Annotated in this window: 52 protein-coding genes and 1 riboswitch; of the genes, 29 read left to right on the forward strand and 23 right to left on the reverse strand. The window is 66.0% G+C overall.

Features of this window, described 5'->3' with window-relative positions:
- Positions 1-130: 130 nt before the first annotated feature.
- From GQB03_RS10690 to hypD, 5 genes are all read left to right on the forward strand, one after another.
- Positions 131-1375 carry a helix-hairpin-helix domain-containing protein gene (locus tag GQB03_RS10690; RefSeq protein WP_159688673.1) on the forward strand — a complete coding sequence of 415 codons (1245 nt, stop codon included), beginning with the start codon at positions 131-133 and terminating at the stop codon, positions 1373-1375.
- A gap of 206 nt (positions 1376-1581) precedes the next feature.
- The gene (gene hypA, locus GQB03_RS10695) at positions 1582-1923 is read left to right on the forward strand and encodes a hydrogenase maturation nickel metallochaperone HypA (protein ID WP_159688676.1); all 342 of its coding nucleotides are present in this window, start codon (positions 1582-1584) and stop codon (positions 1921-1923) included.
- Positions 1924-1974: 51 nt separating this feature from the next.
- Positions 1975-2883, forward strand: a complete 909-nt coding sequence (gene hypB / locus GQB03_RS10700; protein WP_159688679.1) for a hydrogenase nickel incorporation protein HypB — start codon at positions 1975-1977, stop codon at positions 2881-2883.
- A gap of 4 nt (positions 2884-2887) precedes the next feature.
- A complete protein-coding gene (locus tag GQB03_RS10705) occupies positions 2888-3127 on the forward strand; it encodes a HypC/HybG/HupF family hydrogenase formation chaperone (protein ID WP_159688682.1) in 240 nt (79 codons plus the stop codon).
- Positions 3124-4305 (forward strand): hydrogenase formation protein HypD, encoded by a 1182-nt coding sequence (gene hypD, locus GQB03_RS10710; RefSeq protein ID WP_159688685.1) that lies wholly within the window; start codon positions 3124-3126, stop codon positions 4303-4305. The genes GQB03_RS10705 and hypD overlap by 4 nt, the downstream gene beginning before the upstream one ends.
- Before the next feature lie 120 nt (positions 4306-4425).
- On the opposite strand, the gene GQB03_RS10715 is transcribed toward hypD, so the two are convergent.
- Genes GQB03_RS10715 through GQB03_RS10730 form a run of 4 tightly spaced genes read right to left on the reverse strand, consistent with a single transcriptional unit; the run spans position 4426 to position 9096 of the window.
- A complete protein-coding gene (locus GQB03_RS10715) occupies positions 4426-4959 on the reverse strand; it encodes a GNAT family N-acetyltransferase (protein WP_159688688.1) in 534 nt (177 codons plus the stop codon).
- Positions 4956-6086: a ribonucleotide-diphosphate reductase subunit beta gene (locus GQB03_RS10720; RefSeq protein WP_159688691.1), complete on the reverse strand. Its 1131-nt coding sequence runs from the start codon at positions 6084-6086 to the stop codon at positions 4956-4958. Before GQB03_RS10720 ends, GQB03_RS10715 begins: the two co-directional genes overlap by 4 nt.
- Before the next feature lie 14 nt (positions 6087-6100).
- The gene (locus GQB03_RS10725; protein WP_159688694.1) at positions 6101-6337 is read right to left on the reverse strand and encodes a hypothetical protein; all 237 of its coding nucleotides are present in this window, start codon (positions 6335-6337) and stop codon (positions 6101-6103) included.
- A complete protein-coding gene (locus GQB03_RS10730; RefSeq protein ID WP_235027023.1) occupies positions 6334-9096 on the reverse strand; it encodes a ribonucleoside-diphosphate reductase subunit alpha in 2763 nt (920 codons plus the stop codon). Before GQB03_RS10730 ends, GQB03_RS10725 begins: the two co-directional genes overlap by 4 nt.
- A 157-nt stretch (positions 9097-9253) precedes the next feature.
- Positions 9254-9452, reverse strand: a riboswitch (cobalamin riboswitch).
- A 393-nt stretch (positions 9453-9845) separates the two neighbouring features.
- Here GQB03_RS10730 and hypE point away from each other — a divergent pair.
- Positions 9846-10901, forward strand: coding sequence for a hydrogenase expression/formation protein HypE (hypE, locus tag GQB03_RS10735; RefSeq protein ID WP_159688697.1), 1056 nt, complete (start codon positions 9846-9848; stop codon positions 10899-10901).
- 118 nt (positions 10902-11019) lie between these two features.
- Positions 11020-11817: an MOSC domain-containing protein gene (locus tag GQB03_RS10740; RefSeq protein WP_159688700.1), complete on the forward strand. Its 798-nt coding sequence runs from the start codon at positions 11020-11022 to the stop codon at positions 11815-11817.
- Positions 11818-11831: 14 nt separating this feature from the next.
- On the opposite strand, the gene GQB03_RS10745 is transcribed toward GQB03_RS10740, so the two are convergent.
- On the reverse strand, positions 11832-12884 hold the full coding sequence (locus GQB03_RS10745; protein ID WP_159688703.1) for a type I glyceraldehyde-3-phosphate dehydrogenase: 1053 nt from the start codon (positions 12882-12884) through the stop codon (positions 11832-11834).
- Positions 12885-13064: 180 nt separating this feature from the next.
- On the reverse strand, positions 13065-14354 hold the full coding sequence (locus tag GQB03_RS10750) for a glycerophosphodiester phosphodiesterase family protein (protein ID WP_235027024.1): 1290 nt from the start codon (positions 14352-14354) through the stop codon (positions 13065-13067).
- Between the two features lie 277 nt (positions 14355-14631).
- Here GQB03_RS10750 and GQB03_RS22965 point away from each other — a divergent pair, with 277 nt between their 5' ends.
- Positions 14632-15330: a PEP-CTERM sorting domain-containing protein gene (locus tag GQB03_RS22965; RefSeq protein ID WP_200832179.1), complete on the forward strand. Its 699-nt coding sequence runs from the start codon at positions 14632-14634 to the stop codon at positions 15328-15330.
- A 16-nt stretch (positions 15331-15346) separates the two neighbouring features.
- The gene (locus GQB03_RS10760) at positions 15347-16747 is read left to right on the forward strand and encodes an endonuclease/exonuclease/phosphatase family protein (RefSeq protein WP_159688705.1); all 1401 of its coding nucleotides are present in this window, start codon (positions 15347-15349) and stop codon (positions 16745-16747) included.
- A 27-nt stretch (positions 16748-16774) separates the two neighbouring features.
- On the opposite strand, the gene GQB03_RS10765 is transcribed toward GQB03_RS10760, so the two are convergent.
- Positions 16775-17860: an alkene reductase gene (locus GQB03_RS10765; protein WP_159688708.1), complete on the reverse strand. Its 1086-nt coding sequence runs from the start codon at positions 17858-17860 to the stop codon at positions 16775-16777.
- Positions 17861-17971: 111 nt separating this feature from the next.
- Here GQB03_RS10765 and GQB03_RS10770 point away from each other — a divergent pair, with 111 nt between their 5' ends.
- The 4 genes from GQB03_RS10770 (at position 17972) to GQB03_RS10785 (ending at position 20477) form a co-directional block, all read left to right on the forward strand.
- Positions 17972-18313 carry a winged helix-turn-helix transcriptional regulator gene (locus tag GQB03_RS10770; RefSeq protein ID WP_159688711.1) on the forward strand — a complete coding sequence of 114 codons (342 nt, stop codon included), beginning with the start codon at positions 17972-17974 and terminating at the stop codon, positions 18311-18313.
- 153 nt (positions 18314-18466) lie between these two features.
- Complete coding sequence (locus tag GQB03_RS10775; protein WP_268817539.1) at positions 18467-19057, forward strand: GNAT family N-acetyltransferase; 591 nt, start codon at positions 18467-18469, stop codon at positions 19055-19057.
- 101 nt (positions 19058-19158) lie between these two features.
- Positions 19159-19893 (forward strand): RNA polymerase sigma factor, encoded by a 735-nt coding sequence (locus tag GQB03_RS10780; protein ID WP_159688717.1) that lies wholly within the window; start codon positions 19159-19161, stop codon positions 19891-19893.
- Positions 19890-20477, forward strand: coding sequence for a ferritin-like domain-containing protein (locus GQB03_RS10785; protein ID WP_159688720.1), 588 nt, complete (start codon positions 19890-19892; stop codon positions 20475-20477). The genes GQB03_RS10780 and GQB03_RS10785 overlap by 4 nt, the downstream gene beginning before the upstream one ends.
- Here the strand turns inward: GQB03_RS10785 and GQB03_RS23195 are convergent.
- Positions 20467-20736, reverse strand: a complete 270-nt coding sequence (locus tag GQB03_RS23195; protein ID WP_235027037.1) for a hypothetical protein — start codon at positions 20734-20736, stop codon at positions 20467-20469. The genes GQB03_RS10785 and GQB03_RS23195 overlap by 11 nt on opposite strands.
- Before the next feature lie 15 nt (positions 20737-20751).
- Between GQB03_RS23195 and GQB03_RS23200 the strand changes: the two genes are divergently transcribed.
- From GQB03_RS23200 to GQB03_RS10815, 6 genes are all read left to right on the forward strand, one after another.
- On the forward strand, positions 20752-20967 hold the full coding sequence (locus tag GQB03_RS23200; protein ID WP_327516809.1) for a c-type cytochrome: 216 nt from the start codon (positions 20752-20754) through the stop codon (positions 20965-20967).
- Between the two features lie 93 nt (positions 20968-21060).
- Complete coding sequence (locus GQB03_RS10795) at positions 21061-21825, forward strand: metallophosphoesterase family protein (RefSeq protein WP_159688726.1); 765 nt, start codon at positions 21061-21063, stop codon at positions 21823-21825.
- A gap of 73 nt (positions 21826-21898) precedes the next feature.
- Positions 21899-22216 (forward strand): quaternary ammonium compound efflux SMR transporter SugE, encoded by a 318-nt coding sequence (sugE, locus tag GQB03_RS10800; RefSeq protein WP_159688728.1) that lies wholly within the window; start codon positions 21899-21901, stop codon positions 22214-22216.
- A 25-nt stretch (positions 22217-22241) separates the two neighbouring features.
- A complete protein-coding gene (bla, locus tag GQB03_RS10805; protein ID WP_200832181.1) occupies positions 22242-23135 on the forward strand; it encodes a class A beta-lactamase in 894 nt (297 codons plus the stop codon).
- Between the two features lie 329 nt (positions 23136-23464).
- Positions 23465-23917 (forward strand): hypothetical protein, encoded by a 453-nt coding sequence (locus tag GQB03_RS10810; protein ID WP_159688731.1) that lies wholly within the window; start codon positions 23465-23467, stop codon positions 23915-23917.
- A 13-nt stretch (positions 23918-23930) separates the two neighbouring features.
- Positions 23931-24428 carry a hypothetical protein gene (locus GQB03_RS10815; protein WP_159688734.1) on the forward strand — a complete coding sequence of 166 codons (498 nt, stop codon included), beginning with the start codon at positions 23931-23933 and terminating at the stop codon, positions 24426-24428.
- A 49-nt stretch (positions 24429-24477) separates the two neighbouring features.
- Here the strand turns inward: GQB03_RS10815 and GQB03_RS10820 are convergent, their stop codons facing one another.
- Complete coding sequence (locus tag GQB03_RS10820) at positions 24478-24969, reverse strand: hypothetical protein (RefSeq protein ID WP_159688737.1); 492 nt, start codon at positions 24967-24969, stop codon at positions 24478-24480.
- Between the two features lie 247 nt (positions 24970-25216).
- Positions 25217-25900 (reverse strand): ArsR/SmtB family transcription factor, encoded by a 684-nt coding sequence (locus tag GQB03_RS10825; protein WP_159688740.1) that lies wholly within the window; start codon positions 25898-25900, stop codon positions 25217-25219.
- Positions 25901-25976: 76 nt separating this feature from the next.
- Between GQB03_RS10825 and GQB03_RS10830 the strand changes: the two genes are divergently transcribed.
- From GQB03_RS10830 to GQB03_RS10845, 4 genes are read left to right on the forward strand one after another with little or no spacing between them, the layout of a single operon-like run.
- On the forward strand, positions 25977-26312 hold the full coding sequence (locus tag GQB03_RS10830; RefSeq protein WP_159688743.1) for an NIPSNAP family protein: 336 nt from the start codon (positions 25977-25979) through the stop codon (positions 26310-26312).
- Between the two features lie 2 nt (positions 26313-26314).
- On the forward strand, positions 26315-26680 hold the full coding sequence (locus GQB03_RS10835; protein WP_159688745.1) for an antibiotic biosynthesis monooxygenase family protein: 366 nt from the start codon (positions 26315-26317) through the stop codon (positions 26678-26680).
- A 56-nt stretch (positions 26681-26736) separates the two neighbouring features.
- Positions 26737-27378 (forward strand): ABC transporter ATP-binding protein, encoded by a 642-nt coding sequence (locus GQB03_RS10840; RefSeq protein WP_235027025.1) that lies wholly within the window; start codon positions 26737-26739, stop codon positions 27376-27378.
- Positions 27369-28172: an ABC transporter permease gene (locus tag GQB03_RS10845; protein WP_159688748.1), complete on the forward strand. Its 804-nt coding sequence runs from the start codon at positions 27369-27371 to the stop codon at positions 28170-28172. Before GQB03_RS10840 ends, GQB03_RS10845 begins: the two co-directional genes overlap by 10 nt.
- A gap of 38 nt (positions 28173-28210) precedes the next feature.
- On the opposite strand, the gene GQB03_RS10850 is transcribed toward GQB03_RS10845, so the two are convergent.
- The 4 genes from GQB03_RS10850 to GQB03_RS10865 all read right to left on the reverse strand — a co-directional run bounded on the left by GQB03_RS10850 (position 28211) and on the right by GQB03_RS10865 (position 31382).
- Positions 28211-29272, reverse strand: coding sequence for a multicopper oxidase domain-containing protein (locus GQB03_RS10850; RefSeq protein WP_159688750.1), 1062 nt, complete (start codon positions 29270-29272; stop codon positions 28211-28213).
- 94 nt (positions 29273-29366) lie between these two features.
- Entirely contained in the window at positions 29367-29714 is a 348-nt protein-coding gene (locus tag GQB03_RS10855; RefSeq protein ID WP_159688753.1) for a c-type cytochrome, read from the reverse strand.
- On the reverse strand, positions 29711-30403 hold the full coding sequence (locus GQB03_RS10860) for a c-type cytochrome (RefSeq protein WP_159688756.1): 693 nt from the start codon (positions 30401-30403) through the stop codon (positions 29711-29713). Before GQB03_RS10860 ends, GQB03_RS10855 begins: the two co-directional genes overlap by 4 nt.
- A gap of 37 nt (positions 30404-30440) precedes the next feature.
- A complete protein-coding gene (locus GQB03_RS10865; protein ID WP_159688759.1) occupies positions 30441-31382 on the reverse strand; it encodes a multicopper oxidase domain-containing protein in 942 nt (313 codons plus the stop codon).
- Positions 31383-31536: 154 nt separating this feature from the next.
- Here GQB03_RS10865 and norR point away from each other — a divergent pair, with 154 nt between their 5' ends.
- Positions 31537-33078: a nitric oxide reductase transcriptional regulator NorR gene (norR, locus tag GQB03_RS10870; RefSeq protein WP_159688762.1), complete on the forward strand. Its 1542-nt coding sequence runs from the start codon at positions 31537-31539 to the stop codon at positions 33076-33078.
- Positions 33079-33568: 490 nt separating this feature from the next.
- Positions 33569-38650 (forward strand): PAS domain S-box protein, encoded by a 5082-nt coding sequence (locus GQB03_RS10875; RefSeq protein WP_159688764.1) that lies wholly within the window; start codon positions 33569-33571, stop codon positions 38648-38650.
- A 118-nt stretch (positions 38651-38768) separates the two neighbouring features.
- Here GQB03_RS10875 and GQB03_RS10880 read toward each other — a convergent pair whose 3' ends face one another.
- Genes GQB03_RS10880 through GQB03_RS10890 form a run of 3 tightly spaced genes read right to left on the reverse strand, consistent with a single transcriptional unit; the run spans position 38769 to position 40280 of the window.
- Complete coding sequence (locus GQB03_RS10880) at positions 38769-39506, reverse strand: SDR family oxidoreductase (RefSeq protein WP_159688766.1); 738 nt, start codon at positions 39504-39506, stop codon at positions 38769-38771.
- Between the two features lie 39 nt (positions 39507-39545).
- Positions 39546-39791 (reverse strand): MbcA/ParS/Xre antitoxin family protein, encoded by a 246-nt coding sequence (locus GQB03_RS10885; RefSeq protein WP_159688769.1) that lies wholly within the window; start codon positions 39789-39791, stop codon positions 39546-39548.
- A 33-nt stretch (positions 39792-39824) separates the two neighbouring features.
- Positions 39825-40280 carry a VOC family protein gene (locus GQB03_RS10890; protein WP_200832182.1) on the reverse strand — a complete coding sequence of 152 codons (456 nt, stop codon included), beginning with the start codon at positions 40278-40280 and terminating at the stop codon, positions 39825-39827.
- 205 nt (positions 40281-40485) lie between these two features.
- On the opposite strand from GQB03_RS10890, the gene GQB03_RS10895 reads away from it, so the two are divergent.
- A complete protein-coding gene (locus GQB03_RS10895) occupies positions 40486-42141 on the forward strand; it encodes a methyl-accepting chemotaxis protein (RefSeq protein WP_159688772.1) in 1656 nt (551 codons plus the stop codon).
- A gap of 97 nt (positions 42142-42238) precedes the next feature.
- On the forward strand, positions 42239-43225 hold the full coding sequence (locus tag GQB03_RS10900) for a toll/interleukin-1 receptor domain-containing protein (protein ID WP_159688774.1): 987 nt from the start codon (positions 42239-42241) through the stop codon (positions 43223-43225).
- Positions 43226-43235: 10 nt separating this feature from the next.
- Here GQB03_RS10900 and GQB03_RS10905 read toward each other — a convergent pair whose 3' ends face one another.
- Positions 43236-46694 (reverse strand): pyruvate carboxylase, encoded by a 3459-nt coding sequence (locus tag GQB03_RS10905; protein ID WP_159688777.1) that lies wholly within the window; start codon positions 46692-46694, stop codon positions 43236-43238.
- On the opposite strand from GQB03_RS10905, the gene GQB03_RS10910 reads away from it, so the two are divergent.
- Positions 46693-46899: a hypothetical protein gene (locus GQB03_RS10910; RefSeq protein ID WP_159688779.1), complete on the forward strand. Its 207-nt coding sequence runs from the start codon at positions 46693-46695 to the stop codon at positions 46897-46899. The two genes, GQB03_RS10905 and GQB03_RS10910, sit on opposite strands and share 2 nt — an antisense overlap.
- 246 nt (positions 46900-47145) lie before the next feature.
- Here the strand turns inward: GQB03_RS10910 and GQB03_RS10915 are convergent, their stop codons facing one another.
- From GQB03_RS10915 to GQB03_RS10925, 3 genes are all read right to left on the reverse strand, one after another.
- Positions 47146-48324 (reverse strand): patatin-like phospholipase family protein, encoded by a 1179-nt coding sequence (locus tag GQB03_RS10915; protein ID WP_159688782.1) that lies wholly within the window; start codon positions 48322-48324, stop codon positions 47146-47148.
- 46 nt (positions 48325-48370) lie between these two features.
- A complete protein-coding gene (locus GQB03_RS10920; RefSeq protein WP_159688785.1) occupies positions 48371-50341 on the reverse strand; it encodes a TRAFs-binding domain-containing protein in 1971 nt (656 codons plus the stop codon).
- Positions 50342-50476: 135 nt separating this feature from the next.
- The gene (locus GQB03_RS10925; protein WP_159688788.1) at positions 50477-50788 is read right to left on the reverse strand and encodes a cupin domain-containing protein; all 312 of its coding nucleotides are present in this window, start codon (positions 50786-50788) and stop codon (positions 50477-50479) included.
- 142 nt (positions 50789-50930) lie between these two features.
- Here GQB03_RS10925 and GQB03_RS10930 point away from each other — a divergent pair, with 142 nt between their 5' ends.
- Positions 50931-52007 carry a toll/interleukin-1 receptor domain-containing protein gene (locus tag GQB03_RS10930; protein WP_159688789.1) on the forward strand — a complete coding sequence of 359 codons (1077 nt, stop codon included), beginning with the start codon at positions 50931-50933 and terminating at the stop codon, positions 52005-52007.
- Between the two features lie 668 nt (positions 52008-52675).
- Here GQB03_RS10930 and GQB03_RS10935 read toward each other — a convergent pair.
- Both GQB03_RS10935 and GQB03_RS10940 read right to left on the reverse strand, forming a co-directional pair.
- On the reverse strand, positions 52676-55687 hold the full coding sequence (locus tag GQB03_RS10935) for a metallophosphoesterase (RefSeq protein WP_159688792.1): 3012 nt from the start codon (positions 55685-55687) through the stop codon (positions 52676-52678).
- 233 nt (positions 55688-55920) lie between these two features.
- Positions 55921-56460 carry a GNAT family N-acetyltransferase gene (locus GQB03_RS10940; RefSeq protein ID WP_159688794.1) on the reverse strand — a complete coding sequence of 180 codons (540 nt, stop codon included), beginning with the start codon at positions 56458-56460 and terminating at the stop codon, positions 55921-55923.
- Between the last annotated feature and the right edge of the window lie 13 nt (positions 56461-56473).

Consider the following 56473-nt stretch of genomic DNA (forward strand, 5'->3'; position numbering starts at 1 on the left):
CGGCGAAAGCGCCCCTTTTTGGTGCAATGTGCAGTCAATTATGTTTTTTTGGCGATTCTCGTCCGATTGCGCTTGTCCTTGAATCTCGTCGCCCTATAATCCGCGCTCATTTTTCGTGGATCTCAAACTCATGTACGCAACCGCACTCGACGCTCTCGTCACTTCCCAGCCGGCCGCCCGTCTTGGTGGAGTGTTCGGCTACAGAATGGAAGGCGACGAAGCCTCGCTCAATGCGGAACTCGCCGTGATCGACGCAGCACAACTTGGCAATGCCGACTGGGCACTGCAGCTGTGGGCCTGCGACGCGGACGCAAACGGTCGTCTGCAAGGGATCAAGGTGGCGGAAGTTCCGCTGGGCGCCCTCCAGGCCGACCCCTATGGCACCACGCCCGTCGCCGGCAACGCCGTTGCCCTGCCGCCCGCCGGCACCGGCACGCATACCATCGTCCTCGCGCTGGCCAGCGGCATCAGCGGCCAATACGGCCAGATCCACGATTTCGCGGTGTTTGGCAACGCCCAGCAATTCACGCAGCCGCGTCTCGATGGCGCGGTCGGCTACCAGTTCGGCGACAACACGGTGCGCCTGTCGGTGGAGCGCATTGCCAACCCCCGCGAGGCGGGCAGCGTCAGTGGCACGCTGGCACTCGAGCTGTGGGCGCTGGATGCCCCCTACAGCGGCGGCGCCTTCGCCGGATCGCTGGTCGGCGGCGTGCAGATCGGTTCGCTGGAAGGCCAGTCGGAATGGCGCGACGTCGCGGTGAATGCCGATACCGCTGCGCTGGCAGCCGGCACCTGGAACCTGGTGCTGATGCTGCGCGAATGGACGCCGGCCGGTTTCGTGACCCGCGACTACAGCAATTTCGCAAACCCGCACATCGTGGTGCCCGCCCAGAGCGTTGAAGTCGCCGTCGAAGTCGCCGCAGTCGAAGCTCCGGTCGCCGAGCAGCAGGCAGAACCTGCAGCCGCGCCGGCAAAGGCCGCTGCTGAAAAACCGGCAGTCGCCGCAGCACCCAAAGCGGCTGCCGCCCCGGCAGCTGTCGAAGCCAAGCCCGCCGCTGCCGAGAAGCCTGCGGTCGAGGCCAAGCCCGCTGCGGCCGCCAAGACGAGCAAAGCGGCAAAGCCGGCCACCGAAGCAAAAGCGGCTCCGGCCAAGACTGCCTCGGTAACGAGCATCGACAAGGCCAGCAAGGCCAAGGCGCTGCCTTCGGTCAATGAGTCCAGCGCCGAAGAGCTCGCCAGCGTCAAGGGTCTGAGCAAGACCGCGGCCAAGGCGATCATCGCGGCACGCCCCTACAAGAGCCTCGATGAGCTGACCCGTGCCAAGGGCGTCGGCGAGAAGCTGCTCGCCAAGATCCGCCAGCAAGTCAGCCTGTAAGCGAGCGTGCTGGCTCGGCCAGCGCGAAAACATCCGGACGACACCGACGCCCATCGCGGCATCGGTGTCGTTTTTCTTTTGTACGCCGCCCGGCGGGCACGAATGCGCTGCAACTTCCGCGGTGATAGCATCGAATCCCGGTCAGGCCGGGCTGTCATGCGATCGGCCGGAGACAGGTTTCACTGCGCACGAGGATCGAGTCCGCAATGCATGAGATGTCGCTGGCCGAGGGTATCCGCGAGATCGTCGACGAGGCAGTACGAACGCAGCGGCTGGGTCGGGTACGGACCGTTGTGGTGGAGATCGGGGAACTCTCGTCGGTGGAGCCCGAAGCGCTGGCCTTCTGCTTCGACGAGGTCATGCGCGGCGGGCCCGCCGAAGGCGCGCGAATGGAAGTGGTCGGCGTGGCGGGCTCCGGATTGTGCCTGCAGTGCCACCAGACCGTTGCAATGCATCGGCTTTACGACGCTTGTCCGGCGTGCGGCGGCTACCAGCTGCAGCCCCGCGACGGGATGGAAATGCGGGTGAAGGAAATCGAAGTCGAGTAGTTATTGGATCATCGGCGCAGACCGGCGGTCACGATGATCGAGGAGCAGGGAATGTGTACCGTATGCGGCTGCGGGACGGGACAGGTCAGAATTGGGCAGGTGGCGCACGCCCGGCCGGCACGCCAGCCCACGCTTGCCTGGCGGCCGCGTGCCGCATCGTCTGTCGACCCGGACCCCGACGAATTGCACGGTCATGACGCGCGTACCGGGCCAGAGCCGCTCGTGACGGACGAGACCCTCGACTACGGAAGCGGGCCTGCTCAGGCGAATGCACCCGGCCTGAGCCAGCGCCGGATGGTGAAGATCGAGCAGGACATCCTCGGCAAGAACGACCGCCTTGCCGCGGCCAACCGGCAGTGGCTCGCAGGCCGCGGCATCTGCACACTCAACTTGCTCTCCGGCCCAGGCGCCGGCAAGACCACGCTGCTGTGCCGGACCATCGCCGAGCTCCGGGACACCGTTCCGGTCGCGGTGATCGAGGGCGACCAGCAGACCGATTTCGACGCCGAGCGCATCCGCGCCACCGGGGCACGCGCATTACAGATCAATACCGGCAAGGGCTGCCACCTCGATGCGCAGATGATTTCGCAGGCGCTCGCGCGCCTCGCGCCAGCAGAGGATTCCCTGCTGCTGATCGAGAACGTCGGCAACCTGGTGTGCCCGGCCGCCTTCGACCTGGGCGAAGCCCGCAAGGTGGTGATCCTGTCTGTGACCGAGGGCGAGGATAAACCGCTCAAGTATCCGGACATGTTCGCCGCCGCAGACCTGCTGCTGATCAACAAGATCGACCTGTTGCCCCACCTCGACTTCGATGTCGACCTGGCGCTGGAATTCGCTCGCCGCGTCAAGCCCGGCCTGCCTTCGATCCGGGTATCAGCGCGCACAGGAGAGGGGTTCGACGAATGGCTTGCCTGGCTGCGCGCGACATGGTCCGCGGCCGGTCGTCGCAAGGTGGGCTGAGAGCATGTGCCTGGCCATTCCCGCGCGGGTCGTCGAACTGCTCGACGGCGACAATGCACGCATCGACCTGGGCGGCGTGCTGAAGGAAATCTCGCTGGCCCTGGTCGAGGATGTCGCGGAGGGCGACTACGTGATCGTGCATGTGGGCTACGCGCTGTCGAAGCTCGACACCGACGAGGCCGAGCGCACGCTGGCGCTGTTTGCCGAAGCCGGCCTGGCTGGCGGCGCGGTGGCGCCAGGGTGAAGTACATCGACGAATTCCGCGATGGTGCGCTGGCGCGCAAGCTCGCCGCGGCAATCCGCGCCGAGATCGATCCGGCGCGCGATTACGCATTCATGGAGTTCTGCGGCGGCCATACCCATGCCATCTCGCGCTACGGCGTCACCGACCTGCTGCCGCTGAACGTGCGCATGGTCCACGGCCCCGGCTGCCCGGTGTGCGTGCTGCCGATCGGCCGCCTCGACATGGCCATCTCGCTGGCGCTCGAGCGGCCGGAGGTGATCGTCTGCAGCTATGGCGACTGCCTGCGAGTGCCGGCCTCGGCGGGCCTGTCGATGCAGAAGGCGCGGGCGCGCGGCGCCGATATCCGGGTGATCTATTCGGCTGCGGACGCCCTCAACCTCGCGCGCACCAACCCGGAGCGCGAGGTGGTGTTCTTCGCGATCGGTTTCGAGACCACCACGCCGCCCACCGCGCTGGTGATCCGCGAGGCCGACGCGCTTGGCCTCGGCAACTTCAGCGTCATCTGCAACCACGTGCTGACCCCGCCCGCCATCGCGGCGATCCTCGATGCACCCGGAAGCGGCGAAGCCGAGGGTGTGCACCTCGACGGCTTCGTCGGCCCGGCGCATGTTTCCACCGTCATCGGCAGCCGCCCGTACGCGGCCTTTGCGCAGAAGTATCGGAAACCGGTCGTCATCGCCGGCTTCGAACCGCTGGATGTGATGCAGGCGGTCCGCATGCTGATCCGCCAGGTAAACGAGAGCCGCGCCGAAGTGGAAAACGAGTTCACCCGCGCCGTCACCGAGACCGGCAACCTCAAGGCACAGGCGCTGATGGACGAGGTGTTCGCGCTGCGCGACAGCTTCGAGTGGCGCGGCCTCGGCCAGCTTGCACACTCGGCCCTGCGCATCCGCGAGCGCTTTGCCGCGTTCGACGCCGAAGCAAAATTCGGCCTCGCCTACCGCAGCGTGGCCGACCACAAGGCCTGCGAATGCGGTGCCATCCTGCGCGGCGTCAGGACGCCCGCACAGTGCCGCATCTTCGGTACCGCCTGCACGCCGGAGAATCCGATGGGCTCCTGCATGGTGTCATCCGAGGGCGCCTGCGCGGCGCACTACACCTATGGGCGCTTCAGGGACGAGGCCGTGGCGGGGACTCCTGCGAAAGGACGCTTCGTGACGTCCGCTCAGGGCGGGTGAAAGCTTTGTTTCGGGCGGTGAATCCCGCGAGCGATAGCAGTTTCGCGGCAGTAGCCTGCCTGATGGATTTGGCGTATCCGTTGGTTCGATGAAACGCGTTGTACGGAGACGGGGACGTGGTCAACGGATACCCGCCCCGGGCGCTGAGTCTGTCGTCGCGGTTGCAGAGAACGACAGCGCGTGTATATCGGCCTTCGGCGCCAGAACAACGATGCCGCGAGGATAGGTTTCATTCCTCAGGCAAGACAAACCAAGCTTTGCGAATATGTATCTGGCCACCGGATGGGCGGTAGCCAGGTGAATTTCCCGGATCTCCAGCATTCTGGCCGTTTCCACTGTCGCTTCGAACAGCAGGCGAGCCACGCCCTGCTTTCGCCATGGTGCCGATACGCTGGCTCCAAGCTCGGCCGAATCGCCATGGACGGCGAGGTGAACGAAGCCGATGACGGGTTCATCGACCGCCGCAACGGCCAAACCGATATCCCGCTCGAAATCGATACGGCCGACATAGGCTGCAATGCCGGTATCCGAGAGCGAGGTGGCAAAGCGGCCATACCGGTCGTCGTCGTCGAGCGCCAGCAGGTGGTCGAGAACCCGCGTGCGCTGCGAGGCGATGATGCGGTAGGGCTCGCCCGGGATGGGTGGGCGCGTCACTCCCAAGCCAGGGCCCCGCCGGTCTGGTACTCGGTCACCCGGGTTTCGAAGAAATTCTTCTCCTTGCGCAGGTTGGCTTGCTCGTCCAGCCAGGGCAAGACGTTTTCCGCGCCGGGAAAGGGCTCCGCGACGCCGACCTGACGGGCACGCCGATTGGCGATGAAGCGAAACTGTTGCACGTGCAGCTCGGCGTTGTAGCCGAGGATGGGTTCGCGCAGGATATGGCCGGCGTAGGCGCTTTCGGCTGCCTCGGCCTCGTGCCAGAGTTCGCCGAGGGCCTGCGGGTCGAGGGTCAGGCCTTCTTCCTTGAGCAGTTCCCGGATGACCCGTATGCCGAAGGCGCAGTGCAGGACCTCGTCGCGCATGATGTACTGAAGCTGCTCTGCCGCCCCTTTCATCAGCCCCCGGCGCTGCAGGGCAAAGATGGGCGTAAAGCCGTTATAGAACCAGCAGCCCTCGAAGATGACGGCAAAGAAGAAGTACGACAGGGCGAACTCGTGGAGGTTGTCCGGCTTGGTCAGGTCAAAGTCCGAACGCAACACGCGCTCGAGACGCTGGTTGGCCAGCTGAATCTTCCCGTTGATCTGCGCTACCACCCGGTAGCGGTTGTAGATTTCCTGCTGGTCGAGACCCAGACTTTCGATGCAGTGCTGATACGTCCAGGTGTGCAGGGCCTCCTCGTACACTTGGCGCGCCTGGTAGATCTGAAGTTCCGGCGCGCTCATTTTTTCCATGACCGCCAGACCGATATTGCGCATGGCCAGGATGTCGGAGGTGGTCAGATAGGCGAGCACGTTCTCGAAGACGTGCCGCTCTGCCGCGGTCAGCTTGTGGTGGTAGTCGTGCACATCCTGCGCCATGGAGATTTCCAGCGGCGTCCAGTGATTGCGGTTGGCCTTGAGGAAGAACTCCCAGGCCCAGGGATACTTGAACGGCGCCAGCTGGTTGATGTCAGCCTTGCCGTTGACGATGCGCTTATCGGCGGCATTCACCGCAGCCAGGACCTTGCCTGGCTGCACGGGTTCGTCGTGTTGCGCGGATGGGGGCGGTGCGATTTGCGCCGCCGGAGGTTGAGGGGATACATGGGATGGGGCATCCCAATCGTCGAAGCGATAGGCGGTGTTCATGCGCTGTCCTCGATTCAGGCGCCGGACTCGGCGATGGGTTTGCACAGTTCCTTCAGGCCCGCGAGAAGCTCTGGTCCGGCTTGCGCGATGCCGCCGCCGCTCGGCGACAGGATGGAGATGCCGGGCGCTGCAAGGGCCGGCTTGCGCCGAGCCCGAAGGATCAGGCCATCGAGATGCCGGCGGCGCTTGCCAAGGTCGGCGGCTGGTGTTGCCGGCGCCCGCGGTGCCCGGTCATGTCGAGTGCGACTCATTGGCATGATTCGCACTCGGGATTGTCGATGGAGCAGAACCGGGGTTCCTCGTGAACCACCGAGTCATCGCGACCACCGGCTTTCTCGGCCTGGCTGGCGCCCAGGGTGCGCAGGTAATAGGTGGTCTTCAGGCCGCGTAGCCAGGCCAGCTTGTAGAGTTCGTCCAGCTTCTTGCCGGACGGGAGGGCCATGTAGAGGTTGAGCGACTGCGCCTGATCGATCCATTTCTGGCGCCGGGCCGCGGCCTCGATGAGCCATTTCGGGTCGATTTCGAAGGCGGTGGCGTAGCGCGCCTTCAAGTCTTCCGGGACCCGCTCGATGCGGGCCAGCGAGCCGTCGAAATATTTCAGGTCGGCGACCATCACTTCATCCCACAGCGCCAGCGCCTTGAGCTCCCTCACCAGGGCTTGATTGACGACGGTGAACTCGCCCGAGAGGTTCGACTTGACGTAGATGTTCTGGTAGCTCGGTTCGATGCTGGCGGAGACGCCGACGATGTTGGAGATGGTCGCCGTCGGCGCGATGGCTACGCAATTCGAGTTGCGCATGCCGTGTTGGGCAATTCGCGCCTTCAGGGCGGCCCAGTCGAGGCGGTCGTCGCGGTTGACTTCCAGGTAGGCGCCGCGGGCTTGGGCCAGTCGCTCGATGGACTCGTGGGGCAGCACGCCCTGGTCCCACAGACTGCCTGTGAAGCTGGAATAGCGGCCACGTTCCCTGGCCAGCTCGGTGGACGCCCAATAGGCCTGATAGCACACGGCTTCCATGCCGCGATCGGCAAACTCGACTGCACCCGCGGAGGCATATGGCAGGCCAAGGGCATACAGACAATCGGCGAAACCCATGATGCCGAGGCCGACCGGGCGATGGCGCAGGTTGGCATTACGCGCTTTCGGTGTGGCGTAGAAGTTGATGTCCACCACGTTGTCGAGCATGCGCATGGCGGTTTGCACGGTGCGTGCCAGCTTGGCCTCGTCGAGTTCGCCGTCCTTCAGGTGGGCGAGCAGGTTGACCGAACCCAGGTTGCACACGGCGGTTTCTGAATCCGAGGTGTTCAGGGTGATTTCGGTGCACAGGTTGGAGCTATGCACGACACCGGCGTGCTGCTGCGGCGAGCGCAGGTTGCAGGCGTCCTTGAAGGTGATCCAGGGATGGCCGGTCTCGAACAGCATGGTCAGCATCTTGCGCCACAGCTGCACCGCCGGAATCTTCTTGAACGACTTGATTTCGCCGGCTGACGCCCGGGCCTCGTAGGCGAGATAGGCCGCCTCGAAGGCGGCGCCGAATGTGTCGTGCAGGTCCGGCACGTCGAGCGGCGAGAACAGGGTCCAGTCCGCGCTCTCGTGCACGCGCTTCATGAACAGATCGGGAATCCAGTTTGCGGTGTTCATGTCGTGCGTTCGTCGGCGCTCGTCGCCGGTGTTCTTGCGCAGGTCGAGAAACTCCTCGATATCGAGGTGCCAGGTTTCGAGATAGGCGCACACGGCGCCCTTGCGCTTGCCGCCCTGATTGACTGCGACGGCCGTGTCGTTGACCACCTTCAGAAAGGGGATCACGCCCTGGCTCTGGCCGTTGGTGCCCTTGATGTGGCTGCCCAGTGCGCGTACCGGCGTCCAGTCGTTCCCCAAGCCGCCGGCGTATTTCTGCAGCAGGGCGTTTTCCTTGATCGACTGGTAGATGCCGTCGAGGTCGTCGGCCACGGTGGTCAGATAGCAGGACGACAGCTGCGGGTGCAGCGTGCCGCTGTTGAACAGCGTCGGTGTCGAGCACATGAAATCGAAACTCGAGATCAGCTCGTAGAACTCGATGGCCCGTGCCTCCCGGTCGATTTCGTTGAGCGCCAGACCCATCGCGACGCGCATGAAAAAGATCTGCGGCAACTCGATACGGCGACCTTCGATATGCAGGAAATAGCGGTCGTACAAGGTCTGCAGGCCGAGGTAGCCGAACAGGTGATCGCGTTCCGGCTTCAAGGCTGCGGCCAGGCGTTCGAGGTCGTAGTCTTTCAGGCGCGGGTCGAGCAGTTCGGCGTCGACCCCGCACTGGATGAAGCGCGGGAGGTAGTCCGAGTAAGTCGTCGCGAGCGCACCGGCGGCAAGCGGATGGCCGAAGACTTCGCTGACCAGGCTGGCAAGGAGTAGGCGGGCGGTGACGAAGTCGTAGCCGGGTTCGCGTTCGATGAGCGTACGCGCCGACAGGATGAGCGCCTGTTGGACGTCTGCGAGGCTGACGCCGTCGTAGAGATTCCTCAGGGCATGGTCGAGAATGAGTTGGGCCGAGATGTCGCCTGCCACGCCGGCGCATGCGGCCTCGCAGGTCTCCAGAAGGGCGCCGACATCGAGTGGGCGGCGTTCGCCCCGAACGAGAACGTGCAATGCGGCCGCATGCGTTTGAGCATGGGCGGCGCGTTCGGAAGCGCGCCGCTCGCGGTAGAGCACGTAGGCGCGGGCCACATCGTGTTCGCCCGATCGCATGAGGGCCAGTTCGACCTGGTCCTGGATGTCCTCGATATGAACCGAGCCGCCATCGGGCAAGCGCCGGGTCAGCGAGCGTACGACGGTGTCGGTCAGCCGGGCGACAAGCTCCCGAACCCGCGAGGACACCGCACTCTGGCTGCCTTCGACGGCGAGGAAGGCTTTGGTCATCGCGACCGAAATCTTCTCCGGGTGGAAGGTGACGACGGCACCGTTGCGGCGGATGACCTGGAGCGCTGCGAGCGCGGATTCGCTACTGCCAGAGAGTGCTAGGGCGTTCGAGGACAAGACGATTCTCCGTGATGGGGGGCGGAGAATCGAAAGAACGTGGCGCACGCCGGACGCAGGTCACCCCGGGTCGGACCCGTCAAGGCAACATACGCAGCAAGAGTGGCGAACGGCAGCACGTACAGACCTTTCGTCAGGGACACCCCGCCCCATCGTTGTTGGAAGGACGTTGCGGCAGGTCTCCTGGCTCTCGGGTCGGTGCGCTTCACCCGCCTTCCCGGACGCGTCCAGTGGCAGTGGGTGGCGAAGCACTCGCCGATGACAGTTGCGGGGGCAGCTCCGGATTTCAGGTCGAACACCTGGCACCGAATTCCCTTTTAATCCCCGGATGGGGAACCTTCAACGGGCACCACTTTATCCGCAGTCAATTTTCCGAGTCAAGCCCGGGAAACTAGCGGTAGTATCGCTAGACCCTATTGGTCGTACATCTAGTGCCCATGGTCTGGGGCGGATCGGTGTATTGCCATAAGTCGAGTTGGAGTCGCTTGAATGGCTGTTTCCTGCCTGCACGCGCCGTTCACAGGCCCAAACCCCGGCTTTCGTCGCGCCGATCAGTTGCTCTTCCGCCGGAAGCCAAAGCCCAGACGAGCTCGAAACGGCGTTGTTGTATTTCCGCTGTCAGCGCCCCCAAGATTCGACTGACGCCACCAAAATCGAGATCGCCATTCGATTGCGTTGAAGAAGGTTTCACGAGTGTTGATGACCCGCAGCTACAGCCGTTCGTTCGATATGCCGAATCCGGAGCCCAGATGAGCAACGCGAAGAACCCCCACGGTCGCCCACTCGATCTCGCGCACGGCCGGGTCGACATGACCCACGGCGCCGGCGGGCGGGCGATGGTGCAGCTTGTCGAGCAGCTTTTCGCGCGGGCGTTCGCCAACGACTGGCTGGAGCGTGGCAACGACGGTGCGGTGCTGCCGGCCCCTGCGCCGGGCGAGCGTCTGGTGATGAGCACCGATGCGCACGTGGTTTCGCCGCTGTTCTTTCCGGGGGGCGACATCGGTTGCCTGGCGGTGCATGGCACGATCAACGATGTGGCGGTGATGGGGGCGCGGCCGCTCTATCTTGCCGCCAGCTTCATCCTCGAGGAAGGCTTTCCGCTTGCCGAGCTCGCGCGCATTGTCGGCTCGATGGGCGCGGCCAGCCGCGAGGCGGGGGTGCCGGTGGTCACCGGAGATACCAAGGTGGTCGAGGCGGGCAAGGGCGACGGGGTGTTCATTACCACCACCGGGCTTGGCGCGCTTCCGGTAGGGCGCGACATCGGCGGCGCAAATGCACGCGTCGGCGATGCGGTGATCGTCTCTGGCACCATCGGCGACCATGGCACGGCGATCCTCTCGCAGCGCGAATCGCTCGCTTTCGGCACGGCCATCGTCTCGGATACCGCTGCCCTGCACGACCTGATCGGCCAGCTGTTGGAGACGGTGCCCGGCGTGCGCGTGTTGCGCGACCCTACCCGCGGCGGCCTCGCCGCGACGCTCAACGAGATCGCCACACAGTCTGGTGTGGGCATCAGCCTCGACGAGGCTGCCATCCCGATTCACCCGCAGGTCGCCGCGGCCTGCGAGCTGCTCGGCCTCGATCCGCTGAACGTCGCCAACGAGGGCAAGGTGGTGGTGATCTGTGCGGCGGCAGAAGCGGACGCCGCGCTCGCCGCCCTGCGCGCGCATCCGCTCGGACGCGCATCGGCGCGCATCGGCGAGGTGATCGCGGATGCGCGCTGTTTCGTGCAGGTGCACACCGCTTTCGGCGGGCGGCGCATGGTCGATTGGCTGACCGGCGAGCAGTTGCCGCGTATCTGCTGAGCTGCCACGCAGGCCTGAAGGACCGTTGGCGCGCCGGGGACGGTTCCGCCACAATGTGCGCCAGACTCGTGGCCGGCAAGGGCTTCGGGATGACAGGCATTCGGGATAGAACACGATCATGGCTGCATGCACACTCACCACCCTCTACCGCTACCCCGTCAAGTCGCTGCGCGCTGAGCAGTTTCAGGCGCTCGACATCACGGCCCGCGGCTTTGCCCACGATCGCCAGTGGATGGTGATCGACGCGGGCGGGCGTTTCCTCACCCAGCGCCAGCTGCCGCGCATGTCGCTGATCGATGCCAGCGTGGATAAGGACGGTGCACTTCGGCTGGTGGCGGAAGGCTTCGGGGCGATCAGGGTGGAGGAGGAACAACGCGGTCGGGTGCCCGCCACGGTCTGGAACGATACCCTCGATGCGGTGCTGGTCGATCCCGCTGCCGACGCCTGGCTCAGTGATTTCCTGGCCCGGCCGTGTCGCCTGGTGCGCTTTGCCGACGACGTGACCCGCCCGGTCGACCCGGCCTACGCGCGGCCTACCGACCAGACCGGCTTTTCAGATGGTTTTCCGTTTCTGCTGATCTCGCAGGGCTCGCTTGACGATCTCAATTCGCGGCTCGCGCGGCCGGTGCCGATGCTGCGCTTCCGGCCCAACCTGGTGGTGGAAGGCTGCGCGCCCTTTGCCGAGGATGGCTGGAAGCGGATCCGCATCGGTGATGTAGTCTTCCGGGTCGTCAAGCCCTGCTCGCGCTGCGCGATCCCGACGGTCGACCCGGCCACCGGCGAGCGCGGCGCGGAACCGCTGCGTACCCTGAGCGGCTATCGCCGACGCGACCACCAGGTGTTTTTCGGGCAGAACCTGATCCACGACGGCCCGGGTCGGCTCGAGACCGGCATGACCGTCGAAATCCTCGAATAGCGCGAGGCTGGCGCCTATCGCGATCCGCCCACCAGCGACGGCCCGGCGAGGCGCTGCGACCAGAACGCGGCGATCTCGAGCATGCGGTTCACGAAGGCCCATTCGTTGTCGAACCACACCAGCAGGTTCACCATGCGCTTGCCGCTGACGCGTGTCTGGCTGCCGTCGACGATCGCCGAAAACTTGCTGTGGTTGAAATCGATCGAGGCGCTGGGGTGGTCGATCCAGGCGAGATGGCGATGCACGCCCCCGTTGGTCGCGCGGCGCAGCAGCGCATTGATCTCGTCGCGGCTGGTATCGCGCGACAGGGTGACCACCAGGTCGATCGCCGAGACGTTGGGTACCGGCACGCGGATCGCCTTGGCTTCGATCCTGCCGGCCAGCGAGGGCAGCAGCCGCGCCACGCCGACTGCCAGGCCGGTATCGACCGGGATCATCGACTGCATCGCCGAGCGGGTCATGCGCAGGTCGGTGTGGTGGTAGCCGTCGATCAGCGGCTGATCGTTCATCACCGAGTGCAGGGTGGTGGTCAGCGCGTGCTCGATGCCGAAGGTTTCCTCGAGGATGGCGAGGATCGGCACGATCGCATTGGTGGTGCAGGAGGCCGCCGACACTACCCGCTCGTCGCCGACGATCGACTCGTGATTCATCCCGTAGACGATGGTCTTGTCCACATCGGCGGCGCTGCTGCCGGGGTGGGACAGCAGTACGCGAGGGCAACCCGCCTCGAGGAAGGCGTCGAGTTCCCTGCGGTAGCGGTAGCGGCCGGATGCCTCGACCAGCAGATCGAACTCGAGCGCGCGCCAATTCACCTCGGCCGGGGTGGTGGCGTGCGAAACCGCGATCGCGGCGCCATCGACCATGAGCCTGCCGTCGGTCAGCTCGACCGAGCCCGGGAAGGGACCGTGGGTGGAGTCGAAGCGGGTGAGGTAGGCCATGCGCTCGACGTCGGCCGGCTCGTTGATGGCGACGATGGCAAGTTGCTCGCGCAGCGGCGATTCGCGCAGGGCTCGCAGGAAACAGCGACCGATCCGGCCATAGCCGTTGATGGCAATACGAAATGACACCTTCACACCCGCCCCGCGGCCGGCCCAGGGGCCCGCCGTCTCGTTGATATCGAGGAAAGACTGCCCGCCTGCACGGTCCGGTGGGTCGCGCAGGCGGGCTCGGGTGCCAAGTTTAGCAGGCGCAGCGCAGTGGGCGGCAGACCGGCACTACAAGAATCGCCGGCATCGCCGGAAGGGTGTTCAAAGGCCCATGCAGTTGGCGTAGTAGGTGGTGGTCGCCGGCCAGTCGGAGAACACGCCGAGGACGCCCACCTTGCGCGCCAGTACGTCGAGTACGCGCATCGTGTCGCCTTCGCGCGATACCGCCGAATCGAAGCTCTGGTAGTAGAAGCCGTTGTTGCCGTCGGCAAGGATGCCGGAGCGCTCGAGCGTCCACGCGATCATGTCGAGGCCGGCGGCCTTCGCGTCCATCGCCGCCTGCGAGGGAATGATCTCGCCGGCCGCGTTGGCGCTCAGCAGAGCGAAGATCGGCGGTGCCCAGATGTTGATGCCTTCCGCCTTGTACTGTGCCAGTTCGGCCGCGCTCGGCACATCGGCCATGGTGTTGGCGTCATCCAGGTAAACCGCCTGGCGGCCGAAGCGCGGCTCGTGGGCGACCCAGTACAGCACGTCGGCCTTGTTGAAGGACTGGGCGAAGACGTCGCGGGCGGGCACGAAGGCGTCCTTGTATTCGTCGATCATCTTCTGCGCATAGGCTTCCTGGCTGAAGCCGTCGAACGGCATGGTCACCGCCGGGCTCTTGAGTTCCGGGGTCATCTTCACGCCCAGCGCCTTGAACAGGGCGATGCTCTCCTTGTGGGTCATGAGCGTGCCGCTGGTCGGGCCGGAATACAGGTCGGTGCGGAAGTCCGCGGTGCCTGCCATGTATTCGGCCACGGTGCGGGCGCGCGGGTTGGAGCCGTCCATCTTGCCGTGCAGGCGCTTGAACTCGGCCAGGGTGATGTCGGAGGTGCGGCACTCGGCGCTGGCCGGCGTGATCAGCTTGCCGTCGGCGTCGAGCGTGGCGGGCGTGAAGGGCTTGGTGCACTTGGCCGCCAGCTCGGGGATGGCGAGGATGTCGGTGGTGGTGTGCAGGTCGTTCTGGGCGTGACGGCAGACCAGTTCCTTGTCCTTGGTGAAGGTCACGTCGCATTCGATGATGCCGGCACCCATGCGCGCCGCGGCAATGTAGGACTCGCGGGTGTGTTCCGGAAACTGCAGGGCCGCGCCGCGGTGACCGATCGAGAAAGCGCTGCGGCGCATGGGGCGGTTCTCGCACGAGGCGAGGCGGCGCTTGAGCGGGCTGTCGGCCATGTCGTCGACGAGGAACAGCGGTCGGGGACCGACGGTAACGGCCTGCGAATAGGCATGCGACGGTTTCCCGTGCCAGGTGCGGTCCTGGTCGTGGTCCGGTCTGTCGGCCATTGCGAGGCCCGGCAGCGCGGCAAGCGCCACCATCAGGCTCATCATCGAAAGGGTTTTCGGGGGCACGGCTTTCTCCTTTTTGGGGTCGGGTATGGACTGGCTGCGGGCTTGCGCAAGCCCGTGCTGCCGAACGTAGGCCGTGCAGATTGCCGGGGCATTAAGGGCAGTTTGCGGTTCTTCGCGGACGCAACGCCGCCGTCACGGTGCCCGAACCGGCTCGCCGTGCGACGGAGCGTCGGGCCCGAAACATTCCGGACATTTCGATGAAAGGGGCATGCAATCTCGCGCTGGGAGGATGTCTCCATGGCCGCACGGCCACCCCTCACCCGATGGAGCCGAACCCATGCTGAACAGATCATTCATCGCCGCACTGCTGGCCCTCTCGGCCGCCCACGCCCACGCCATCCAGACCGTCGAATACGGTTGGGAAGACGGCCGTGGCACCATCCTCGGCGGCTTCGGCAATCTCGTCGATGCAAGCAACGTCACCGGCGCGCAGACCGGCAGCACCGGCAGTGGCAGCTACGGTGTCCCGGGTGCCCACAGTGGCGATCGCTTTCTCCACGTTGCCGAGGCACCGCACTCAGGCACGCCGCAGGCCTATCTCGCGATGGTTGGTGGCCTCGTCAGCGGCGACGTCGTCACGGCGAGCTTCTTCGGCTACGACCTCAGCGCCGGCGGCAGCCCGTCGCTGCGCATCTGGGCTCACTACGCCGACAGCGCCGATATCGCCAGCTACCTCGGCTCGGCCGGCGGCAACGATGCCTTCACCGACGGCTCGGGCTGGAGCGAAGTGGGTCATCAATGGACCTTCGACAATGCCGCCGCCGATGCTCTGGTGATCGAGGCTCGTCTGTACAGCAGCCCGGCCACCGATGCCACGGCGCGCAGCGATTACTGGATCGACAGCCTGCGCGTGAGCGCCCCGGACACCGCGCACATCGCTACGGCCGCGGCGGTACCGGAACCGCGCGGCTACGCGATGCTGCTTGCCGGCCTTGGCATGATCGGGCTGACCGCAGCCCGTCGCAGCAGACGCTGAGCCGGGAGGCGCGATCATGAACTTCCGGCTCAAACCCCTGCTCGTCGGCCTCGGCGCCTGCGTCATCGCCGCGCCCGCGATGTCGGCCGACACGGTGCGCTTCGCGACCTTCAACGCTTCGCTCAACCGCAACGCCAGCGGCGACCTGCTGGTCGACCTCGCCAACCCGCTGGGCAGCAGCGGCAGCATCCGGCAGGCCCACAACGTGGCCGAGATCATCCAGCGCGTCGCGCCCGACGTGCTGCTGATCAACGAGTTCGACCTCGACCTGAACGGCACGCCGGGTGCCGGCAGCACACCCATGCCGCTCGGCTATTCGAGCGCCGCCGCCGGCCTCTTCCAGGACAACTTCCTGTCCGCCAGCCACGGCAACGCGGTGCGCGGCATGACCGACGGCATCGACTACGCCTATCGCTACACGCCCAACACCAACACCGGCGTGGCCTCCGGCTTCGACCTCAACAACGACGGGATGGTGGGTGGCGGCGACGACGCCTTCGGTTTCGGCAGTTTCGCCGGGCAGTACGGTTTCACCATCTACTCGCGTTTCGAGATCGTCGGCGTGCGCAGCTTCCAGAACTTCCGGTGGAAGGACATGCCGGGCAACCTCCTCACCAACGACCCGACGGCCAACAAGCTGTCGGATTTCTACAGCCCCGATGAGGTCGATGCGCTTCGCCTGTCCTCCAAGAACCATGTGGACCTGACCCTCAAGGTCGGCGACCAGGAGGTGCATTTCCTCACCGCCCACCCCACGCCGCCAACCTTCGACGGCGCCGAGGATCGCAACGGCAAACGCAACCACGACGAGATCCGCTTCTGGTCCGACTACGTCAGCGGCGGCGCCACGGGCAGCTACATCTACGACGACCAGGGCGGCAGCGGCGGCCTCGCAGCGGGTGCGAAGTTCGTCATCGCCGGCGACTACAACGCCGACCCGCTGGATGGCGACTCCTTCGCCGGGGCGATCGGCCAGCTGCTCGGCAATCCGCGGGTGAATTCTGCGATGACGCCGGCCAGCGCCGGGGGCGTGCAGGCCGCCACCGACCCGAGCAACAACGGCAGCGCCAACCAGTCGCAGCGCGGCGATCCCGCCAACGACACCGCCGACTTCTCGGATTCGGCACCGGGCAACCTGCGGGTGGACTACGTGCTGCCCTCCGCCGACATGGCAATCAGCGGTTCAGGGGTGTTCTGGCCGACCGACGAAGTACAGGGCGACAGCAACGACAGCGGCGCGCTGTTCGACCTGGTCGGCACCTTCCGCAACCAGAACCTCTACGCCAACTTCCCCAGTTCCGATCACAAGGCGGTGTGGGTGGATGTGCAGGTGGCCGCGGTGCCCGAGCCGGAAAGCTGGGCGATGACGCTGGCTGGCCTGGCGCTGGTGGGATCGCTGGTGCGCCGTCGCCGCTGATCGCCCGCGGGCGGCGCGGGCGAGGGCTCAGACCGGTTCGACCTCATCGTCGAGCGTGGGGTAGTCGGTGTAGCCGGCAGCGCCTGGGCTGTAGAAGGTGGCCGGGTTCGGTTTGTTGAGCGCTGCGTTGCGACGGATCCGCTCCGGCAGGTCGGGATTGGCGAGGAAGGCGGTGCCGAAAGCGACCGCATCGAGCTTGCCGGCCTCGATCGCAGCCACGGCCTCGGCGGCGGTGTAGCCCATGTTGCCGATGAGTACGCCGCGATAGCGTTCCCGCACCGGTGTCACCACGTCGCCCTGCTGCTTGCCGAAGAAGTCCCCGCGCATCAGGTGCAGGTAGGCCAGCGAGTAGTCGTTGAGCCGCTCGGCGAGCCAGCTTGCCAGGCCCAGCGGATCGCTGTCGATCATGTCGTTGTAGCTGTTGAGCGGCGAAATGCGCAGGCCGACGCGCTCGCTGCCCCACACCGCGCAGACCGCGTCGAGCACCTCGAGCAGCAGCCGCGCGCGGTTTTCGATCGGGCCGCCGTAGGGACCGCTGCGCTTGTTCGATCCATCCCGCAGGAACTCGTCGAGCAGGTAGCCGTTGGCGCCATGCACCTCGACGCCGTCGAAACCGGCCGCCTTTGCATTGACCGCTGCCTGGGCAAAGCCCGCGACGATGGCCGGCAGCTCGTCGTCGCGCAGGGCGCGCGGCACGGTGTACGGCTGCTTGCCCTGGGGCGTGTGCACCTCGTCATTGGCGATCGCGATGGCGCTCGGCGCTACCGCTTCGCGGCCGTCGTTGAGCAGCGGGTGGCAGGCGCGGCCGCCGTGCCAGATCTGCAGGACGATACGTCCGCCGGCCGCGTGCACCGCATCGGTGACCTTCTTCCAGCCGGCGATCTGCTCGGGCGAATGGATGCCGGGCTCTTTCCAGAAAGCCGAGCAGCCCTCCATGGCCATGGTGGCTTCGGCCACGATCAGCCCGGCGCTGGCGCGCTGAGCGTAGTACTCGGCCATCAGCGCGCCCGGCACGTGGCCGTCTTCGGCGCGGGTGCGGGTGAGCGGCGCCATGAGGATACGGTTGGGCAGCGACAGGGCGCCGGCCTGCAGGGGAGAGAACAGGGAAGTCATGGGGTGGGTGTTCCTGTGCGGAGTGAGTGAGACACGACCGTCTTGAGTGTGGGGACTCAGGTGACTAATATCAACCAGTGGTATTTTGGTAACCTGCTTTCGAGTCCCGACATGCGTACATCCGAAAACTGTAATACGACGGGCGACGACACCGCCGAGCCCTGCCCGATCGAGCGCGGCATGCGCATCCTCGGTGGCAAGTGGAAGGGCTCGATCCTGTGGCATCTAAAGGATGGGCCACTGCGCTTCAACGAACTTGCACGCCAGCTGGGAGGCGCAAGCAAGAAGATGGTCGACCAGCGACTCAAGGAAATGGAGGAACAGGGTCTGGTGTTGCGTGAGGTGATCAGCACCCGCCCGATCGCGGTTGCCTACAGCATGACCGATACCGGGCGCAGTGCCTTGCGGGTGCTCGAGGCGCTCAAGGAATGGACCGATGCGAATCGCTTCTGAGCCACTCGCCGGGGTGATCTGAAACCTCGTCGTCACATTTCGCGGCTAGAATGCCCGCACCGGCGCCTCCGCGGCGCCAGCCGATACGGACTCCCGCAAGCCGTGCCCGCCAGCGTGGGCCCGAGCGACGCGCAGAATGCGTATCCCCAGACGATGCCGACCCCACGACCTGTTGTCTTCTGCCCACCGGCCGTCCCGCCTGCCCCGATCGGGCGCGGTGCGGACGGATCAATACTGAGCCTCCGGCCGGTTCATCCAGCCGACACGGCGCGGATGCGCGCCTTCATCGAGGGGCTGTCCTTTGGCGCCCGCTATTTCCGTTTCGGTTGTGGTGAACCGCATTTCAGCGATGCCGAGTTCCGCCGCCTGTGCGACCCGGACACCTCGGTCTGTGCCGACTTCATCGTGGTGCGAAGCAAGGACGGCAGGGAGAGCGCGGTTGCGTCGGCTCGCTACTGCGTGCAGCCCGATGGCAAGCGTTGCGAATTCGCGATCGCGGTGGCCGACGACTGGCAGGGACGCGGGCTCGGCCGCCGGCTCATCGAGGCCTTGCTGAAGAACGCGCGCCGCAACGGGTTGGTCCTGATGTTCGGCAAGGTTCTCGCCACCAACGGACGCATGCTCGAATTCGCCCGGCGCAACGGCTTCGAAGTGCTCACCGATGCCGGCGACCCGGCCATCCGCACCGTCACACTTGCGCTCGAGGCCGACGAGGCGGACCCGACGCGGCAGCAGCCCCTCTGATCGGGCCCTGACCAACCGACGAGACTGCACTGCACGCGGCGACTGCGCGTGTAACCTTTTACCGGCTTGCTCCGTCCAATTGGCAACAAAAGGAGGGGAGCATGAACACATTCGTCGAAGGTGGCGTCGATCGCGTTCCGGTGGCCGATACCGACCTGGCGCGCAGCATCGTTGCCAACGAACCTGGCGCCTTCGAGCGCCTCATGCGTCAGCACAATCGACGCCTGTTCAGGGTCGCACGCAGCATCCTGCGCGACGACGCCGAGGCCGAGGACGCCCTGCAGGAGGGCTACATCAAGGCCTTCCGGGCAATGCCGGGATATCGCGCCGATGCCCGGTTGTCGACCTGGCTGACCCGCATCATCGTCAATCAGGCGCTCGAGTACCGGCGGCGGGCACCGGCCGGAAACGGTGCCGATGCGCATCCCGACGAGTACATCGACGGGGATGCTGCGAGGGCGCCGGAAACGCCCGAGACGCTGGCCATGCGGGAGGACCTGCGGCGCCTCATCGAGCAGGCCATCGACGACTTGCCCGAGCCTTATCGCGGCGTCTTCATGCTGCGTGCCGTCGAGGGCCTGAGCGTCGACGAAACCGCCGCGTCGCTGGGAATCTCCGAGGCCAATACCAAGATCCGCATGTTGCGCGCCAGGGCGCGACTGCGCGAATCGCTCGGTCAGCGCCTCGGTCCCCTGTTGGAGAACGTCTTTGCCTTCGACGGCCAGCGTTGCGACCGCATCGTGTCGCATGTCTGCGCCCGTCTGGGCCTTCCCGCGCCGCCGCCCCTGGCGAGCGATGTCCTGCTGCCGTCCACCACACCGAGGAGCTTCTCATGAACACCCGAGTCAACCCCTTTGCCGCGCTCGAGATGCAGACCCGCAGGCGCTTCCTCGCCGCTTCAGGCACCACGCTCTCGGCGGCGGCCATCGCCATGCTTGCCGGTCGCCCTGCGCTCGCCGCCGCCAGACCGGCCACGGCCGACGAGGCGCAGGCGGATGCGCGGATTCTCAATACCGCACTCGGAGCAGAGCTCGAAGCGATTGCCGCCTATGGCGTGGGTGCGCAGAGCGGGCTGCTGCAGAAACCGGTGCTGGCGCTCGCCCTGCAGTTCCAGGGGCACCACAAGGCGCATGCCGAGGCGCTTGCGCAGGCGGTCCGAAAGCTTGGCGGCACGCCTGTCGAGGCCCGCGAGCACTACGCTTTCCCCACCGAGACCTTGAAGACCCAGAACGACGTGCTTGGCTTTGCCGCCGGGCTCGAACGCGGAGCGGTGAGTGCCTACCTCGGTGCCGTGCCCTTGTTCCGTGAGCGCGAACTGGCGAGCGCGGCGGCCAGCATCCTTGGCGACGAGGCGATGCACTGGGCCGTGCTGCGCCAGGCGCTCGGACAGGATCCCGTCCCCGGCGCCTTCATGTCATGAACAACACGCCCGTCGCACTGTTATTGGTCGCCGCCGCGGCCTTGCCGTCCGGCGGTGCTCCAACGGCACCGATGATCTCGTCAGCAGCAAGCTGCCCGATCTGCAGGCATACCAGCTCAGCCTCAAGGCCCCGCCACCGCCGGCCGGGAGCTTCGACATCGCGGCGGCGGCACGGGGCAAGCGTCTGTTCGAAGGTCGCGCAGGGTGTGCCGGCTGTCACGCCGGACCATTGTTCACCGACGCCAATATCCGCCTGCATCTGCCCGGCGACTCCATGGCGGAACCGGAGGCGACAAGCTATGCGGCACGTTCCGCAACCGGCCTGTACCGTACCACCCCGTTGCGCGGCGCCTGGCAACACCCGCCCTATTTCCATGACGGGTCTGCGGCGACGCTGGAAGAGGTCGTGGCGATCTACGACAGGCGGCAGGGGCTCGGGCTGACTAGCGGCGAGCGTAGCGATCTGACCGAGTACCTCAAGTCGCTTTAGACTCCACGATGAATCCTGTGCGGGGCCGTCGGCCCCCGGCGGCGCGAACGGAGCCTGTCGCACCGTGTACCCGGATCAAGGGAGGCGCATGACATGAAACTGCAGATTGTCTCGGACTTGCACCTTGGGCTGGCGCCGCTGGTGTTGCCGGACACCGGCGCCGAGCTGGTGATTCTCGCCGGCGACATCCATCGGCCGCCGCAGGCAATGGAGTGGGCAAAGGCGCTGGGCCGGCCGGTGCTCTACGTGGCCGGCAATCACGAATACTACGGTTCGAGCATTCCCGCGACCGACCAGCTGCTGCAGACGCTCGGCCGCGACAGTCTCGTCAGCGTGCTCAACTGCGGCGAAAGACGGATCGGCGGGGTGCGTTTCCTCGGTGCGACGTTGTGGACCGATTTCCGGATTGCCGGCGACGGCCCGCAGCGCGAGGTGGCGATGAACCAGGCTGTCGCCTTCAGCCGGGACTTCAGCCGTATTGCGGTCGATGACGTGCAGCAGCGGGTGTTCACGCCGCAACACTGTGCCGAGCTGTTCGAACGACATCTGCGCTGGCTCGAGAAACGGCTGGCCGAGCCCTTCGACGGGGAAACCGTGGTGGTGACGCATTTCGCACCCTCGCCCGGGAGCATCGCTGCCCGCTTCGCCGGCTCGCCGCTCAATGCCTGCTTCGTCTCCGACCTCACGTCGCTGGTCGGTGACAGCGGCGCCGCGCTGTGGATCCACGGCCATACTCACGACAGCTTCGACTACCGTCTTGGCAGGACCCGCGTGTTGGCAAATCCACGCGGTTACGTGCAGGGCGGCAAGGTCGAGAACCCGGCTTTCGATCCTGCCCTCACCGTCTGCATCGACTGAGCATCCCGTTTGCTATGATCGGCGCCAACGCGCTGGCCGGCCGGACGGCCCGGCGCCCATGTGGAGCATGTTGATGAACTGGGCAATACTGGTAGTCGCGGGTCTGTTCGAGATCGGCTGGGCAATCGGACTCAAGTACACCGAGGGCTTCACCCGCCTGTGGCCGACCGTCGGCACGGTGCTGTCGATGATCATCAGTGTCGGCCTGCTTGGCCTGGCGATGAAGGCGCTGCCGGTCGGCACGGCCTATGCGGTGTGGGTCGGCGTCGGAGCCATTGGCACCGCGCTGCTCGGCATCATCCTGTTCAAGGAACCGGCCACTGCGGCACGGCTGCTGAGCCTCGCCCTCATCCTTGCGGGCATTGTCGGTCTCAAGTTGTCGTCATCCTGAAACGGCATAGTCGAAGCGCATTGCCTTGAATCGACGCAGCTTCCTCAAGTCGTTCGCCACGCCCTTGCTGCCCGGATGCTTCGGCATCGCGATAGCAGGCGGAGCCGCGCCGCGCACGGTGCCGGATGATGCCGCGCTTCAGGCTCGCCTCGCCGGGCTCGAAGCCGCCGCCCGCGGGCGGCTCGGTGTCTGCATCCTCGATACCGAAAGCGGACGCGAGCACGGCTACCGGGCGGACGAGCGCTTCATGATGCTCAGTTCCTTCAAGCTCCTCGCCTGCGCGCTGGTACTGCATCGCGTGGACGCCGGCGAGGACTCGCTCGATCGTCGCATCGTCTATGGCAGGGAAGCGCTGCTGCCGTGGTCTCCGGTCACCGAGCAGCATGCCGACGGCGGGGGCATGCGCCTCGCGCAGTTGTGTGAAGCCACCATCACCACCAGCGACAACGCCGCTGCCAACCTCATCCTCGCCACCTATGGCGGCCCGGCAAGGCTTACCGCCTACGTGCGCGCGCTTGGCGACGATGTCACCCGCTTCGACCGCATCGAACCCGCGCTGAACCTGCCCGGCGACGATGATGCGCTGGACACCACCTCACCACGCGCCATGGTCCGCACCATGCAGACGCTTCTCCTCGGCGACGCGCTCTCGATCGGCTCCCGGCTTCAGCTGCAGCGCTGGCTGCTTGGCAGCACCACCGGTGCCAACCGCCTCAAGGCAGGCCTGCCGTCGGACTGGAAGATCGGCGACAAGACCGGCACCAACCAGCGCGACGCCAACGATATCGCCATCGTCTGGCCGCCCGGCCGGCCGCCGCTGCTGGTTGCTGCGTATCTGGCCGGGAGTGCAGCGGACGGCGCGCAGAAGGACAGGACGCTGGCAGCGGTCGGCGCCCTGGTACGCGATGTTTTCGGGTGACCGGGATGTCCGGCCGAGATGATCGTCGATCGCCGTGCCGCTGGCTGATTTGGGGGGCTGCACGGCGATTGACTGCGATGACAGACTGAATTGCCGTGGCGCAGATTTCGGATGCGTCCCATGGTGAGGCACCTCGGCGAGCACTTCCGCCGCCGGTCGCATTTGTCATGACGGGGGATGTACTGCGCTACGCCGGAACGGTATGCTTTTCGCCGTCTTCACGCCGGTGGGCAAGGCGATTTTCAAAGACGTTGCCGTGGCTTTCTCTTCTTGTCGGAGGCGGGGAAATGGGTGAACAATCAGCGTTCGAAAGGGGAAGATCCTTTTCGATGAAGATGCAATCGGACGGTTCGGTCCTTCTTCGTCACGGGCTGACAACAGGCGATGTGTTCAGGACGCTTCGCATCCTTTCCGGGCGGGGGGCACGACCGGTTTACGGGGGGACGATCAGCGGAGCCGAAAATCGCGGCGCTTCGATGGGCCGGCTCTTCGCCCGCTGGTTCTTGGTGGCGGGTTTGTTCGTACTGTCGACGCTCGCACACGCGCAGCTCTCCGGCTTCGGGTCGGAAAGGAATGCGCCCGCCGACGACTTCGACAGTCGCATGAAACGCATCATGGATGCGACCGGGAAGGTGGGCCGGTCGGATGGCGGTGACTGCGAGACCTGCCCGCAGGCTTGCGAGACCCGTTGCGGTCAGCCGGGCGACACCCGGTGCGAGGCTGAATTGCGCAAGGCCAGGGAGAAGGCCTTTGCTGCCTGCCGCGCCAGGAAGCGTCCCTGACGTGGAGCGGCCCGTGATCCGGTACTGCCTCACTGCGGGGATCAGCGTGTGCCTGTACCTCCCGCAGGTCTCGGGCGCAGGTGTCCATGGGACGCTGGATCTGGCAATCCGGCAGGTCGAGAAAGACCGGGCTGCCGAAGAGCGGGCGGCATGGCAGGCGAAATGGCCGCTCGGGTACAACCCCGCCGCCAGCGTGGTGATGCTGCCGGTCGCGCCGCTCGCGCCGACCTCGGTCGAGGCCTGCACGGGCTATCGCGAAAAAACCAGGGCCATGATCCAGGACGTGGTGATGCATCATCAGGCATGCCTCGATGCAACCTCTTCGACGCGTCGGCCGTACTCATGGACCGATGCGACGCATACCGATTGTTCCAATCCGAAGTGCGATTCCCTGCACCAGGCAATGTACCGGTTGGGCGGTAAGGCAGATGCCGCCTACGATAAATGCATGGAGGCGGTGCGGCGTCACCAGACGCGAGAGGCTGAGCGGGGCGAGTCGCGCCTGCGCTGAACGGTCCGGCATCGGTTGCACCGGTGCCCGCTGCCGGCGTGGACAGGGGTCAGAACCGCGTCTTCGGCGGGACCAGCGGATCGGAGGGCAAGGGGTCGCAGATACCTGTGAACCGGTAGTAGGGCCGCACGGAGCCGCCGGGATTCATGCCGCCGATTCTCTCCCAGAGCACCTCACCGCTCACCCTCGATATCCGGAATCGCACACCGTCCCGGATTCCGCCTTCGGGGTAGCAGCCGAGCCTGATTTCAGCCGGCGAGACGGTCATGTCGCAAGGGTCGATTTCCGCAGGTACGTACCAGCTTTGTCCGCGCCGCAGGAGCACGGCATCGAAGCGGTCATAGAACGCGACATGAACTGTCTCGGAATGGGGCTGAGTCTGGACCGGTTCGCCATCGCCGTTGTCGATCGTGACGGAATTCAAGGAGCACTTCAGATACTTGCGTTCGGGAGGCGGGGCCTCGGCGAACGCGGTGGCGGTGATCAGCATGGCGAAGAGGGCGCCGCCAAATCGCGCGTAGGGTGACATGTCTTGCCTCATGATCATCTCCTGGTCCGGAACATCAAGCCGGTCGGGGCGGTTTGCTTCCCGTTCGCCAAACAAAAAGTCGCTCGGCGACACACTACCAAGAAAACGCGGGCGTCTGTTGGGCCACCCGAATCGGGTATCGTCTCAGCCCCGAAAAGCGCCATCGACAGGTGGCATGAGCGCACGCACAGATACCGGATAGCGCAATCCACACCGCCGAAAGGCGCGGCTTGCGGGTGGGACTTTCCGCTGCCGTCGATCAGGCCGGCAGAAAGAAGTCGCGAAACGCCTGTTCGCCTCGCGGATCGAAGACCACGATGCGGCTGTTGGCGGTGCGTCGTGCCCAGCCGGCGTCGATTACATGGCGCAGTATGGCGGCGCCGACGCTGCCGGCGAGGTGGTGACGGCGTTCGCCCCAGTCCAGACACATGCGGCAGGCCGGGCGGCGGGCGGATTGAAGCGTGGAGACGTCGATGCCGAGCCCGGCCAGGGCGTCCCACCCCGCATCGCTCAGGCTTACCTCGTCAACGTGGCCAAAGAACCAGCCGCGCGCCATCATCGCCTCGAAGGCGGCTACCGCCAGTTCGCCGGCAAGATGGTCGTAGCACACGCGCGCCTTGCGCAGTGCCGGTTCGCGCGGGCTCGAGCGCAGGCGCACCGCTCCGGTGCGAAAGGCCACGCCCATCAGCGATTCGAGCAGTTGCGCCACGTCCCGCCCGGCGAGGCGGAAATAACGGTGCCGACCCTGTTTCTCGACTTCGATCAGCCGGGCATCGACCAGCTTGGCCAGGTGCGTGCTGGCGGTCTGCTTGGTGACGTCGGCAATGCCCGCGAGTTCGGTGGCGGTGAGCGCGCGGTCGGCCATCAGCGCGGTGAGGATGTCGGCGCGGGCGCAGTCGCCGATCAGCGCGGCGACGCGGGCGATGTTGGGGCCGTCTTTCATGGTTCGATCCTAGCCGAACCATCTTGCCGCCTCAATTGGCTATGGTGAGACCTCCCTTCCCCACGGAGCCATCATCATGATCACCTGTTTCATCCGCTACCGGATCGACCCCTTCCAGCGCGAGGCCTTCCAGACCTATGCGGAAAACTGGGGCCGCATCATCCCGCGCTGCGGCGGCCATCTGCTCGGCTACTTTGTGCCGCACGAAGGCAGCAACGACATCGCCTGGGGGCTGATCGGCTTCGACAGCTTGGCGGCCTACGAGCGCTATCGCACACGGCTGCGCGGTGACGAGGAAGGCCGCGCCAACTTCGCCTTCGCGCAGGACAGGCGCTTCATCCTGCGCGAAGAGCGCAGCTTCGTCGCCGCGGTGGCGGGCACCTTCTGCCAACCGCCGCTGAGGGAGGCCTGAGCATGCTTGCGGTGATCTTCGAGGTCGAACCTGCCCCCGGCGAGCGGGATGCCTACCTGGCCATGGCTGCCGCGCTGCGTCCTGCGCTGGAGGATATCGACGGCTTCCTGTCGATCGAGCGCTTCGAAAGCCTGAGTGAGCCGGGCAAGCTGTTGTCGCTGTCGTACTGGCGCGACGAGGCGGCCGTTCAACGGTGGCGCACGTTGGAGGCACATCGTGAGGTGCAGGCCGTCGGACGAGCCCGGGTATTTGCCGGCTACCGTCTGCGCGTCGCGCAGGTGGTGCGCGACTATGGCATGAGCGAACGTGCCCAGGCGCCCGCCGATTCGCGCCGCCATCACGACGGAGAAGGGGCCGGCAGGCGCTGATCGGCGCGCCCGTCGGCGGGTATGATGGCGCAACCGCCCTCCGCCGAGCCACGCGATTGAAGCCTGTCCCTGCCAGCACCACCGAACCCGACGGCGCAGCCGGGCTGCTTGTCCAAGCGCTGCGCGTCGGCGAGCTGTCTGCAGTCGACTTCAGTGTTGCGCCCGGCCACATCCTCGCCCTCTCCGGCCCTTCCGGCTCGGGCAAGAGTCGCCTGCTGCGCGCGCTCGCCGATCTCGATCCGCACGAGGGCAGCGTATGCCTGGGCGATCTGCGCCAGGACGGCGTGCCCGGCCATCGCTGGCGACAGGCGGTGATGATGGTGCCGGCCGATAGCCAGTGGTGGGGCGACACGGTGGGCGAGCACTTCCCCGATGGTGCGCCGGAAGATCTGGATGCGCTGGGTTTCGAGCAGGACGCGATGGACTGGCAGGTGAGCCGCCTGTCGTCCGGCGAAAAGCAGCGCCTTGCCCTGCTGCGTAGCGTGGCCCACCGGCCGCGGGCGCTGCTGCTCGACGAGCCGACCGCCAATCTCGACCCGGTAGCCACCGCCAGGGTCGAGGCCTGGCTGGGCGATCTGATCAAGCGCCATCGATGGCCGGTGCTGTGGGTGGCGCACGATCCGGCGCAGATTTCGCGCATGGCCGATGCGCACCTGCGCATTGCCGGTCAGCGGCTCGAGGAGGCGCCATGCAGCTGATCGACCTGGCCTGGTGGCAGCTCGCGCTGGCTGCCGCGCTGGTGGTGGCGCTGGCGGTGTGCACCCTGCTGGCGCGGCTCGATATCGGCAAGACCCTGCTGGTGGCCGCGCTGCGCACGGTGGTGCAGCTGAGCCTGATCGGGCTGGTGCTCGAGGCGCTGTTCTCGGTCGCGGCGCTGCCGTGGATCGCGCTGATGGCGCTGGTGATGCTGCTGATGGCCGGGCGCGAGGTCACCGCGCGGCAGAAGCGCCGGCTTGGCGGCGGCTGGGCCTTCGGCATCGGTACGCTGTCGATGTTCGTTTCGGCCTTCAGCGTCACGGTGCTCACGCTGATCGTCATCATCGGCCCCGAGCCTTGGTATGCCCCGCAGTACGCCATCCCGCTGCTCGGCATGATGCTCGGCAATACCATGACCGGCATCGCTGTGGGTCTCGACCGGCTGACCGACACGGTGTGGCGGCAGCGCGCCCTCATCGAGAACCGCCTGATGCTCGGTCAGCGCTGGCAGGTGGCGATCGGCGATGCGCGTCGCGATGCGATGCGCAGCGGCATGATCCCGATCATCAACAGCATGGCCGCGGCCGGTATCGTCAGCCTGCCGGGCATGATGACCGGTCAGATCCTTGCCGGCACGTCACCATCGCTGGCCGTGAAATACCAGATCCTGATCATGTTCACCATCACCGTCGGCACCGGTTTCGGTACGCTGGCGGCGGTGCTGACCGCCAGCCGCCGGCTGTTCGACGAGCGCGAGCGATTGCGGCTCGACCGGCTGATCGCCCCGTCCAGGTGAAATGCCGGCGGGGTCGCCCCCGCCGGCCGGTCGCGGCATCATGTGCCGTGATGCATCGTCGCGCTGGCCTTCGCTGGCGGCTGGCTGGGATCGAAGCCCTTGAAGGCCGGGTTTTCATGCAGGCCGTAGGGTTTCTTCATCGATTCGATCCAGTAGAAGTCCGGGTCGTACTGCTTGTCCTTCCACATGTAGAAGTCCGGCTTCTCGACGTCCTCGTATTCGACCACCAGCATCGAGCCGGTGTGGTCCTTGCCGGCGTTGGCGGTGTGGTGCTCGATGTGGTCGTGGGTCATCCAGATGCCCGGGTTGTTCATCTTCACGATCAGGTCGTAACGCTCGCCCGGCATCATCGGCAGCACATCCACCGGATACGGTTTTTCGAGCGGCAGACCGTCCTTGTGGGTCACCAGTGCATCGTGGCCGTGCAGGTGGAAGGCCGTCGGCGTGGTGGGCGCGAACAGGCGCAAGCGCAACACGTCGCCCTTCTTGACGCGGATCGGCTGGGTGTCGGGGAAGGACTTGCCGTTGATCGAGAAGTAATCGTCCACCTCCCGCGGATGGCCGCCCTTGCCATACTCCTGCGCCACCTCCGAGTTCCAGCCGGAGAACATCAGCACCGCATCCTTGGTCACGGTCTTCTCGAGCGGGGTCGGGTTCTTCGGGTCGACGATCAGCGGCCCCCACATGCCGCGCAGGGCGACATGCTCGGCCACGTTCACATGGCAGTGGTACCACAGGCTGCCCGGCTTGTCGGCGATGAAGCGGTAGGTGTAGCTGTCGCCCGGCTCGATGGCCTCCTGCGTCACGTCGGGCACGCCGTCGGACTTCCAGCTGTTGGTCTGGTAGACCCCGTGCCAGTGGATGGTGTGGCTGAGGGTGGTGTTGTTGTGCAGCAGCACCTCGACCTGATCGCCCTCCTTCACGTGGATCAGCGGGCCGGGAACCTGGCCGTTGTAGGCCCAGACCTTGACCGCCAGGTTCGGCGCGACCTGCAGGTCGACCTCTTCGATGGTCATCTCGAACTTGCGTAGTTCGGCCTGCGCGCTGGCGCTCAGGCCAAGCGCCAGGCACAGGGCCAGCAAGGCGTGTTTGTTCATCATGGTGGTACTCCGTTGCGTTGGGAAACGGCCGGGCGGGCAGTCGGAAATGGCATCCGCCCGGCCGGCATCGGCGCGGGGCATCCCCTGCCGCCGCTCAGTTTTTCTGACAGCACAGTTCGCGCAGGTAACCGACCAGGGCGTGGATCTCGTCGTCCTTCAGATTGCCGCCCCAGGCCGGCATCAGCACCGACTTGTTGATCGACTTGCCGCCGTGCTGGATCACCTTGAACAGCTCCTCGTCGGTGCGCGCGGACATCTCCTTGGTGTCGGTGTGGTCGCGCGGCTGGACGGCCATCTGGGCGGCGTTGATGCCCTTGCCGTTGCCCGCCACGCCGTGGCACTGGGTGCAGTACACCGCATAGAGCTGCTTGCCCGAATCGGCTGCGGCCAGCGCGGCGGCGCTGACGAGCGACAGGGTCGCCGCGAGTAGCAGGGTCTTCATGGCTGTTTCTCCCCGATGAGCTTGAGATAGTTCGCCAGCTTGTGCACCGCGGCGGTGTTGGCGTCACCCACCGGCATCATGGTGTGCGGGTCCCAGGCCGCGGGCTGGGCGATGTAGGCGCTGATGAACGCCGGCTGCAGACGCTGCCAGGCGGTGTACAGCTCCGGCCCCGACACGCCGCCCTTGTCGGGAGCGTCCTGGTGGCAGCCGTCGCAGCCCTTGAACTTGCCGAAGTTCATCTGCCCCATGCGCTGGGCGATGGTGCCGGGTTGATAGGTTTCGGCCTTGATCAGCGTGTCGAAGGGCGTCAGCGTCATCAGGTAGTCGGCCACCTTGCCTGCCTGCGCTGCGTCGAGCACCGGGTGCTTGGCCAGGGTGGCGGTATCCACCACGTCGCCGTCCGCAGAGGGTTTGGCGTGTGCCGGCGGGAAGGCGCCGGCCGGGCGCAGGCGCACCGGGTTCTGCAGCCAGCTGAACAGCCATTCGCGCCGGAACTTGTTGCCGGCGTAGTCGAGCGGCGGGGCCTTGCGTTCGGCCCGTTCGTGCGTGGGGGCCTTGGCATAGTCATGGTCGAGCGCATGGCAACTGCCGCACTGCTGCTTCACCTCGCCGGCCACATCGGCGTGCGCGGCCAGCGGCACGCCGAGCGCCAGCACGGCGGCGGCACCGAGAGTCAGTCGTAGTTTCACGGGAATTCCTTTCGTCATGGTCCGGTAGATCCGCGGCTCAACGCAGGATCAACTGATCGCCGTGGCCCTTCCCGGGGTCGGCGTCCTTGCTGTTCATCAGCACGGTGATGCCGCCCTTGAGCGCATGCTTCATGCTGTGATCGACCAGCGCGTTGTTGGTCGGCCGGTCAGCCGGGCTGATCAGGTCAAGCACCACCGCATGGGCCGGCGGCACCGACATGGTCTGCATGCCGTGCAGCACATTCTGCGGATTGCCGTTGTCCCAGACCCGGTCCCAGATGCCGGCGATCGGATGGAAGGCCGCCCACTCGTTGATCATGGCGTTCACGAAGTAGATGCGGACGCGCTCGCCGGGCTTGGATTCGAGCGCGATGCTGGCGTTGGCGTCATGCACCGGGTCGTAGTGGAAGACCTTGCCGTTGACCAGCACGCCCTTCCATTTCTCGCCCGCCGTGCGCTCCTCGGCCGAGGCGCCGGTCTCGAACAGATCGCCATGTACCAGTACGTACTCGCGGTCCGGCTTGGGGTAGTTGTCGCTGTAGCCGGCCTTCGGATCGACGATCACCACGCCGTACATGCCGCGCGAGATGTGTTCGGCCATCGAGTCGGCGCCGCAGTGGTAGATCCACACGCCGGGGTACTCGGCCTTGAACGAGAACTGCTTCTTCTGTCCCGGCTTGATTGCCTCGAAGTCGGTCAGCACGTCGAGGCGTCCGGCATGGAAGTCCATCGAGTGACTGTTCTTGTTACCGGCTTCGTTGATCAGGGTGAAATCGACCACGTCGCCTTCCTTGACCCGCACCAGCGGGCCGGGAATGGTGCCGCCGTAGGTCCACATCGGGGCGGTGGTGCCGGCGTTGTCGATGGGCAGCTCGAGTTCGCGCACCGGAATCTCGATCTTGCGGGTGGCCGCCAGCACGTTCGCGCTGAGCAGGGCCGTGCCGAGCAGCAATGCGGTGCTCAAGGTACGGTGTTTCATGTTGGTCTCTCCGAGGGTTGGGGCTAAAGTGCCGCTTGACCCATATCAACATTCGGGCCAGAATATTTTTCTATATATTTCATATGTTTATTTTTTAGTTGTGTCGATGTGACAACAGATGCGTTGTTGTCTAAATGACGCTAACGATGTCGTGATGACAACGCACGCCACCTTTCTCAACCTGGCCGGCGCGGTAGCCGATCTGTCCAAGGCGATGCCTCGGGAGCAGCGCTATGCGCGTCTGCTCGAAGCCTTCTTCAACAGCTTTCCGTGCGATGCCATCGCCCTGCTCCAACGTGACGGCGACCAACTGGTGCCGCGCGCGGTGCGCGGGCTCAGCCCCGATACCATGGGCCGGCGCTTCGTCATCCGCGATCAGCCCCGGCTGGCACAGATTGCGCACAGTGCCGAGCCGGTACGTTTTCCGGCCGATTCAGCCCTGCCCGACCCCTACGACGGTCTGGTCGACAAGGCGGGCGAGCATCTCTACGTGCACGACTGCATGGGCGCTTCGCTATACATCGACGGCCAGCCGTGGGGCGTCGTCACTCTCGACGCGATGACGCCGGGCAGCTTCGACGCCATCGATCCGGACGTGTTTTGCGCCTTCGTCGCCGTGGCCGCCGCCACGGTGCGGGCCGCCGACTGGATCGTGCGTCTGGAGGAGCGACTCGAGCGTCATCACCGCATTCAGCGCGCCAGCCCGCACGACGGCATGGTCGACGAGCTGATCGGCCGGAGCCCGGCCATCGCCCAGCTCACGCGCGAAGCGCAGACCGTCGCGCCATCCGACCTGCCGACCCTGATCCTGGGCGAGACCGGCGTCGGCAAGGAACTGGTCGCGCGAATGATTCATCGCCTCTCGACACGCGGCCAGGAGCCGATGGTCTATCTCAACTGCGCAGCGTTGCCCGAATCGATTGCCGAAAGCGAGCTGTTCGGTCACCAGCGTGGCGCCTTCTCCGGCGCTTCGGACGACCGCATCGGCAAATTCGAACTGGCGCACGAAGGCACGCTGTTCCTCGACGAGGTGGGCGAGCTGCCGCTGACGGTGCAGCCCAAGCTGCTGCGGGCCTTGCAGAACGGCGAGATCCAGCGCATCGGCAGCGATCGGCACCATCGCGTGGACGTTCGCGTGATCGCTGCGACTAACCGCGACCTGAAGACCGAAGTGGTCGCGGGACGCTTCCGTGCCGACCTCTATCACCGACTCAGTGTCTATCCGCTGATGGTGCCGCCATTGCGCGAGCGTGGTGACGATGTGCTGCTGCTGGCCGGTTATTTCATCGAGCGAAACCAGCGACGCCTTGGCCTGAACGGTGTGCGCCTGAGTCGCCGCGCCCGTCAGTGGCTGACACACTACGACTGGCCGGGCAACGTGCGCGAACTCGAGCATACGCTGTCACGCGCCATGATCCGCGCACTCGCCGCGGCACCGTCCCGCGAGCGTGTGATCGAGCTTGGCATCCAGCATCTGGGCACGGAGGTGTCGCCGCTGCCGGACGAGGTCGTGGCGGTCGCCGAAACGACGGACCAGACCTTGCGGCCGTTGGACGAGATCATCGATCACTGCCGGCGCAGGATCATTCTCGGCCGCCTCAAGCACCACGACGGAAACAAGGCTGCCGCCGCCCGCTCATTGGGCATCGATCGCGGCAATTTTCACCGGTTGCTGCGCAAGCTCAATCTGGGCTGAGCGCGGAGCCGCGGAGGCTCGGGCGAATGCCTGCAGGTAGGGCGCGGACCGGACCGGTTGCGCGGCGTGGTTCGAGCCTGTCCGCCCCCGCCGGACGTGGGGGCGGTTCAGGGCTCGGTCGAGGCTGACGGCTTGCCGAACGGGCCCGGCAGCCCGAAGTGCCCGCCACCAAGGTCGGTGGACGATGCCGTGGATTGCGCGATCGCGGCCCGCAAACCGTGAAGTTGCGCGCATTCCGCACTCGGGCCGTCGGCCGATCCCGATGCGCCGCGCCGGGTGGATTGGCGATAGCGTGAAAATGTGCCGCAGGCGAGCTTCAAAAGCGGTCAAGTTTTCCGCCGTCTTGACGTGGTACTTCCGTCGAAGCCCCAGAGTTCCTTGCCGTGTGGGATGAGCCGGAACGGCGAGCGGCAGGGAGAAGGGGGAAGCACCGGTGCGCTTCGATCTCAAGCAAGGCACGCCGCGATATTTGTCCCCACAAAGAGATCGAATGCAGTCTGACGAGCAAAACCTCAAACGTCGTTTCCTGACCCGCATGACCCTGCTGATTGCGGCGGTGATCCTGCTCGGATCCGGAATGGTGATCCGGCATGGCTGGCAACTGGAACAGGCCGCCCTCGACGCCCAGGCGAGCACCTGGTCCAGCGAGTTGCACATGGATCTGGACCATGCGCTGGCGCGCGAGGCGGACGGGATGCTGCAGGCGCTGCAGGTGATCGGTGTTCAGAGCGGACTCCGGAAGGCGCTCGCGCAGCGGGATGTCACGCGCCTTCAGGCTGAATGGGTGGGCGTGTTCAGACAGTTGTGTGCCGATCATCAGGTCACCCACTTCTACTTCATCGGCCTGGACCGTACCGCCCTGCTGCGCCTGCATCTGCCGGACCAGCGCGGTGACCGCATCGACCGTCTTACGCTGCTAGAAGCCGAGCGCACGGGCAAGGCGGCCTGGGGGCTGGAAATGGGGAGCGCCGGCCTGCTGACACTGCGGGTCGTCCAGCCGGTCTTCGACGCCGGGCGCCGGGTTGGCTACGTCGAACTGGGAAAGGAGATCGGGCCGCTGCTGGCGATGCTGCACATGTCGGACGAGCGTCGCTACATGTATGCCGTCCTTCTCGACAAGGAGAAGATCGACCGGGTCCGCTGGGAGGCCGGCATGCGGCTGATGGGGCGGCCGGCCGACTGGGAGTCCCTGCCGCGTCATGTGCTGGTTTACCGCGATCCCAAACTCGACCTGGCGGTTCTGAAAGGCGCGATTTCCCGACCTGCCGGGCACTCCGATTATGTCCGTACCGCGTCGGCCGGGCGGATCATCCAGCTTCAGGCCGATCCGCTGCAGGTAGCCGGTGGCGAGGAGGTCGGTACCCTGCTGGTGTATTACGACGTTACCGACAACGTCGATCTCATCGAACGTCGCACTGCCGTGCAGGCGCTGGTGACGCTGTCCGTGGCGGCCTTGCTGCTGCTCTTCTTCGTCTGGGCGGTGAAGCGGCTGTTCCGCCAGATCGAGGAGCAGAAGGTCCGCCTGATCGATTCCGAGGCGCGTTTCCATACCCTCTTCGACTCCTCGCCGGATCCGGTGTGGATCATGGAAGGGCATCGAGTCGTCGAATGCAACCAGGCCGCGGTCGAGATGCTCGGCTTTCCCGACAAGACGGCCTTCGAGCAGATGCACCTCGCGGACATCTCGCCCGAACGCCAGCCCGATGGAGAAAGCTCGTTCGACCAGGCCGAGCGCATGATCAAGCTCGCCCATGAAAAGGGCCTGCATCGATTCGAATGGGTCCATCGTCGCCGGGATGGCAGTGATTTCGATGCCGAGGTGACGCTCTCCGAGATGTCGCTGCAGGGACGGCCCGTTCTCCATGTCGTGGTCCGCGACGTCAGCGAGCGCAAGCAGACCGAGAATGCGTTGCGGCGCAGCAAGGAAGAGCTGCGCACGATTCTCGATGGCGTGGAGGCCGCGATCTACCTGAAGGATGCAAACGGGAACTATCTGTTTGCCAATGCCGCCGTGCGCAGGCTCTGGCAGGTCGAGATGGAAGACATCATCGGTCACGGAGACGAGAGATTCTTCGATGCGCAGACCGCCGCCACCATCCGGCGCAACGACCACAAGGTCCTGGTGGATGGGATGACGCTCCGCACGGAAGAGACCAATACGGTCACGGCGACGGGTTTGACCTTCACCTACTGGTCGGTCAAGTTACCGCTGCGCGCGGAGGACGGCAGTATCTATGCGCTGTGCGGTATCTCGACCGACATTTCCGAGCACAAGCGCATCGAAGCGCGTCTGCGCAAGAGCGAACAGGACCTGAAGGCGGCGCAGCGCATCGCCAGGGTGGGCAGCTGGGACCTCGATGTCCCGAGCGGCGTGCTGCACTGGTCGGATGAAATCTATCGCATCTTCGAGATCGATCCGGTCCGCTTCGGCGCAAGCTATGCCGCGTTCCTCGACGCGATCCATCCGGATGATCGCGAAGCGGTCAACAGCGCCTATACCGAATCGCTGCGAACCCGGCAGCCCTACAGCATCCGCCACCGCCTGCGCATGGCCGACGGGCGCATCAAGCATGTCCACGAAGAGTGCCATACCGACTTCGACGAGACCGGCGCACCGCTGCGCTCGGTCGGCACCGTACAGGACGTGACCGCCCAGGTTCAGGCCGAGATCGCGCTGAACGATGCCGGCAATCTGCTGCAGGCCGTGATCGATCACGTACCGATGCGCATCTTCTGGAAGGACCGTGCGCTGAACTACCTCGGCTGCAATCCCGCCTTTGCCAGGGATGCCGGACTGGATCACCCCGGCGAGCTGATCGGGAAGGATGATTACCGGATGGGCTGGGCGAGCGAAGCCGAGCTGTACCGCGCGGATGACCTGAAGGTGCTCGAGTCGGGTGTTCCGCGGATCAATTACGAAGAGCACCAGACCACGCCGGACGGCGAGATCATCTGGCTGCGGACTTCAAAGGTGCCGCTCAGGGACCAGCGCGGCGAGATCATCGGGGTGCTGGGCATCTACGACGACGTCACCGACGCCAGACGAAAGGACGAGGAACTGGCCCGCTACCGTGATCACCTGGAGCAGGTCGTGGCGGAGCGGTCAGCGCAGTTGTCCGAGGCACAGATCAAGTTCCAGCGACTGGTGGAGGACATGGGCGACGAATTCCTCGTCTTCAGCTTCACCCCCGGCAACGTCGTCACCTACGTGAGCAACGGTTTCGAGGCGATCTTCGGGCTCTCAAAGGACAGGATCCTCGGCCAGCCCTGGGATCGTGCGATCCGGTGGGTCGAGGAGGATCTGGACGAAACGGTCGGGGCAATCCAGGATCTGCTCGACGGCAAGGTCGACCTGATTCGCGCCGAGATGCGCTTCACCCACCCCGATGGCCGACTGCGCACCATCTACCAGACAAGCCACGCGGTCTCCAACGCGGCCGGCGAGATCGTCTTCGTCGAGGGCGTGCTCACCGACATCACTCACCGCAAGCGTTCCGAAACGGAATTGCTGCAGGCCAAGCGAACGGCCGAAGCGGCCAGCCAGGCCAAGAGCGCCTTCCTGGCCAACATGAGTCACGAGATCCGTACCCCGATGAACGGCGTGATCGGGATGCTGGAGATCCTGTCACGCAGCGCCTTGCCCGGCGACGAGCGCAAGATGGTCGAGACGATTCGACGCTCGGCGCGATCCCTGCTCGGAATCATCGATGACATCCTCGATTTCTCGAAGATCGAGGCCGGCAAGCTGAATCTGGCGGAACAGGAGATGTCGCTGGAGGCGGAGCTCGAGATCGTGGTCGGCCTGATCGACCGTCTCGCCATGGACAGGCAGGTCGATCTGACGATGTTCTTCGAACCCGAGCTGCCGCTGCGCGTGATCGGCGACGGACTGAGGCTGAGGCAGATCCTGACCAACCTGACCGGCAACGCGGTCAAGTTCTCGGGCGGCATGGAGCGCATCGGCCGTGTCCATCTGCGGGCCGAGCCGGAGCGATGCGGCGACGGACGTGTCTGGGTCGCATTCACGATTGCCGACAATGGCATCGGGATGGACGCAGAGACCGTTGCCCGTCTCTTCCAGCCCTTCGAGCAGGCCGACGGCACGACGACCCGCAAGTTCGGCGGTACCGGCCTCGGACTGTCGATCTCGCAGGACCTGACCGCCCTGATGGGCGGCGAGATCACGGTACGGAGCGAGCCTGGACGCGGTGCGAGCTTCACGGTCCGGCTGCCTTTCAACCTGGCCAGCGCGTGTCCGAATCCGGATTCGCCCCACGACCTGAGCGGGGTGGAATGCGTGGTCGTCGCCGATGATGCACGCTACGCGGATGACTACACGCGCTATCTGGTGCATGCCGGCGCCCGGATGCATGCTTTCGCGAACCTCGAGCGTGCCTGGGAAGACTTCGTCGGCGCCTTCGCTCCGGGGACGCCCGTCTGCATCGTCGTCATGGAGGATCCCGGCCGCCATTCCGCGCGGGAGACCATCGACAAGCTGTTGGAGAAGCATCCGGACGTCGATGTGCACTTCGTCGAAGTGAGTTATCTGAGCGCGGAACGCGGCAGGCGCAGGAAGGTCAGGCGCCTCTCGGAAAACGTTGTCCAGATCGACCGCGAGGCGCTGACCCGCCGCCGTTTCCTCGAAGCGACAGCGGCCGCGGTTGGACGCGTGGCGATCGTGCCCGAGGAAGAGGACGCACCGCCGATCGACTCCCGGGTCGGGGCGCGGCTCAACATCCTGGTCGCCGAAGACAACGAAATCAATCGCGATGTCATTGCACGCCAGCTGGAAATACTCGGTCATCATGCCGATCTGGCGATCGACGGCGAGCGGGCATTCCGGATGTGGGGCGATGCGCACTACGATCTCGTGTTGACGGATCTGCACATGCCGACCAGGGACGGCTACGAGCTGGCCGCCCTGATTCGCGAAACCGAACATCGGCGCGATCTGGACCGCACGCCGATCATTGCCCTGACGGCCAATGCCATGAAAGGCGAGGAGGCGCATTGCCTCGAGGTGGGCATGGACGCCTATCTGTCGAAGCCCATCGAACTGGCCCGTCTGAAGTCGGTGCTCAATCAATGGCAGCCCACGACCGGAGCATCAGGAACGGCCGGCGCCGCCGAAAGCGAAACACCGACGCCCGACAAGGAAATCGGCGAACTTGCGCTGTTCGATCCGAACGCGCTGACGAGACTGGTGGGCAACAAGCCGGCCACCCACGACCGTCTGTTGAGGCATTTCCTGGCGAGCCTCGAGGAGCGGCGGATGGCACTTCTGCAGGCGCGGGACAGACAGGACCTTGTGGCCATCGGCCAGTTTGCCCATTCCCTCAAGTCCGCCGCGCGCGCCGCCGGTGCGATGCAGCTCGGGGAATTGTGCGATCGACTTGAACGCGCCGGCGGGGCGGGGGATGCGCAGGCCGCAGAAGCACTGCTCCCGCAGTTCGAAACGAACTGCCAGGCGGTTGTTCAAGCGGTTGATGCCAGGTTGGGGCGCGCCGGTCAGACGGGCGACGACGTGGCCGTCGAAGGTTCGAAGGCCGATGCGCAGCAACCTTTGCAGTGAGCGGCATCGCTTGGCGCCCCTTGCTCACGGGCAATGAGGGCGCATCGTGTCGCGACGAGGCCGTCCGCCGGGGTGGTCAGGTCGCCGCGCGGCCGGCCCGCAGCACTGCGCCTTGCGCTCAGCCGGCTTCCGGCAGGCTGCGCAGATCAGCCACCGGCTCCGCGCCGAAATCCTTTCCCAGCAGGTAGCGCACCAGCCGCGAGGCGACGTCGCGCGGACTGGCCAGCTGCCCGTCCTGCTTGAGCGCGACGAATCGATCCTGCATCGGAAAGATGCCGACCGGCGTTTCGCGGATCTCGGCCTGCATGTCCGTGTCGATGACGCCAGGCGCGAGGCTGCAGATCCTGAGTCTGGCGTCGCCGTCCAGCGTCACCGCGCGGGCGTGGTGGTCGAGCGCCGCCTTGGTGGCGCAATAGACGCTCCAGCCGGGGTAGGCGTTGCGGGCGGCACCGCTCGAAATGTGCACGATTCTCAGCCCGCCACGGTGCAGGCCAGCGAGTGCGCTGCTGATCATCAGCGGGGCGGCGACATTGAGACACACCGCCCGCGCGACTGCGGCGGGGTCCTGCCGGTCGAGCGCGCCCATCGGCGCGAGCACCCCCGCATTATTGATGAGCAGGAGCTCGTCGGCCCCCGCCGCAAAGGCGGCGAGTCGATCGCCCGCGAGCCAGTTGCCCAGCGCCGCGCTGTCGGCGAGGTCGAGAGCGACCTGTTCGATCAGGCCGGGAAACCGCTCTGGGAGTCCGGTGTCGGTCCGGCGGGCGAGGCCGAGCAGCGGAATCTTCCGGTCAAGCAGTTCGCCGGCAAGCGCCGCGCCGAGGCCCCGGGTATGTCCTGTCAGGATGGCTTTGATCATTGTTCGGCTCCGTGGTGTCGGATTTCATCGGGCGCGCGCTCACTCGTCGGCGTACTGTCGCAGCAGTGCTTCGACCTGCCGCGCGCCGGCAGGTGTTTCCATCATCTCGAGCGGCGAGATGCCGCCGAGTTCGCGCAGCGGCCGCCGCAGCCAGCGCGCGGCCTTGTCTTCGCGGCGGAACACCTCCCTGGCGAGGCAGCTCAGCCGATCGATCAGCGCGTCGATGGCATCGTCATCGTCGCCGCCTTTCTGCGGCAGGATCGGTATCGGCTTGCGTGTGCTCATCGTGGCTCTTCCGGCGCGGGCGGTCGCCTCGGCTCAGGGCGCCGCCGCCGCTGCCCGGAGCGCGTCGGGGCTCACGTCACGAACGTGGGTGGCGATCGACCAGCGATGCCCGAACGGATCCTCGACGATGCCATAACGGTCTCCCCAGAACATGTCCTCGACCGGCATCACCAGGCGGGCGCCGGCCGCGAGCGCCCTCGATACCGCGGCGTCCACGTCCTCCACATAAAGGTGCAGGGTCACCGGTGTGCCCTTGAGCGAGGCTGGCCCGAGGATGCCCCATTCCGGGCACTCGTCGACCAGCATCAGCTGGCTGTCGCCGAGCTTGAGCTGCGCGTGCATGAGCTTTCCGTCCGGTCCCGGCAGGCGTATCAGTTCGAGCGCACCGAAGGCCCGGACATAGAAGTCGATGGCCTGCGCCGCGTCGCGACAGACCAGGTGCGGGGTGACCGAGTGCATGCCATCTGGAATGGCCGGGACGGCGTTCATTTCGCGCTCCTTGCGAAGATCCATCGAAGGGCCGACCGGCGGTGGCCATGGTGACGCACTTTACCCGTGGCGCGCCGCGCACGAAAGCGACCGGTCGTCGGGTGGATCGCCGCGCGGCTCAAGGGTGCGGCGAGGGCACCCGATAAGAGCCTTCACGCCGCCCACCCGCGGCCGAAGTCGACGCACTTGATCCAATGGAGACGACATGTTCAAGAACCTCTCACTGCGCGTGAAGCTGATTGCACCCCTCATTCTCATGAGCGCGGTGATCCTGCTTCTCGTGGCAGGTGGCATGCGTAGCGTAAGTACCAGCGAGGACATCGCCCGGGATCTTGGATCGCGTTACCTCAGTGGTATTTCCCTGTTGCTCGAAGCCGACCGCGATCTTTACCAGGTGGCGTTGGCCGAGCGAAGCTGGCTGGCCTTCCCGGATGACCCCGCCCGCACCGCCGTATTCGTCAAGGAGATCGCCGAGAACCGCGAGCAGTCGGCGACGCGGATCGACAAGTTCGCACGGATTGCGGCCGAAACGCCGGCCATCGCGGCCGCCTCGGCGGACGTCCTTGCGCGCTACCGCGAACATCGCAGGACCTGGGAGGCGGCGGGCGATCGCCTCGGCAAACTGCTGGCCCAGGGCGACGAAGCTGCGCGCGTGCAGGCGCGTGCATTGGGTTTCGGCGAGGTCGAGGCATCCTTCAAGGACATGCGCGAGCAGATCAACCTGCTCACCGAGATCGTCGAGAAAGGCGCCGAGGCTGCCGAGGCCGAAGCGGCGGCCACGATCCACCGGGACAGCCTGATTGGCCAGGTGAGTGCAGCGGTCGGTATCGTGATTGCGCTCGCGGTGGCACTCCTGCTGCCCGGCATGGTGGTCAGGCCGATTGCCCGGCTGAAAGCCCAGCTCGAAGCGATTGCCGCCGGCGGTGGGGATCTCACGGCCCGCTTGCCCGAGGATTCACGCGACGAGGTGGGCCAGATGGCTGGCAGCTTCAACCGGCTGCAGGCGAGCCTCGGGACGATGTTCCGCGCCCTGCGCGGCGACTCCGAAACGCTCGCCAAGGGTTTTGGCGATCTCGAGCAGGCGATGCGCCAGATCGCTGCGCGATCGGAGTCGCTCGCCGACATCTCCACCGCCAATGCGGCCAGCATCGAGCAGATCACCGTCAGCGTGGCACACATTTCCGATAACAGCAGCGACGCGGAAGGCATGGCCCGCAAGACCGGCGAGCTTACCCACGCCGCGGCAGGCGAGGTCGGGCGCATAGCGGAAGAGGCCTCGCAGTCGGCGACCCGCGTGAGCGAGCTTGCCGGTGTGCTCACTGGGCTCGACAAGCGTTCGGGCGACATCAATGGCATCGTCGGCGCGATCCGCGAGATTGCCGACCAGACCAATCTGCTGGCCCTCAACGCTGCGATCGAGGCCGCTCGTGCAGGCGAGCAGGGTCGCGGCTTTGCGGTGGTGGCCGACGAAGTGCGCAAGCTGGCCGAACGGACCGGCAGCGCGACCCTCGAGATCTCGGACATGCTCGGCGGCATGCGCCAGGAGACGCAGCGCGCGGTCGGCTTCATGGAGCAGACCAGCGACACCGTGCAGAGCAGTGTCTTGCTGACCAAGGACGCCACCAAGAAGATCAACGAAATCGGTACCCAGGTCGGTACCGTCATCGAGCGCATGGCGGAGGTTGCCCTGTCGATCAACGAACAGCGCAGTGCCACCGCGTCGATGGCCCAGAGCACGGAAGAGATCACCGCCCGGGTACAGGAAACCGATGCCGCACTGCAGGGCGCACGTGCGACGGTCGACCGGCTGGCGCAGATGGCACGCGCGAGCCAGGCGCGCTTTGACGGGTTCAAGATCTAGCACCTGGTCGCCGCGCTGGCGGCGCGCCGGCCGCGAGAAATCACATCCGGCCGGAAAATGGCGTTATGGTCGGGTCTTCAGCGTCCAGGAGACCCGCATGCCGACCCCGCGCGGGAAGATGCAGCGCATCTTCATCAGCTATCGACGCGGCGACACCCAGTGGGCCGCTGGCCGGCTGGCCGATTCGCTGGCGGCCTACTTCGGTGACAAGCGCGTGTTCCGCGATGTCGAGAGCATTGCCGGCGGAGCGGATTTCGGCGAGGTCATCCGCCATACCCTCGGCAGTGCCGACGCGGTGGTGGTGCTGATCGGCCCGGACTGGCTCGATGCGCGCGACGGCGCTGGCCGGCGGCGCCTCGACGAGGCCGACGACTGGGTCGCCCGCGAGGTCGCCGCCGCGCTCGAAGCCGCCGTGCCGGTCTATCCGGTGCTGGTCGAGGGCACGCCGATGCCGCGTGCCGATGAATTGCCCGAGTCGCTCAGGGCGCTGACCCGTTTCAACGCGATCTCGATCAGCGACGGCCGCTGGCGCGAAGACGTCACCCGGCTGGCCAGGATCATTGCGCTCGACATTCCCTCGGCCACCGCGCGGCAGCTGCAGCGGGTGAACCTGCTGGTGTCGCTGGCGCTGTTCCTTGCCATGGCGCTCACCCTGTCGGTGGTGATCGACAACCTGCTGGCGGCGAGCAGCCCGCTTTCCGGCGCCGGCGGCGTGCCGGAATGGCGTTTCGGCCAGCTCTTCGAGAGCGTGGAAAAGCCGCTCGGCGTGGCCGACGAGGGCCGCTGCCTCCACCCGCCGGCGCAATGGTTCGCGCCGCTCAGCAAGGCTTGGTCGGGGTTGATCTTCCTGGTCGTGGTGCCCGCCAGCGCGCTGCTGTTCGTGTTCGCTCGCGAGATCGAGGCCAGCCGCCGCCGCTATTTCCGGGCGGCGGCGTGGACCGGCGCGATCGGCACCTTCAGCGCATTCATGCTGTTCAAGCCGGTGTGCGAGGAATACGAGGCGACCATCATTTTCTACCTCGGCATGCTGGTCGCCTCGCTGATGCTGGTGCTGATGGGCCTATCCGGCTTCCGCGAGAAATAGCGGGCCGCACTCAGGCGGCAAACTCCATGAGCAGCTCCTTGGCGTTGATCGGCGTGCCGGGGCTCACGTGCACCGCCTTGACGACACCGTCACGCTCGGCGCGGATCGCCAACTCCATCTTCATCGCCTCGAGCGTCATCAGGGTGTCGCCGCGATGCACCGTCTGACCCACCCTTGCAGCGATGCTGCTGACCATGCCCGGCATCGGCGCGCCGACGTGGTCCGGGTTGCCCTCCTCGGCGAGCGGTCGTGCGTCCGCCCTGGCCGCGCCGCCGCGCGCCACCTTGATCACCCGTGGCTGGCCGTTGAGCTCGAAGAACAGCTTTGCGTGGCCGTCCTCGCTCTCGCCGCGGCCGAGCAGCCTGATCACCAGGCTCTTGCCGCGCTCGATCGATACCACCAGTTCTTCGCCGTCGGCCAGGCCGTTGAAGAAGGCCGGCGTGGGCAGCATCGAGACGTCGCCATAGCGCGCCGCGTGGGCCGCGTAATCCTGGAAGACCTTCGGGTACATCATCCACGATGCCAGGTCGGCGTCGCTGAGGCTGCGGCCGACCTTGCCTTCGGCCTCGCCGCGCATCTCGTCGAAGTCGGCGGGGGGCATTGAATCGCCGGCACGGCCGGACAGCGGCGGCTGGCCGCCGAGCACTTTCTGCTGCAGCGCCTGCGGGAAGCCGTCCGGCGGAAAACCGAGTTCGCCGCGGAACATCTGCACCACCGATTCGGGGAAGGCGATCTCGCGCTGCGGGTCGGCGACGTCGGCCGGGGTGAGATCGTTGGTGACCATGAACAGCGCCATGTCGCCGACCACCTTGGAGGTCGGCGTGACCTTGACGATGTCGCCGAACAGCATGTTTACCGCGGCATAGGCGTCGCAGACCTCGGCCCAGCGGTGCTCGATGCCGACCGAGCGGGCCTGTTCGCGCAGGTTGGTGAACTGCCCGCCCGGCATCTCGTGGTGGTAGACGTCGGAACTGCCGGAACGCAGCTCCGGCTCGAAAGCGGTGTAGTAGCGACGCACCCCCTCCCAGTAGCGCGACAGCGCCTGCAGGTCGGTGACCTCGACCTGCGCGGCCCGCTCGCTGCCGGACAGTGCGGCGACGATGGAGCCGAGGTTGGGCTGCGAGGTGAAGCCGCTCAGCGCGTCGAGCGCGCCGTCCACCGCATCGACGCCGGCTTCCACCGCGGCGAGTACGCTGGCGGCGGCGATGCCGCTGGTGTCGTGGGTGTGGAAGTGCAGCGGCAGGCCGACCTCGTCGCGCAGCGCCTTGACCAGCATGCGCACCGCGCGCGGGTGGCAGACGCCGGCCATGTCCTTGATGGCGATGATGTGCGCACCGGCGCGCTCGAGTTCCTTCGCCATGTTGACGTAGTACTTGAGGTCGTATTTGGGCCGGGCCGCGTTGGTGAGGTCGCCGGTGTAGCACAGCGCCGCCTCGCACAGCGCGTCGGTTTCGAGCACGGCATCCATCGCCACGCGCATGTTGTCCACCCAGTTGAGCGAATCGAAGACGCGGAACAGGTCGATGCCGCCCTCACCGTCCGGCCCGGCTGCCGCCTGGTGCACGAAGCGGCGCACCACGTTGTCCGGGTAGCTGGTGTAGCCCACCGCGTTGGAGGAGCGCAGCAGCATCTGCAGCAACACGTTGGGGATTGCCCGGCGCAGCCCGGCGAGCCGTGCCCAGGGATCTTCCTTGAGGAAGCGCAGCGCCACGTCGAAGGTGGCGCCACCCCAGCACTCGAGCGAGAACAGGCCGCTGCCCAGGCGCGCATAGTGCGGCGCCACCGCCAGCATGTCGCGGCTGCGCATGCGGGTGGCGAACAGCGACTGGTGGGCGTCGCGCATCGAGGTATCGGTGAGCAGCACGCCAGGCTGTTCGCGCATCCACTCGGCGAAGGCCCTCGGGCCGACGCGCTTGAGACGGTCGCGGCTGCCCGCCGGCGGCGGTGCGCTGAGGTCGCAGCTTGGCAGGCGGGCGGGCGGCGGGGTGACCTCCGGACGGCGGCGTCCCTTCATCTCGGGGTTGCCGTTGACGGTGACTTCGCCGAGGAAATCGAGCAGCCGGGTGGCACGGTCGCGGCGCTCGGAGAACTCGAACAACTCCGGCGTCTCGTCGATGAAGCGCGTGGTGCAGGCGCCCGAGACGAAGGCCGGGTGGGCGATCACGTTCTCGAGGAAAGCGAGGTTGGAGGACACCCCGCGGATGCGGAATTCGCGCAGCGCGCGATCCATGCGGCTGGCCGCCTCGGGCGCGGTGTTGCCCCAGGTGGTGACCTTGACCAGCAGCGAGTCGTAGTAGGGCGTGATCACCGCGCCGGAGTAGGCGGTGCCGCCGTCGAGGCGCACGCCCAGGCCGGCCGCGCTGCGGTAGGCGGTGATGCGGCCGTAGTCCGGCGCGAAGCCGTTTTCGGGGTCCTCGGTGGTGACCCGGCACTGCAGGGCGTGGCCGTTGAGGCGGATCGCCTCCTGCAACGGCACCATGCTTTCCGGCGAGCCGATACGGGCGCCTTCGGTGATGCGGATCTGCGCCTTGACGATATCGATGCCGGTCACTTCCTCGGTCACCGTGTGCTCGACCTGGATGCGCGGATTGACCTCGATGAAGTAGAAGGCGCCGGTATCCACGTCCATCAGGAACTCGACCGTACCCGCGTGGGTGTAGTTTGCGGCGCGGGCGAGGCGCAGGGCCGCCTCGCAGAGTTCGCTGCGGGTCGCCTCGTCGAGGTAGGGCGCCGGCGCGCGCTCCACCACCTTCTGGTTGCGGCGCTGCACCGAACAGTCGCGTTCGAACAGGTGCACCGCACCGCCGTGCTGGTCGGCGAGGACCTGCACTTCGACGTGGCGGGCCCGCCTGACCAGCTTCTCAAGGTAGACCTCATCGTTGCCGAAGGCCGCCAGCGCTTCCCGGCGGGCGCTCTCCATGGCCGGCGCGAGCTCTTCCTCGGATTCCACCACCCGCATGCCGCGCCCACCGCCGCCCCAGCTGGCCTTGAGCATCATCGGGTAACCCACCGCCGCCGCGGCCGCGCGGGCACCGTCGATGTCGTGGGGCAGCGGGCCGGTGGCCGGCACCACCGGCACCCCGGCGGATTCCGCCAGCGTGCGGGCCGAGACCTTGTTGCCGAGGCTGCGCATCACCTCGGCGGTCGGCCCGATGAAGAGGATGCCTGCGTCGGCACAGGCCTGGGCGAAATCCGGGTTCTCGGACAGCAGGCCGTAGCCCGGGTGAATCGCATCGACCTCGGCTTCCCGGGCGATGCGGATGATGTCGGCGATGTCGAGATAGGCGCCGACCGGTTTCTTGCCCTCGCCCACCAGATAGGCTTCGTCCGCCTTGAAGCGGTGCAGCGCCAGCCGGTCCTCGCGCGAAAAGATGCCGACGGTGCGGATCTTCATCTCCGAGGCAGCCCGGAAAACGCGGATCGCGATTTCGGAGCGGTTGGCAACGAGGATGCTGTTGATTGCTTTCATGAGCCTTCTTCCTGTGTGCTTCCATCCGGAACCGGCAGCATTGCCGGAACCCCCGTGCTGCCCGGCTTTGCTGATTGCCGGCAAGGATCCGCCGGACTGGTTCACCGTGCGGGCCAAGGGCAATGGCAAGCATGTTCCGGACCATGCCGGCACCACGGCTCGATATCGGCGCCCGATCTCTTGCTTAATGTCGGCAAAGTTTTGAAAACTCGAGATTTTTGACCGATTTTCTGTGGCGAGGCAAATCCCGGGAGCCGGAACGTCCCGACCCGACATGGATCAATTGATGCACACACTGCAGCATGAACGCCGCCTGCGCACTCGATTTGGGCGGCGAACCGTCCCGGTACGGTGTTCCGGACACCGCATCGGCACGCTTGTTCCACAGCGCTCGATATCGCTGATCCTGCCCGATCACCCGCTCATCTGCCGATACCTGTGCAGATGAGCGCTACATTGCAAACGCGCCAATGTGATCGCGGTGCACCGCACGTTCGGCGTAGGCTTTCCCGATGGCCTGCAGGTCGGCGATGCCATCGGTGGCGTCGAGCCGCCGAACTTGTTCGGGGTCGAGGTGTGGGAGATCCAGCGCCGCGAGCCCGGTATGGGTGAGTTCGGGGTCGTAGCGCACATAGCTGAAAAGCTTCGGGCAGGTGCTGTTCGGCTTTCCCGTCACCATCACCATGTCGCCGAACTCGCGATCGAGCGAGCCGCCGAAGCGGCAGGCGCCGAGCGTGCGGCAGGCCATGTCCCAGCCGGCGCTGGCAGCGTTCATGAGCGCGCCGGGCAGGGTGGTGGCGTAGTGGAGCAGGTTCAGATCGCCGGTGTCGAGGCCCGGCAGCACATGGGCCGCACTGCCGGTGCCGACCGAGACGATCAGCATCTCCTTTTCGCCGGTCGGCCAGTTGATCGCGTAGGGCGCGGCGGTCGCCATCTGGAAGGCCAGGAAGGCGGCGTTGTTGTAGGTGGTCACGCCGCCGTCGACGAAGATGAAGCGGTATTCGTCGGACGTGCCCTCGGCGAACACCACCACCTCGGGCGGGAAATAGGTCGGTGCCGCGGTGCTCGCGCGCAGCAGCTGCCACAGCGGCAGACGCAGGTTGCAGTCCTTGCGGTGCAGTTGGTTGTATTTGGCGAAGGGGTTGTTGCTGACCGGCCAGGGCGAGTCGGTGCTGTGGTTGCGCATCACCATCATCAGCAGGGTGCGCAGGCTCGCGCTGCCGAGCGTGGCATTGGGCTCGTTGCCCGTCGCGTGGTGCTTGAGGGCCAGGTCGAGCTCGCTGCGGATCTTCTCCGCCAGCGGCTCCTTGTCGTAGCGGTAACGCAGGCGGCGAAGGATCGAGGCCTTGTCGAACATCTCCTTGCCGCTGCCGACGTAGAAGGTCCGGATCTGGTCCATCGACATGCCCGCCGAGATGCACGCCGCGATCAGCGCGCCGGTGCTGGTGCCGCAGACAAAATCGAAGAAGTCAGCCAGCACCAGCTCGTCATCCTTGCGAACGGCGCGCAGCTCGGCTTCCAGCTTCGCGAGGATCTCGACGCTGATCAGCCCGCGGATGCCGCCGCCGTCGCAGGACAGGATCTTCTTTGGCGCTTTTTGTTGCATGCGGTCGATCAGGGCCTGGTGCATGGCTGTCTCCTTTGCGGGGTCTGTCATGATCGGACGGGGTACCGGCTCACCACAGACGGCGGGTGTCCAGCCACGACACCCGGCCGGTGCGGCGCTTGACCTCGTTGTACATGTGCTCGGTGCCGCCGGGGCCATCGCCGCCGCCGCCGTTCCACAGGCAGATGAAGTGCACCTTGTCGATGCCCCAGGCCAGCGCGGAATAGAGCAGCCACAGGTTGCAGCGCTCAAAAGGGTTGGCCTCCTCGCCGGGGCCGGTTTTCGGCAGCGGGCCAAGTTCCTCGGGCATCACCCGTGGAGGATCGGCGAAGGCCTCGCGCAGCGCGTAGTAGCGATCGCGCCACTGCGTGCCGTCGCTGGCCGGGAGCACCGAACGGTTGATGAATTCGGCCTCGCCCAGCGGCAGCATGAGCTGCCCGCGCACGCCCCGCGCGTGACAGGCTTCGAGGAACAGGATGTCGCCACCGCTGGCGCCCTGGGTCAGCGCAAGATCCTCGGGGCCGGCGCCGAGCGCATCGAGGGTCGCGGCGATCTCCCGCGCGGCGATTGGCGTCTTGTCCGCCGGAAAGCGCGGTGTCGGGCGGTCGGGCGCATCGACCATGTGACCACTGAAGAGGAACACCTTGCGCGGCTGGAAGGGCGGCGTGCTGCGGACGATCTCGCGTTCAAGGATCTCCTCCGCGGCGGCGGTCTCGTCAGGCCGGAAGGCAAGGTCGCGCAGCAGGCACAGGGTCTGGCAGGTCGAGTCGAGCGCGAACCAGTCGCGGTTGGCCGCCGCGACGGTGGCGCTGTATTCCTTGCGGACCGTCTCGATCGGGCTCACCAGCAGGTTCAGTTCTGCGTGACTGGCGCGCGCCCAGTAATCCTTGCGGTCACGCTCGAGCGCCGTGGCGCAGGCCCAGCGCACCCCCCCAAGCAGCTTTTCGATGGCCGCATCGTCGGTGTCGCCGCCCAGGTGTCGGCGCAGCAGCTGGAGGGTCAGCGCGTTGATGCCCGAATAATGGTGCGACGGCTCGGCCACGAAGGCCTTGTAGTAGGGTTCGATGGCCTCGACCAGTGCCGCGTCCTCGTATGCGGCCGGCTCGCGCGACTCACCCGGCCCGGCGCCCGCCCGCCGCCAGCGGCTGATCCAGTTGTCCTTCTCGACTCGCCCGGCGAGCGCCCAGGCCTCGGGGTCGGCGGGGTAGGCCTCGGTGAGCCTGCGCACCCATTCGCGGGCCTCTTCGAAGCGGCCGAGCCGACCCAGGCACACCGCCTTCTTCTCGCACGCCGGCTTGTTGTCCGGATCGAGCCCGAGCACCGTCTCGAACTGCTCCAGCGCAAAGTCGTAGTGCTTGAGCTTGAGCAGGGAATTGCCGGCGGTAACCCGCGCCTCGATGCGCAGCGCGAGGGTCGGGGTCTCGTCGGCGAGCACCAGAATGTTGCCCGGGCACAGCTTCTGGCGTGCCACCTCCATGCGGCTGGCCCATTCGCCGTAGGCCGCGCTGAACTCGTTGCGTTCGCTGAGCAGCAGGGTCTTCCAGTCCGGCTCGCGCAGGTGCGGCAGGAGGCTGTACACCGGGCTCACCTTGCGGCTGTGCCAGGCCTCCGAGGTCGCCGTCGCCATGCGCGTCAGGGCGGCGCGGTCGGCCTCGAGGCGGGCCGCATCAGGCGCCCCATCGACAAGGCCGTAGTGCAGCTTGCGGTCGGTATAGATGTCGAAGGGCTGGGTCGGACGCGGCCCCTGCACCAGGATCACGCCGCGCGCCCGCAGCGCATGGCGCACCCCCAGTTCATACCAGACATTGGGGTTGTCCAGGGTGAGATCGGCCACCACCAGGTCGGCCATCAGCAACTCCTGGAACATGTCGGTGCGGATGTCGCCGGCGCGTTGCTCCTGGTCGGCGCGGAACACCTCGAAGCCCGCCGCCTCGAGCGCCGGGCCGATGTATTCGCCATAGACGCGGTTGAAGTCGATCGGCTTGCCGTCGTGCCCTGGCTTGGTACCGAAGGGCATGGCGACGAAGGCGTGTGGTTTCATGTGCGGCGCTCCCGGTTGGTGGCGGTCGGATCTGCGGATACATCCAGCATAGACGGGATCGTCGCATCGAGCCGGCATTCGCGGTACCGGCACGCATGACGCACCGGCGACGGCCGCCGGGCGCCGCCGTCCGCCTCAAACCGAGCCCTGCGCCTCGATCACCAGGATGCGCGCCTCGCCACGCGGACGGGCGACATGCTCGCAGCCGACGTCGGCGTGGAATACATCGCCGGCCTCGAGGGTGACCATCCGCTCCGCTCCGCCTTCGCGGTAGTGCATGTCGACCATGCCGTCGAGTACCGCGAAGACCTCCTCGCCATCGTTGACATGCCACTTGTACGGCGCATCGGTCCAGTGCAGCCGGCAGCTGATCCCGTTCATGCAGGCGATGTCGAGCGCCCCCCAGGGACGCTCCGCGACGAACGATCTGCTGCGAATGATCTTCATGGCTGCATCCACCCGTAAAACCCGTTCGGGCACTCACAGTGCCGCCTCTCGTTGTCGCGGTCAATGCGTTGCTGGCGGGCTGCCCGGCAGGCTGGACGACACGCGGCACTCAGGCTTATCGTGGCCGCGGGAGGCATGAACCATGAATACCGTCGCGTCGGGCAACAAGTCCGTGCTGGTGATCGGCACCGGCTGGGCGCTGCCGGCCAAGCGCCGGGCGGCGCGGATGATCGGCATCACGCTGGCCGAGGCGGGGCTCGGGCTGGTCAGCGGAAACTCGACCGGCGTGGATCGCTGGGTGTCCGAAGCCTTCTGCGGGGAGCGCGAGAGCCGTGGCCTGCCGCTGCCCGGCGCCTTCGTGCAGGTGAGCCTCGGCGGCCTGCGCTTCTTCCGGCGCGGCGGGGCGCCGCTGCCGGGTTACCGGGCGCCGTCCGGATGCATCGTGCGCGTCGACAGCGTCGAAGCCTGGAAGCGCGAGGCGCTGGCCCGCAGCCACGCCGCGGTGATGGTGGGCGGCGGTCGTGGCGCGCTCGAGATCGCCCGGCGCTTCATCGAGCGCGGCCGCCCGGTCTTTCCGCTGCCCTTCATGGGCGGGCTCACCGGCAACTCCGACCTCGCCTTCCGCGAGATCCTCAAGACCTGGGACAGCCATCCGGTGCCCGGCCTCTCCCGCAACCAGTTCCTGCGGCTGGCCGAGCCCTTGGTGAGCGGCACCGGCCCGCTCGCCAACCTGCTGCGCGGCACCCTCGCCGAAACCCCGGACGTGTTCGTTTCGTACCGGCGCAGCGACGCACCCGCTGCGGCCGGACGCATCGCCCACGATCTCGAGGAGCACTTTGGCCGCCAGCGGGTCTTCCTCGACATCCAGGACATCGCCCCGAGCCGTGCCTGGGACCAGTCGATCAGCGGCGCGCTGGAATGTGCCAGCGCCGGCATCGTGGTGATTGGTCGCAACTGGCTCGCCGCCGGCCCCGACGGCACGCCCCGGCTGCTGCGCGAGGACGACGTGGTGCGCGGCGAGATCCGCAGCATGCTCGAGGCGCGGAAGGCGGTCTTCCCGGTGCTCGTGGAAGGTGCGCGCCTGCCCGAGGTTGAGCAACTGCCCGAAGACCTGCGTCCCCTGCTGCGCTTTCAGGCCACGTCGATCGACAACGCCGGTTGGGAGACCACTATGGCGCGGCTGGCGCGCGAGATCGAGCGGGTCGTGGCCGACAACTGAGCTCGGGCGCCCGCCGCCGTGGCCTCACAGCCTGCCGAGAACCGTACGAACTCGTCGCCGGATGGCCGCTCCGCCCGGAGACGCTCGGCGCGGATGAATATATGGCGAGCCGCGCAGGTTCTCAAAATTCGTGAAGCTCGCTCAGGAGGCATTCAGAATCCTTCTTCCTTCGCTGCCGAGACTACGCTGCGTCGCCTCTCACCGAAGGTGGAATTTCACGACATCTTTGCATTGGACGTGAAAGCCCGGTCTACGGCTCCGTATCGAGCGCATGGACCGTCGGTTGAAATCCATCGTGAAGGAAGACGGAGCGTTACAAGAATCTTGAAAGTGCGCAGCGTTACCTGTGAATGTGTGCGGCAGATATCGACCCATTGCTGCCTGATGACATATTCAAGCAATTTGTCAGTTTTGGGATCAGTTAGCAGACTTCCTTGTCATTGACCTGTTTTACCGCGTCCGATAACTATGCCGTTGACCAGCGGCGACAAGCGCGCCCAAGCCAACACGTAGGCCGAGGCAAAGTTCGACCGGCAAATCGTCGCCCATATCAGCCAACACCACGGTCTGATAGTCATCAAAGCCGACGATCTGCTCTTGCCGAATTCTCGCCCGGCAGTCGGAGTTGGAACTGCCCCAAGCAGGCTGCTGGCACCTCCTAGGGCGCCTTACCTGGATTGTTGCCGCATGGCCCGGTCGCGGAGCTTAGTGGTGAAGTCGTTGGCACAGCCTCGTTTCCGGGCCTGGTCCAGCACCTCCAGGGCACCGCCGGCATCGCCCTTCTTGTCCAGCAGCCATTTGGCGTGGTCGGCGTAGAACACGGCATTTCGACTGCCGTCGGCGATCTTTTGCCGGCGCAGCTTGGCCGCCTCTTCGTCCCGGCCCAACGCTTCCAGGGCGATGGCCCGGATGGTGTCGGTGAAGTCGTCGGCGCAACCCCGTAGCCAGGCCTGGTCCAGCACCTCCAGGGCACCGCCGGCATCGCCCTTCTTATCCAGCAGCCATTTGGCGTGGTCGTTGTAGAACACGGCATTTCGACTGCCGTCGGCGATCTTTTGCCGGCGCAGGTCGGCCGCCTCTTCGTCCCGGCCCGATGCTTCCAGGGCAGTGGCCTGGATGGCGGCAACATGGTCGTCACGCGCCTTTTCAGGGGCTGCCTCCACTTCAGCCAGAAACTTAGTAACGGTTTCCTGATCGCCGCTGGCGATGGCGGCATGGCCGTAATTGGCCCAGTGATGGGGAAACCCCGAATCAACCCGGGTGGCTCGCCGGAAAAGATCCAAGGCTTCCGGGTCCTTGCGGCCATAAAGCCTCCTTCGGCACTCGCCGAGAAAACGCATGGCCCGAGGTTCGTCCGGGCTGACCTTGAGCAGGTATTCCAGGACGATGCAGATTTTTTCATCCTGACGGGCGGCAAAGTAGCGATCATTCATCCGCCACAAGGCCTTTACGGTCTCTTCCGGGCGACGGCCGAACAGGACGGGGGCGATCTCCGCCACCCGTTCGCCCTGGCCGCCTTGCTCTAGGTGGTAAAGGGCTTCCAGGGCGCGGCGGATGTTGGCGTCCATCAGGGCTCTCTGGCCCCGCAGTTCGTCCAGCCAGAAGCCGGCGATGGTCCGGTGCAGGGCCTGGGTGCGACTCTCGTCCGGCGCCAGCTTGCGGGCCTGTTCCGCCGCCAGATCGTGGAGGTAGAGCCAGTCGGCATTTTCGGTCAGTAACCGGCGCCGGATCAAAGCGGCGCCGGCATCCTGGGCGGGCAGGTCCTGCTCCAGCCGGGGCAGGTGACTGTAGTGGACGCCGTCCCGGTAGAGGGAGCAGGCGAACAACAGGGTTCTTTCCCCTTCCCCCAGGACGTTTTCATAGAGATCCCGGAACAGCTTGTCGTAGAGCGCTTCGGCGTAGTCGTCCGGGTATTGCTTCAGGACTTCGTAGGGGGTGGTGGATTTCTCGGCGGCAAGGCGCACAAGCAAATCCAGGCCGTAGGCATGGGCGCCCCGCCCGTGGCCGCCGCCCAGGCGGGTGAACAGGTAGGTCCGTTGGTCGCTGTTGAGGTTCCAGCCCTGGGCCAAGCCGGGTGGATGGGCCAGGTATTCGGCCAGAACCGCCTTGGGCAGTCCGGCAACCTCGTAGCTGGACAAGCCGCCTTCGGGCCGTTCCCGGGTTTCCAGGACAATGGCGCTTGCGGGATAAGCCCAGGACAAGCCTTCCAGCAGCCGGGCCAGGGGCCCATCCTGCCAGTGGCCATGGCGGAACCAGAGGTGGGCCCGTTGAACATGGAGGAAGAAGGGGGGCACATCGGGGGCCATGCGATGCAAGGCTTCGGCCATCTTGACGGCGTTGTCGGCCACCGGCGGCCGGGGCCGTTCGTCGTGGATACCCAGAAGATGGGCGATCTGGCCGAAGAAATCGGTGATGCCGCTGTCCTCCCAGGCAGTGATTTGCAGCGGGCGGAGATCCCGCCACTCGGACCGCAGGCGCAGTTCCTCCACCAGGACGCTCTTACCCACCCCGGCCATGCCGAATACGGCCAGCAGTCTGTTGCTTTTCAGGCTGTCGGAACAGTCCCGCAGGGCGGTATCCAGGCCGTAGTGGCCGCGGCTGACAGGGGTGGAATTGGGGGCAGATGGGGCGGAGGAAGGAGCTGGGGCTGGGGCCGGGGCAGCAGGAGCGGGGGCAATGGCCGGGGCGGGCAGCTTGGCCAGGGGTGCCAGAGACCAGACCCCATGCTCCGTGCGGCCATGGATGTTTTCCTCGATCCATCCGCCGCCCTTGGTGTCGTAGCGGCGCAAATGGACCTCGGCCTTGCCGGGGGCCAACTGAACCAGGTTGTAGCCAAATTCCTGTGTGGTTTCGCCAGTGGCCGCGCCGGCGGCGATAACCACGTGGTGGGGCGTCCCAATTTCGCACACCCATTGGTCGTGGGCGTGGCCGTGGAGCAGGAAGTCGAAATCCTGTTCCAGCCGGCCACGGAGTTCCTGGGCCTCGGAGGGATGCAACCAATCCCGTGGATGGTGCAGCAGGCCAAGGCGCAACTGCGGCGCAAAGCCATCCGCCTTGCCTTCGATGGCCTTGTCGGCAGCGTGGAGTTGGGCCTCGCCGGCCAGCCATATATTGTTTCTGTCCTGGTCATCTGCGCAGGTCCAGGCGGAATTTAGGCCGGTGATGGCAATGGAAAGGCCATTGATGCGGACCACCGTACCGTAGGTGGCGTTGCTGTCCAGGGGAATATAGGGATAGTGGGTTGCGATGAAGTCCCGGTAGGGGCCGAGACGTTCCATAGCGCGTTGGATTTCGCCATCCCTATCCCTGAAGTCCTGGTTGATTTGAGCCGGATTGCGCTCGCCGGCGCGGAACCACGCGGTTTGCGACTTGTGTACCTTGGTCCGGTCAATATCGTGATTGCCTGGCACCAGGAACAGGCGGTCACTGCCCAGCTTGCAGATTTCCAGCACCCTGTCGAAGAAAGCCTTGGCGTCGGCATATTGTTTGGCCAGAGGTTCGGCCCTTGTTTCTCCGAAGCCGATGTCTCCGGTACAGAACACCAGATCCACCCGCAAACCGGCTTTCAGCCGGGACTCCAGGTCTTCCAGCAGCTTGTTCAACGCCCGGCTGTCCCGCCAGGCATGCCGATCAAGGAAGTGAAGATCGGAGAGGTGTAGCCAACCCAAGGTGTGGTTCATCGTTCAGGGCTCAAGATACATTCCAGAAAAATAATGCTGTCCGTATGGATTCTCCCGCATTTGAGGTCGACACTTGCCAAGTAAGCCAGGCTAGCAGCTGGCTGCTTTCGACGGCACACCGGACGCACTCAATCACTGGTTTTTGACTTCTCCAAAGACCGTACCTGGCCGGTAGCTGCAATTCGGGCACAAGCAGGATGAAAGCCCGCCGGTCGGCTTCAGGGTGATTTCACTCACCAGAATGCAGGGTCCTCGAACGCCGTGATGCACTTCGGCCGACCCTTCAGTGGCGAGAAGGGTTGTTCCGTCAGGGACAGGCCCAGCCAGCCTTCCGGGTACTGCAGTTTGAAGGGGGCGGCGGCGGCGTCCTCGCTCACTGGACTGAATCCGACTTTGCCGTAGTAGTTGGGGTCGCCGTAGGTCATTGCGACGTCTATTCCGGCCAGGCGCAGCACGGCCAGGCCGTGATGCAGCAGTTGTTGTCCGATTCCACGGCCCTGCCGTTCGGGGATTACGGCCACGGGGCCAAGCACGAAGACGGTGCGCTCCTCCTGCTCGTAAGTCAGTCGCGAGAACACGCAGGCTCCGATCAGCCCGCCGTCTTCCTCGACCGTTATGACCCGGATATCGTCTTCCGGGGTGTCGGAGAGCTGGCGACGTACCAGGTCGCCAATCAGGGTGCCTTCTTCAACGCCTTCGGAGCGGCTGAAGGTAGCCTTGAACAGTTCGATGATCTCGTGCGCCCGCCCGTTGAACGCTGTCGAAAACTGCATGCTTTGCTCTCCT

Origin of the sequence: Cognatazoarcus halotolerans (assembly GCF_009800965.1) — a bacterium.
Taxonomy (GTDB): Bacteria; Pseudomonadota; Gammaproteobacteria; order Burkholderiales; family Rhodocyclaceae; genus Cognatazoarcus; species Cognatazoarcus halotolerans.

Coding starts and splice junctions, on each gene's coding strand:
- GQB03_RS10690 (WP_159688673.1), top strand. CDS start 131: ATGTACGCAACCGCACTCGACGCTCTCGTCACTTCCCAGCCGGCCGCC.
- hypA (WP_159688676.1), top strand. CDS start 1,582: ATGCATGAGATGTCGCTGGCCGAGGGTATCCGCGAGATCGTCGACGAG.
- hypB (WP_159688679.1), top strand. CDS start 1,975: ATGTGTACCGTATGCGGCTGCGGGACGGGACAGGTCAGAATTGGGCAG.
- GQB03_RS10705 (WP_159688682.1), top strand. CDS start 2,888: ATGTGCCTGGCCATTCCCGCGCGGGTCGTCGAACTGCTCGACGGCGAC.
- GQB03_RS10720 (WP_159688691.1), bottom strand. CDS start 6,086: ATGAACACCGCCTATCGCTTCGACGATTGGGATGCCCCATCCCATGTA.
- GQB03_RS10725 (WP_159688694.1), bottom strand. CDS start 6,337: ATGAGTCGCACTCGACATGACCGGGCACCGCGGGCGCCGGCAACACCA.
- hypE (WP_159688697.1), top strand. CDS start 9,846: ATGAGCAACGCGAAGAACCCCCACGGTCGCCCACTCGATCTCGCGCAC.
- GQB03_RS10740 (WP_159688700.1), top strand. CDS start 11,020: ATGGCTGCATGCACACTCACCACCCTCTACCGCTACCCCGTCAAGTCG.
- GQB03_RS22965 (WP_200832179.1), top strand. CDS start 14,632: ATGCTGAACAGATCATTCATCGCCGCACTGCTGGCCCTCTCGGCCGCC.
- GQB03_RS10760 (WP_159688705.1), top strand. CDS start 15,347: ATGAACTTCCGGCTCAAACCCCTGCTCGTCGGCCTCGGCGCCTGCGTC.
- GQB03_RS10765 (WP_159688708.1), bottom strand. CDS start 17,860: ATGACTTCCCTGTTCTCTCCCCTGCAGGCCGGCGCCCTGTCGCTGCCC.
- GQB03_RS10770 (WP_159688711.1), top strand. CDS start 17,972: ATGCGTACATCCGAAAACTGTAATACGACGGGCGACGACACCGCCGAG.
- GQB03_RS10775 (WP_268817539.1), top strand. CDS start 18,467: ATGCCGACCCCACGACCTGTTGTCTTCTGCCCACCGGCCGTCCCGCCT.
- GQB03_RS10780 (WP_159688717.1), top strand. CDS start 19,159: ATGAACACATTCGTCGAAGGTGGCGTCGATCGCGTTCCGGTGGCCGAT.
- GQB03_RS10785 (WP_159688720.1), top strand. CDS start 19,890: ATGAACACCCGAGTCAACCCCTTTGCCGCGCTCGAGATGCAGACCCGC.
- GQB03_RS23195 (WP_235027037.1), bottom strand. CDS start 20,736: ATGCAGGCGGATATTGGCGTCGGTGAACAATGGTCCGGCGTGACAGCC.
- GQB03_RS23200 (WP_327516809.1), top strand. CDS start 20,752: ATGGCGGAACCGGAGGCGACAAGCTATGCGGCACGTTCCGCAACCGGC.
- GQB03_RS10795 (WP_159688726.1), top strand. CDS start 21,061: ATGAAACTGCAGATTGTCTCGGACTTGCACCTTGGGCTGGCGCCGCTG.
- sugE (WP_159688728.1), top strand. CDS start 21,899: ATGAACTGGGCAATACTGGTAGTCGCGGGTCTGTTCGAGATCGGCTGG.
- GQB03_RS10810 (WP_159688731.1), top strand. CDS start 23,465: ATGAAGATGCAATCGGACGGTTCGGTCCTTCTTCGTCACGGGCTGACA.
- GQB03_RS10820 (WP_159688737.1), bottom strand. CDS start 24,969: ATGAGGCAAGACATGTCACCCTACGCGCGATTTGGCGGCGCCCTCTTC.
- GQB03_RS10825 (WP_159688740.1), bottom strand. CDS start 25,900: ATGAAAGACGGCCCCAACATCGCCCGCGTCGCCGCGCTGATCGGCGAC.
- GQB03_RS10830 (WP_159688743.1), top strand. CDS start 25,977: ATGATCACCTGTTTCATCCGCTACCGGATCGACCCCTTCCAGCGCGAG.
- GQB03_RS10835 (WP_159688745.1), top strand. CDS start 26,315: ATGCTTGCGGTGATCTTCGAGGTCGAACCTGCCCCCGGCGAGCGGGAT.
- GQB03_RS10845 (WP_159688748.1), top strand. CDS start 27,369: ATGCAGCTGATCGACCTGGCCTGGTGGCAGCTCGCGCTGGCTGCCGCG.
- GQB03_RS10850 (WP_159688750.1), bottom strand. CDS start 29,272: ATGATGAACAAACACGCCTTGCTGGCCCTGTGCCTGGCGCTTGGCCTG.
- GQB03_RS10855 (WP_159688753.1), bottom strand. CDS start 29,714: ATGAAGACCCTGCTACTCGCGGCGACCCTGTCGCTCGTCAGCGCCGCC.
- GQB03_RS10865 (WP_159688759.1), bottom strand. CDS start 31,382: ATGAAACACCGTACCTTGAGCACCGCATTGCTGCTCGGCACGGCCCTG.
- norR (WP_159688762.1), top strand. CDS start 31,537: ATGACAACGCACGCCACCTTTCTCAACCTGGCCGGCGCGGTAGCCGAT.
- GQB03_RS10875 (WP_159688764.1), top strand. CDS start 33,569: ATGCAGTCTGACGAGCAAAACCTCAAACGTCGTTTCCTGACCCGCATG.
- GQB03_RS10880 (WP_159688766.1), bottom strand. CDS start 39,506: ATGATCAAAGCCATCCTGACAGGACATACCCGGGGCCTCGGCGCGGCG.
- GQB03_RS10885 (WP_159688769.1), bottom strand. CDS start 39,791: ATGAGCACACGCAAGCCGATACCGATCCTGCCGCAGAAAGGCGGCGAC.
- GQB03_RS10890 (WP_200832182.1), bottom strand. CDS start 40,280: ATGAACGCCGTCCCGGCCATTCCAGATGGCATGCACTCGGTCACCCCG.
- GQB03_RS10895 (WP_159688772.1), top strand. CDS start 40,486: ATGTTCAAGAACCTCTCACTGCGCGTGAAGCTGATTGCACCCCTCATT.
- GQB03_RS10900 (WP_159688774.1), top strand. CDS start 42,239: ATGCCGACCCCGCGCGGGAAGATGCAGCGCATCTTCATCAGCTATCGA.
- GQB03_RS10910 (WP_159688779.1), top strand. CDS start 46,693: ATGAGCCTTCTTCCTGTGTGCTTCCATCCGGAACCGGCAGCATTGCCG.
- GQB03_RS10905 (WP_159688777.1), bottom strand. CDS start 46,694: ATGAAAGCAATCAACAGCATCCTCGTTGCCAACCGCTCCGAAATCGCG.
- GQB03_RS10915 (WP_159688782.1), bottom strand. CDS start 48,324: ATGCACCAGGCCCTGATCGACCGCATGCAACAAAAAGCGCCAAAGAAG.
- GQB03_RS10920 (WP_159688785.1), bottom strand. CDS start 50,341: ATGAAACCACACGCCTTCGTCGCCATGCCCTTCGGTACCAAGCCAGGG.
- GQB03_RS10925 (WP_159688788.1), bottom strand. CDS start 50,788: ATGAAGATCATTCGCAGCAGATCGTTCGTCGCGGAGCGTCCCTGGGGG.
- GQB03_RS10930 (WP_159688789.1), top strand. CDS start 50,931: ATGAATACCGTCGCGTCGGGCAACAAGTCCGTGCTGGTGATCGGCACC.
- GQB03_RS10935 (WP_159688792.1), bottom strand. CDS start 55,687: ATGAACCACACCTTGGGTTGGCTACACCTCTCCGATCTTCACTTCCTT.
- GQB03_RS10940 (WP_159688794.1), bottom strand. CDS start 56,460: ATGCAGTTTTCGACAGCGTTCAACGGGCGGGCGCACGAGATCATCGAA.